Source organism: Sphingobium cyanobacteriorum (genome assembly GCF_030580935.1).
Taxonomy (GTDB): domain Bacteria; phylum Pseudomonadota; class Alphaproteobacteria; order Sphingomonadales; family Sphingomonadaceae; genus Sphingobium; species Sphingobium cyanobacteriorum.
Genome location: NZ_JAUQOM010000008.1, coordinates 57,672 through 115,342, shown reverse-complemented (window position 1 = coordinate 115,342; position 57,671 = coordinate 57,672). Strand labels below are relative to the sequence as shown.

Genomic DNA, 57,671 nt, shown 5'->3' with positions numbered 1-57,671 from the left:
GTCACGCGGGTCGGGGACGACTATTATCTCGTCAATTCCTCCTTCGCCCATTTTCCCGGACTGCCCATTTTCCGGTCGAAGGATCTGGTCAATTGGACCCAGATCGGCAATGCGATCGACCGGCCCGAACAACTGGATTTCACCGGCCGTCATATTTCGCAAGCCGTGTTCGCGCCCGACATCAGCTTTCACGACGGCCTGTTCTACATCGTCAATACATGTGTCGAATGCGGCGGCAATTTCGTCATCACGGCCAGCAACCCTGCCGGGCCATGGTCGAACCCGATCTGGTTGCCGTTCGAAGGCATCGACCCGTCCCTCTATTGGGAAGGCGACAGGGCCTATATCGTCAATAATCGCGCGCCCGATGAAACGCCCCGTTATGCCGGCCATCGCGCCATCTGGATCCAGGAATATGACTGGCGCGCGGGCAGGATGGTCGGTCCCGGCACGCAATTGATCAATGGCGGGGTGGACATAAGCAAAAAGCCGGTCTGGATCGAAGGCCCCCATATCTTCCGCAAGGACGGCTATTATTATCTGACCGCGGCCGAAGGCGGCACCAGCGTCAACCATTCGCAGGTGGTGCTGCGCGCCAGGGACTTGCGCGGCCCCTATGTCCCGTTCGCGGGCAACCCCATCCTGACCCAGCGCGATCTCGACCCCGCCCGCCCGCACCCGATCGGGTCGGCGGGCCATGCGACGCTGATCGAAACACAGGCTGGCGACTGGTGGGCGACCTTCCTTGCCGTGCGGCCCTATGCCGGCGACTATTATAATATCGGCCGCGAAACCTTCCTGCTGCCAGTGACATGGCAGGATGGCTGGCCGATCATCCTGCCCCAGGGACAGGCGATTCCCCATGTCGCCACCGCCCCGCGCCTGCCCGCCCCATCCCGTTCAGCCCCGCCCAGTCCGGGCCAGGCCGAACCCCCGCTGCCGACCAGCGGCGACTTTGCCTATCGTGACGAATTCGACGGCAAGGCGCTGTCGATGCAGTGGATCGGCATCCGCACGCCGCGCCATCCCTTTTACCGCCTGGCCGGCGGCGCGCTGGAACTGGATAGCGGCGCGCCGATCGGCGACCTGAACGGCGTGCCCGCCTTCATCGGCCGGCGCCAGCAGCATGCCACCGCCACCATCTCCACCACCTTGCGCTACACGCCGGTCACGGATGGTGACCGTGCGGGCCTCGCCGCCGTGCAGAGCGACCGCAGCAACCTCTTCTTCGGCCTGACGCGCCTGTCCGGCAAGCCGGTGGTGGCGCTCTACACCCGCGATGCGGCGGACGCCGACACGCTGGTCGCTGCCGCGCCCGTCCGCACCAACGGCCCGGTCACGCTCACCATGCGCATCACCGGCGGCACCATGGCGTTCGACTATGGCGTCGGCGGCAAGACCCGCACGCTCAAGGCCGATATGGACGCGACGTTGCTCAGCACGAAGAAAGCGGGCGGCTTCGTCGGTACGGTGGTCGGTCCCTATCATTATGCGCCCGGCGCCTGAGGAGATGGCGATGACGCCCAGGTTGACGCTCCGCCTCGCTCTTGCCCTCGCCACCGGCATGACCGCCGCCGCCCTGCCCGCGCAGGTGTGGCGCGCCGACCAGGGTGACGGCACCTATCGCAACCCGGTCTTGTTCGCCGACTATCCCGATCCTGACATCATCCGCGTGGGTGACGATTATTATTGCGTCACCACGACCTTCGCCAATGCGCCCGGCGTCACCATCCTGCATTCAAAGGATCTGGTGAACTGGCGCATCGCCACCCATGTGGTCGACCGGCTGGACGGCGATCTGCGCTATGACCTCAAACAGGGCGGCAGCTATCGCCACGGTTTCTACGCCGCCAGCCTGCGCTTCCACAACGGCCTCTTCTACCTCGCCGTGACGCCGGTGGGGCACAAGACCCGCATCTATCGCGCCGCCAGGATCGACGGCCCCTGGACCTACAGGGAACTGGATCGCGAAGCGTTCGACCCCGCGCTCTTCATCGATGCGGATGGCACCGCCTATCTGGGCACCTCGATCGGCACCGATGGCACGGTCACGCTGCTGACGCTGGACAAGGATCTTTCCACCGTCACCGCCGCCCGGAAAACCTATTATAACAAGGGCGCGGAAGGCTCCAAGATCATCCGGCACAATGGCTGGTATTATCTCTTCAATGCGATCCCGTCCAAACTGGCGATGACCGTGTCCCGGTCCCGCAGCCTGTGGGGACCATGGGAAACCAAGCCTTCCATCGACGACAGCAGCGGCGGCCATCAGGGCGCGATCGTCGATATGGCCGATGGCAACTGGTACGGCTTCGTCATGGTGGATGCCGGCGCGATCGGGCGCATGACCAATATCAGCCCGATTTTCTGGAAGGACGAATGGCCCTGGTGGGGCACGCCCGACAATCCCGATCATGTCCCCGCCCGCTCGCGCAAGCCCATTGCGGGCCATCCCTTTGCCGAACCACCGTCATCCGATGATTTTTCCGCGGCCAGGCTCGGCTTGCAATGGCAATGGAACCACAATCCCGACGACAGCCGATGGTCGCTGGGGCAGCGCCCCGGCTTTCTGCGCCTGCACGCCACCCAGGCGGACGGCATCTGGACCGCCCGCAACACGCTGACGCAAAAGGCGCAGGGACCACGCGCCCGCGCCGTGATGAAGGCGGACATTGGCGGCATCAGGCCCGGCGACATATGCGGCCTTGGCACCTTGGGCAAATATAACGCCCAATTGTCGGTGGTCGGCGGCGTGCGCGGCGCCCGCGCCCTGCGGATGCAACTCACCGGGTCCACGACCGCTGGCCCCGAAACGCAGGTCCGCGTCCCGTCCATCCCGATCCGGGGGCGGACGCTGTGGCTGCGCGTCGACATGGATTTCAACACCAGCCAGGGGCGCACCGCCTACAGCCTCGACAACCGCCGCTGGACCGATGTGGGCGGTTCCTTCCCACTCGCCTTCGACTGGCGCACCGGCACCTTCCAGGGACAGCAGATCGCCCTTTCCTGCTACAATCCCGCGCCCACGGGCGGCTATCTCGACATTGACAGCTTCACCCTCATGACCCTGCCGGCCGGAGTGCAGCCATGAGCCTTAGTCGGCGCGAAACCATGGCGACGCTGGCGGCGGGCACGGCGACGCTCGCGACCCGGCTGCCAGCGCAGGGCGCCCCCGGCACGCCCCACCCGCTGCGCCTCTGGTATCGGCAGCCGGCCGCACAATGGACCCAGGCCCTGCCGATCGGCAATGGCCGCCTTGGCGCGATGGTCTTTGGCGGGATCGCGCAGGAACGGCTGCAACTCAACGAAAGCACCCTCTGGGCGGGCCAGCCCTATGATCCCGTCAACCCGGACGCGCAGGCGATGCTGCCCAAGGTCCGCGCCCTGATCTTCGACGGGAAGATCGCGGAGGCCGAAGCGCTCGCCAACCAGATGCTGATAGGCAAGCCCCTGACGCAAATGCCCTATCAGACGCTGGGCGATCTGATCCTGGACTTTCCCGGCCTTGGGACGACCAGCGGCTATCACCGCGCGCTCGATCTCGACACCGCAATGGCGACCACCCGTTTCCAGGCCGGCGGCACGGGCCATGTGCGGCAAATCGTCGCCTCGCCTGCGGATCAGGTCATCGCCCTGCGCCTGTCGGCAACCGGCGCAGGGCGGATCAACGTCGATATCGGCCTGCGCTCGCCCCAGCGCGATGTTCAGGTCGTGGCGGACGGACCCGGCGGCCTGCTGATGACCGGGCGCAACGGCGCGTCCGGGGGCATGGAGGGGGCCATGCGCTTCGCCGCCCGCCTGTCGGCGCAGGTGGAAAGCGGCCACGCCACCCACGGCCCCGACGGCCGCCTCCGCATCCGTGGCGCGCAGGCCGTGACCCTCTTCATCGCCATGGCGACCAGCTACAGGAGGTTCGATGACATCAGCGGCGACCCGCTCGCCACGACCGCCGCGACCCTCTCCAAAATGCGCGCCCGCTCTTTTGCCGCGGTGGCCGCCGACACCGCCGCCGCGCACCAGCGCCTGTTCCGCCGCGTCCGCCTGGACCTGGGCACCACGCCCGCAGCGGCGCTGCCCACCGACGAACGCATCGCCGCCTCCCAGACCAGCGATGATCCAGCGCTCGCCGCCCTCTATTTCCACTATGCCCGCTATCTGCTGATCTGTTCGTCCCGCCCCGGTGGCCAGCCCGCCAATCTTCAGGGGCTGTGGAACGACAGCCTCAATCCGCCCTGGGGTTCCAAATATACGATCAACATCAACACCGAAATGAATTATTGGCCCGCTGAACCCACGGCCCTGGGCGAATGTGTGACGCCCCTGGTCGACATGGTGCGCGACCTGGCCGTCACCGGCGCGCGCACCGCCCGGTCCATGTATGGCGCGCGCGGCTGGGTCGCCCATCACAATAGCGACCTGTGGCGCGCCACCGCCCCGATCGACGGCGCGCAGTTCGGCCTGTGGCCGACCGGCGGCGCATGGCTGTGCACGCATCTGTGGGATCATTATGATTATAATCGCGACGCTGCCTATCTCGCGTCCATCTATCCCCTGATGGCGGGCGCGGCGCGTTTCTTCCTCGATACGCTGCAACGCGATCCCATGACCGGCTTCCTCGTCACCAACCCGTCGATGAGCCCCGAAAACCCGCACGGCCATGGCGGCACCCTGTGCGCCGGGCCAACCATGGACATGGCGATATTGCGTGACCTGTTCGCGCAGACGATGGCGGCCGCCGCCATCCTGGGCGTCGACGCCGCCTTCGTTGCGGAGATGGCGGCCGCCCGCGCCAGCCTTGCCCCCTATCGCATCGGCCGCCAGGGCCAGTTGCAGGAATGGCAGCAGGATTGGGACGCCGACGCACCGGAGCAGGATCACCGCCATGTCTCCCATCTCTATGGCCTCCACCCGTCGCGCCAGATCACGCCGGACGGCACGCCCGATCTTGCGACGGCGGCGCGACGGACGCTTGATATCCGGGGCGACCGGGCGACCGGCTGGGCCACCGCCTGGCGCATCAACCTGTGGGCGCGGTTGCGGCAGGGCGACCATGCCCACGCCATATTGCGCTTTCTGCTCGGCCCGGAACGCACCTATCCCAACATGTTCGACGCCCATCCGCCCTTTCAGATCGACGGCAATTTCGGCGGTGCGGCGGGCATTGTCGAAATGCTGATGGACAGCCATGGCGACAGGATCGACCTGTTGCCCGCCTTGCCCCGCGCCTGGCCGACCGGCCATGTCACCGGCCTGCGCGCCCGCAACCGATGCGCCGTGGACATAATGTGGCGTGATGGCCGTCTGGAACGGGCGATGCTGCGGCCCGAACGCGACGGGGACAGACGCATCCGCCTCAATGGACGAACCTGCACCCTGTCCCTCACGGCCGGCACGCCGGTCACACTGACCTTGAAGGACTTTTCATGACCCTGCGCCGCGCCCTGCTGCCCCTCGCCCTCCTGTGCGCCGGGACGGCCCTATCGGCCCAAAGTCCGTCAACGCAAAGTCCGCCATCGGCCCAAGGCCCCGATCCGCTCACGCCTGCCGGCCGCTGGAGCGCCTATCAGGCGGGCCAGGCCGCCCTGCCGCCCATGGGCTGGAACAGTTGGAACGCCTTCGCGACCGAAATAGACGAAGCCAAGCTGATGGGATCGGCCCGGCGCATCGTCGATAGCGGGCTGGCGCAAAAGGGCTATCGCTATATCAACATCGACGATGGCTGGTGGCTCCAGCGCCGCACCCGTGACGGACGGCTGATGATCCGCGCGGACAAATTCCCGTCCGCCCGCACCGGGCGGGGCGACCCCTCCTTCCGCCCCCTGACCGACAAGCTCCACGCCATGGGGTTCAAGGCGGGCATCTATTCCGACCTTGGCCGCAACAGTTGTTCGCAGGCCTATGCCACCGGCCCCGCCCAGTTGCCCGAAGGCAGCGTGGCCGAACGCGAAGTCGGCCTGTATGGCCATATCGACCAGGACATCCGCCTGTTCTTCGCGGACTGGGGGTTCGACGCGATCAAGGTCGACGGCTGCGGCATTCGCGCCTTCGCCGCCGATGCACCGCGCGTGACCAGCGGGCGCTTCCGCGCGCTCGCGCCGCTCATCGACCAGAGCGCGATCACCCGTTCGAACATCCCGGCGGTCCAGGCGCTGTTCGCCGACATCAACCAGTCGCTCCGCCGCCACAATCCCGATGGCGACTATCTCCTCTCGCTCTGCATCTGGGGCAGCGCCAACGTCCGCGCCTGGGGCAAGGATGTTGGCAACATCTCGCGCACCAGCGATGACATATCATCCGACTGGAGCCGGATGCTCACCAATTATGACAGCGCCGTCCGCCGCGCATTCTACGCGCATCCGGGGTCATGGAATGATCCTGACATGCTCTTCATCGGGGCTGGCGATTTCGATGTCGATCATCTGACCGAAGCCCGGTCCCATTTCGCGCTCTGGGCAATGATGAACGCACCGCTGCTGATCGGCGCGGACCTGCGCACGACGCCCCGGCCCCTGCTCGACATTTTCGGCAACACCGGCCTCATCGCCCTCAATCAGGATCCCGCCGGTCATCAGGCCATCCTGGCCTTCGACAGCGACAGCCTTCAGATTCTGGTCAAGACGCTGGCCAATGGCGACAAGGCGGTTGCCCTGTTCAACCGCGGCATCGCCCCGGTGGACGCGGTGCTGACCGCCGATCACCTGAAATTCCTGGCGGATCGCAGCATCGCCATCACCGACCTGTGGACCGGGACCGCAAGCGCCTTCACCGGGGAGATGCACATGCGCGTCGAACCGCGCCAGACGCTGGTGTTCCGTGCGACGGGCACCCGCGCCCTGGCCGATGGCGTCTATCTTTCCGAACAGCCCGCCATCGTCAATCCGGCCGTCGACGGTGTCGTCCATCCCCAGCCCGATCCCACCATCTACCGCTCCATCCCCGGCTGGCGCGGCACGCGCGGCATAGGGGAGCGCCCGATCTACGCGGGCTGGGGCGGGGCGATGCCGGATGCCACGCCCTATGACCAGCCGCTGGTCGTCGGTGGAAAGGGCTTTGCGTCCGGCATCGGCGTCCTCGCCAATTCCCGGCTGGAAGTGCGCAACCAGGGTTTCGCCCGCTTCACCGCCAGCGTCGGCGTGGACGACAGCGCGCTCGACGGCCGGCAGACGGTGCGCTTCTTCCTCTACGGGGATGGCAAGCCGCTGGCCGGCACGACGCCCCTGCGCCGGGGCGACGCGCCGCAGTCGCTGGCCGCAGATGTCAGCGGCGTCGCCATCATCGAACTCGTCGCCCGCGCTGACTCCGTTCAGGGCAATGCCGTCCCTGTGACCTGGGGCGATGCCGCCCTGCGTCGCTGACCGGGCAGATGCCATCAGATCGCAAGAGGATATCCACATGATCACCGTCATCAGCCGCCGGACGATATTGTCGTCGGCCAGTCTGTTCGCGCTCCTGTCGCCGGCGCTGCTGCGTGCCGTCCCCCGGCGCGGGCCGGGGCGGGTCGCGCCGGTGCCTGCCCGCAACGTCACGCTCAAACCCTCGCCCTATGCCGACGCCATGGCCGCCAACCGGCGCTACCTCCTGTCGCTCGATCCCGAACGGCTGCTGCATAATTTCTATGTCTCCGCCGGCCTGCCCGCCCCCGCCCCGATCTATGGCGGCTGGGAAAGCGAAAGTATCGCGGGCCATACGCTGGGCCACTGGATGTCCGCCATGGCGCTGATGATCGCCAACAGCGGCGACCCGGAACTGACCGCCATCCTTGACCGCACGCTGGCGTCGATGCAGCGGATACAGGCGGCCGGGGGCGACGGCTATCTGGGCGGCATGACGGTCCTGCGCGACGGCCGCGCCGTGCCGGGCAAAATCGTGTTCGAGGAATTGCGGCGCGGCGATATCCGCACGACCTGGGAACTCAACGGTGCCTGGGTGCCGATTTACGCCCTGCACAAGATCATGGCCGGCCTGATCGACGCGCATCGCCTGGCCGGGCGCCAGGCCGCATTGCCGATCGTGCGCGGCATCGCCGCCTATTTCGCGACGATCGTGGAGGCCCTGTCGGACGATCAGGTGCAACGGATCTTGTCGGTCGAACATGGCGGCATCCTGGAAAGCTATGCCGAACTCCATGCACTGACAGGCGACCCCCGCTGGCGCGCCGTCGCGGAAAGATTGCGGCATCATGCCATTGTCGATCCGCTGGTCCGGGGGCAGGACAGGCTGGCCGGGCTGCACGCCAACACGCAGATTCCCAAGATCATCGGCCTCGCCCGGCTGCACGAACTGACCGGCAACCCGCAGGATGCCGATGCCGCGCGCTTCTTCCATCGCACGGTCCTCGACCACCACAGCTATGTCATCGGCGGCAATTCGGAACGTGAACATTTCGGCCAGCCCGACCGGCAGGGTGAACAACTGACCACGGCCACCTGCGAAGCGTGCAACAGCTACAATATGCTCAAACTGACCCGTCATCTTTATAGCTGGTCCCCCAGCGGCGACTGGTTCGATTATTATGAACGCACGCAAATCAACCATATGCTCGCGCACCAGCGGCCCGACACCGGCCAGTTCGTCTATTTCATGCCGATGGAGGCGGGCGCCAGGCGCGACTATTCCACGCCCGACGCCAGCTTCTGGTGCTGTGTCGGATCGGGCATGGAAAGCCATGCCAAACATGCCGATTCCATTTACTGGCATGACGGATCGACGCTGTTCGTCAATCTCTTCATCCCCTCGACGCTCGATCTGCCGGACGGGATGATGCTCGACCTCGACACCGCCTATCCGCAGGACGGGGCCGTCACCCTGACCATCACCCGCGCGCCCCGGCGTCCCGTTTCTCTCGCGATCCGTCGCCCGGCCTGGGCCGATGGCGCGACCATCGCCCTCAATGGCGGGCCGGTCGACGCGGACGTGCAGGACGGCTATTGGCGGATCGGGCGGCGCTGGCGCACGGGCGATCGCGTGGCGATCACCATCCCCATGACGCTGCGCGCCGAACCGCTGCCGGGCGCGCCCGACACCTGTGCCTATATGAGCGGCCCCCTGGCGCTGGCGGCCGATCTGGGTGCCGCCGATGCCCGGTTCGACGGTCCTGCCCCCGCCCTGCTGATGCGCAGCGACCCCCGCGACGCGCTGATCCCGCAAAACCAGCCGCACCGCTACCGGACGACCGACGTACTGGGGCAACAGCATCGCCTCATGCCCTTCTACCCGCTTTATGACCGGCGCGCGGCCGTCTATTTCCGCACCTTCACGCCGGAAAGCTGGGCCAGGGAACGCACCGCCTATCAGGCTGCCGAAGCCGCCCGCGCGGACCTGGCCCGCCGCACGATCGACATTTTCCATATCGGCGAAATGCAGCCCGAACGCGACCACGCCCTTGCCGCCACCGCCGGCGCAAGCGGCGAATTTTACGGCAGGAAAAGCCGTACCCTGCCTGAAGGCGCGCAGATGCGGTTCACCATCCAGCGCCGCCCCGGCCCCGCCACGCTCCAGATCATCTATTGGGGCAACGACACGGACAGGATGATGCGGATCAGCGTCGATGGTCGGGAGGTCGCGGTCGAACGACGCGAACGGCGTGCCCGGAACGAATGGCTGGTGGCCGACTATCCGCTGCCCCCGACCCAGGCGGCGCAATCCACCGTCACGCTGACCGCGCTCAAGGGCAAGAGCGTCCTCTATGGCGTCCGCAGCATCGAAACCCGCTGAACATCCCGATCGATCAGCCCCCGGCGGACCGCGCCTGACACGGATTGCCCCGCTCCGTCCTGCGCGCGCAAGGACGGAGCGGGGCAACCTAAACGCATCGTACTTTAGCGCATCTGCAGGATCGGCAGTTCGAACGATCCCACCGGCAACGGCGCCTCATCATAGAGGTTGACGACCGGCGACCCGGCCCAGGCATGGCGTACCCGGACCGCTGGCTGGCCATCCCCGTTCAAGATCACGCGCCCGCCTTCGATCCTGCCGCTCACGAAGCGGCAACTGCCTGCCGCCGCCCCGCACAGTTCAAAGCCGATCGCCTGCGCCGCGCTGCGCGTGTGCAGCCCGCCGGTCAGCCCGGTAAAGTCGATCACCGCACCACCATCGGCCGTGGCGGTCGCCCGCGCGGCCTGCGGCCCGGTGCGGGATATCGGCTCGCCATAGGCGACCGCCCGCATCGCCCGTGCCAGCCGGCGGCCGACTTCCTGCTTCTCGCCCGGATGAATATCGAACGGATCGCCCAGGTCGATCGCGGTGGCCAATCCGCCATGATCGTCCCGCGCCATCGCCTGATATTGCACCTGCCGCATCACCGCCCAGCCACTGTCCACCGGCGTCGTGGCCGGATCGCCATAGCCCGCCAGTTGTACAGCGACGAAGGGCAGGTCGGGCGACCCGAACTGCCGACGCCAATCGGCCATCATCGCCTGCATCCGGTCGGCATAGCCGGGCAGGTCAACGTCGGATTCGCCCTGATACCAGGCAACGCCTTTCAGGCCGATCGCCCCCAGCGGCGCGATCATGCCATTATACAGCGTCCCGGTGCCGGTCGTGTCGCTCCACGGCACGCGCGGCGCGCCCGGCGGCGACCGGGTCGCCACCGCATAGCGCCACCCGTCGCCCAGCGGCACATCCCCCGCCTGCCCCAGCGACAGCGTCATCACCCCCGCCGGGCCGGACAGGCCGCCACTGGCATAACCATCCTGTACATTGACGATCATCACATTGCGGCCCGGCTGCAACACACCGGGCGGCACGTCGAAACGGCTGGGTTGCCAACTGCGCGCGCTCATGCCGACCGGCTTGCCGTTGATCCACACCCGGCCGACATCGTCCAGCAGGCCCAGCGACACTTGGCCGGTCGCCCTGGCCTGCGCCGGCGTCAGGTCAATCTCGCGCCGATACCAGACCATGCCGTTAAAGGCCGCCAGCGCCGGCACGCCCCATTCCTCCCAGGCGCCGATGCGCGGCACAGGGGTCCAGGCGATGCCGCTATCGGGCTGCCACGGTTCCTTGCCGGGCGCATCGCCGCTTTCCTTGCGCCACCATGCCTCCCATTGCGCGCTGGCCGCCCGTTCAGCGGCGAAGGGGTCGCGCCCGTGCAGCGACACCAGTGCCGATTGCGCGCCCTGCCCGACCGCCGCCTGCGCGCGCGCGCCCATCCATGGGCTGATCCGCGATCCACCCCAACTGCTCGCGATCGCGCCGACCGGCACCTTCGCCGTCTTGCGCAATTCGCGCGCCATATAGAAACAGGTGGCGGAAAACACGGCCACGCTGTCCGGCGCGGCAGGGCGCCAGGATGGTGCCTGCGGGAAATCCCGCAACGGCTCGTCCGCCATGGCGCGCGGCACCAGCATCAACCGAAGCTGCTGGTCGGCCGATGTGCGAATCTGCGTCGTCGCATCCTGTGCGTTGCGCACTTCCAGTTCCATGTTGGACTGGCCCGAACACAGGAACACGTCCCCTACCGCCACATCCTGCGCGGCGACGCTGCCCGATGCGGCGCGCGCTTCCAGCCGCACGGGGCCGGTTGCGCTGATCGGCGCGAATGCGGCCTCGAACCGGCCCTTCCGGTCGGTGCGCACCGTGCGTGTCTCACTCCCAAATGTTATCGCAATCATTTCATCGGGACCGGCCTGGCCGGTGACGACTACCGGATGATCGCGCTGGATCACCGCATGATCGCCGAACATCGGGTCGAACCGTGGCGTCGCCCATGCGGAAAGGGGCGTGATCGCCACACCGCTCAAAAGAACTCCTGCCAAATATTTCAAATGTTTGTGCGCAAACATGGCCGCCTGCTCCTCTCTTGTCATGGGCCGATGCGGTGCCGGGCCATTGCCGCAGGCATAGCCGATTTTTCCGGGGTCACAATCCATTTGTTACCGCTATCTTATATTGTCCATCGGCCTTGGGGGCAGGGCGTCATTTTGGCGTATAGCTGTACACTTCGCTGTAACGGAAACGCGATGCCGGTCGCACAATGCCGTCCCCCGGCCCTGAAAGCGCGGGCCTATCCGTGCCGCAACATCTTCATGACCAGGGCGCGAATCCGGCCATAACTGCCCTGCGCCAGCGGTCCCAATATCCCATGCTGCGCTTCGGGCAGATGGGCCAGCGGGTGGCCATCGGGGCGAAACACATAATGGTCGAAATAGGATCGCCATGCCGCGCGTTCGGCCGCCGGCCTTTCGGCGATCGCGATCATGGCCAGCAACAGCGACGCATAGGGCGAATCCGGTCCCGACGAAAATCCGTCCCACCAGTAATTGACCAGGATATTGACGGGATCGAGTGCGTCGACCTGATGCCACCAGAGTTTGGGCAGATAAAGCGCATCGCCCGGTTCGAGGATGGCGACAACGGCTTTCGCCTGTGCGGCGGCGAACCGCGGAAAGGCGCCCGCCCCGTCCGGCGCACCTGCCGCCAGGGATATGGGTTGCCCGGACAGCGTATGATCGATCGGCCCGACATACAGGTCGCCGATCGCTTCGGGCGGGTACAGCGTGAAACGGCGGCGCCCCGCCACGACACAGGCCAGATTGTCATAGCTGTCATAATGGCAGGCCACCGTCGACGGATTGCCCAGCCACAGACGCGGGCGCCCATCGCGGTCGAACAGGTCGATCGGATTATCCTCGGCAAATCCGGGGAAATAGGCATCTGCCGGCAATGATCCCAGATATCCTGTTTCATCGGGCTTCAGGACATTGGCGCTGATCCGTTCCAGCGCCGCACCGACACGGATGGTTTCCCGCGTGAAATTGAACCCGGCCAGCGCCTCGCCATAATGATAGCGCCCCCCAAGCGCCGATGGCGCGGAAAAATATTCCGCCGCCCGCCCGGCAGCGAACTGCCCAATATACGCCATCGCCGCCTCCGGCCCGCGCAGGCCCGCCAGGGTCGATGGCCAGTTGCTGCACAGCCCCCGGATCACTGCCGGCTTGCAGGCTAACGCCAGGGCGCGCAGGCCATGGGCGCCGCAAACATCGGATGCGCTCAACTCTGACAAGTCGGTCATCTGCGCGCCCCTGTTCAGACCCCGGACGCCAGCCGCTCGTTACGGCGCCGGGCCATCAATGCAATATGCTGAAGCGACAGGATCATGGCATAGGCACATTGCAGGTCGCCCGACCGGAAAAGGTCCAGGGCGACAGCATCGTCCAGTTCGTTCAGGGCATCAAGGCTGACGGTATAAAGCCCCTCCAGACGCAGCCGCTCGCCGTCATCGAAATGGAGCGAGATGTCGATCGGCTCGATCAGGCGATGGGCAAGGAGCTTTGCGATGAAGGCGTCGGTCGCTTCCGATCCAGCCATCAAGCGCGCCAATGCCGTCTGCGCCGCTTTCAACTGCGTGGTCGGATCACCATTGCCGTCGAACAGCCAATCTCCGTCATGCACGGCGAATCGGGGATGCGCGCGATCCAGGACGAAATCTTCGCCCGAAGCGAAAAATCCTTCCCGCACCATCTCCAGGGGGCGAAAAGCGGGACGGCCATCGGGCGAATCCATCAGATATTCGCCCGGTTTGAACCCCAGCATCGCCCCCGCATAAAAGGCGCCGGTGTCGGGATGCTTGGAAAACAGCAGCGGGCAGGCGGCCGATGCGGCCGGAAATTCACTCAGCACGACACGCACAAACAACCCGTCCCCTGCATCGGCGGGCCGCATCCGCACCGTTGCGTGCCTGTCCCGATTGACCAGTTCCAGCGATTCCATAACCCCTCCCATTGCTTACCCCGGCGCACCTGCGGGTTCTTTTCCCTGTACCCTGCCCCCTTTGGAGGCGGGTGACAATTACGCCTACAATTTCTCTTGATCAGGCGTTACGATAGCGCTACCATTTGGAGCATAAAAAGAGAAGAGCCGGTGAGAGGAGTGACGCCTGCCAAATCGGCAGGGGCAAACAATCACCCGGATCAAAAAAATGATCGCCGCGGCAATAGGGCTTCGGCGTTCGGGCGAGACTGTGTCTGAATAAGGGGAGGATCATGAATTATCGTGCCAACAACGCCCGCGCGCCACGCGGCCATATTATGCTTGCCACGACCGCCAGCCTGATGGCCATGGTGATCGCGGCACCAGCCTTTGGACAGGATGCGGGCCAGGCCGCCGCCGCGTCACCGGCTGGCGAAACCGACATCGTCGTTACGGGCATCCGCGGGTCGCTGCAACGCAACCTCGACATAAAGCGCACATCGTCGGGCGTGGTCGATGTGATTTCGGCCGAGGATATCGGCAAATTCCCCGACTCGAACGTCGCGGCGTCCCTGCAACGCCTGCCGGGCGTATCGATCCAGCGGTCGGGTTCGCGCGGCGAGCCGCAGGGTATTTCGGTTCGCGGCTTTGGCGGCGATTTCAACGAAACGCTGATCGACGGCCGCCGCCTGTCCACCGCATCGGGTGGCCGTTCGGTCGACTTCACCACGGTCGGCGCGGATTTTGTCGGCCAGCTCGCCGTCTACAAGACGCCGGAAGTCTCCCTCTCCAGCAGCTCGATCGGCGCGACCCTCAACATCTCCTACCCCAAGCCGTTCGACAAGACCGGCACCCGCATGGCCTTTACCGCCGCCGGTTCCGTTCAGGATGAAGCGGGCAAGGTGGTGCCGACGGTCGGCGGCCTGTTCAGCACGACCTTCGCCGACGACACCATGGGCATCTTGGTCGATGCCGTCTATACCCGCCGCGACACGCAGGCGAACCGTGTCTATGTGTCAGGCTGGCAGGGCGGCAAGTTTGCCGATTGCCAACTGAAAGGCAGCGCGGCGACCATTTGCCGACCATCACCGGCAGGCACCGAAAATCGTAATGCCGACGAAATCCAGACCAGAAATGGCTGGTATCAGCAGCAATATGGTGCCGATCAGCGCTATACCAAGGATGAGCGCATCGACGGGCGCATCGCGTTCCAGTGGCAGCCGTCCGACGATGTCGTGCTGACGATCGACGACAATTATTCGCGTCAGAAGGTTGAAACCAAGATTGATGGCTTTGGCATCTGGTTCAATCAGGGCGACATGCGCAATGTCGAGCTGGACGGGAACGGCACCACGGTCAATTTCCTGCAGGCCGGATCGCCGACCGACTTCACCGCCGGCACCGACAAGAATATTCTGGAAACCAATCAGGTCGGCGCGAACATCAAATGGGATGCCACTGAAAATCTGCAGATCGATGCCGATATCAGCTATTCCAAGAGCCGCCTGAATCCCGACGGCAATGTCAGCAGCGAAGGCGCGGATATCGGCTATGGCGGCCTGCTCGGCACGACGCTGGGCGTGCGTGTCACCGGCGACAGCAAGAAGCACTTCCCCGAACTGACCACCTATGGTCCGCAGGGCAATCAGGCGCTGTGGACCGATCAGGCGATACTGGGTTCGCACGTCACCGTGCGGATGGCGCAGAAGAACAGCGACGAGATCAAGCAGTTCCGCCTGGGCGCGACCTGGAAGCAGGACGACCTGACCATCAAGGTCGGCGCGCGCTATATGGAGGATGAATTTGCGCTGGAGAATCGCAACACCTTCGCCAATAATTATTGGCAGGCCTATGCCGGTTATGGCGCGCCATCGGGTCGCACCAGTGGCGTGCCGATCCCGGCCAGCCTGATCCAGGGCACGATCAGCACGAAGGGCTGGATTCCTGGCTTCAAGGGCAATTTGCCCCCGGTGCTGCTGGATTATGATGCGCGTGCCTATCAGCAATATCTGGAGAGCCTGTGGCAAGGGCCGACGAATACGCCGGGATATAATGCGGGCTGCTGCGCCGGCTTCAACGGCACGATTGATCTCGCGCTCGATCCCGGCAGCGTCCAGAATATCGTTGAAAAAAGCTGGTCCGCCTGGGTCAGCGTGAACTTTAATACCGATGTGGCTGGCATGCCGTTCCACTTCAACGCCGGCGCGCGCGAGGAAATAACGAAGGTCATTTCGACGGGCATTGGTCGCGTGCCGACATCCATCACCGGCAGCGCCGCCGACCCGACGCTGCTGACCGTAGCGTTCTCCGATTCGCAGGCGGTGACGGAAAGCAGCAGCTATTCCTACTTCCTGCCGGCACTCGACATGAAGCTGGAACTGACCGACAGCCTGCACCTGCGCTTCGACGCATCGCGGACGTTGACCCGGCCGCGGCTGGATTATCTCGGCCCGGTGCTCAATGTGGGGGCAGGCCAGCGTGTCGGCGCCTTGACGGCGACGGGCAACAATCCGTTCCTCAAACCCTATCTGGCGGACAATTTCGACCTGGGGCTGGAATGGTATTATCAGCGTAACTCCTACGCCTCGGTAAACCTGTTCCTGAAGGACGTGGCCAACTTCATCGTCGCCGGCACGCAGCGCCAGACGATCAACAATGTCATCGATCCGACCACCGGCCAGGCGGCGATCTTCACCGTATCGGCGCGCGTCAACGGTCCCGAAGCGACGGTCAAGGGCGTGGAACTGGCCTGGCAGCATGTGTTCGGCGACAGTGGTTTCGGCTTCAACGCCAACGCCACCTTCGTGGAGACCAACAAGCCCTATGACAGCAGCAACCTGTCGCAGAGCGGGTTCGCCGTTACCGGCCTGGCCAATTCGGCCAACCTTGTCGCCTTCTACGACAAGAATGGCTTTGAATTCCGCACCGCCGTCAACTGGCGCGACAAATATCTGCTCCAGTTCGGTCAGGCGCAGAATAATTCGGCCTTTGGTGCGGAGCCGACATTCGTGAACTCCGCGCTTCAGATCGATCTGAGCACCAATATCCGGTTGACCGACCAGATCAGCGTGTTCGGCGAAGCGCTCAACATCACCAACGAGACGTACAGCACCCACGGTCGCTTCAGCAACCAGCTGCTCGACGTCTATGGCTATGGCCGGCGCTTCACGGCGGGCGTGCGATACCGCTTCTAACCCTGTCTCGCCCTGGAGGGGGTGTCGGTTGACATCCCCTCCCCTTTCATGGGTAAATTCACCATGGTCACACCCGTCCGCAACATTGTGATCGTCGGCGGCGGGACCGCCGGCTGGCTGACCGCAGGCATTATCGCCGCCCGGCACAAGGGCCGCGCCGACTTTACGGTCACGCTGGTCGAATCCCCCAACGTCCCGATCATCGGTGTGGGCGAAGGCACCTGGCCCACGCTGCGCACGACATTGTCGCGCATGGGCGTGTCGGAAACAGACTTCATCCGCGAATGCGACGCATCGTTCAAGCAGGGCGCGCGCTTTGCCCGCTGGACGACCGGCGCGCACGACGATGGCTATTACCACCCGCTGATGCTGCCCCAGAATTTCGGGCAGGTGAACCTTGCCCCGCACTGGCTGGCGGATGAGGGCGACGAAAGTTTCTGCGACAGCGTCTGCGCGCAAGGTCGCATCTGCGACGACGGCCTTGCGCCCAAGACCATCGCCACGGCCGAATATGACGCGCTCGCCAACTATGCCTATCATCTCGACGCGGGCAAGTTCGCGCCGTTCCTGCAACGCCATTGCTGCGAAAAACTGGGCGTGCGCCATGTGCCCGCCGATGTCGAGGCCGTGTCGATGCGCGAGAATGGCGACATTCGCGCCATCCGCACGACCCAGGCGGGCGAGATCGAGGGCGACCTGTTTGTCGATTGCACCGGCTTCAAGGCGCTCCTGATCGAAGGCGCGATGCAGGTGCCGTTCAAGGATTGCAACGACGTCCTCTTCTGCGACACGGCGCTGGCGATGCAGGTGCCCTATGAACGGCCCGACAGCGCGATCGCATCGCACACCATCTCCACGGCCCAGAGCGCTGGCTGGATCTGGGACATCGGCATCCAGACGCGCCGGGGCATCGGCCATGTCTATTCCAGCAACCATATTTCGGACGAAGCGGCCGAACGGGAGCTGCGCGCCTATATCGGCCCGGCAGCCGATGGCCTGAACGCCCGCAGGATCAAGATCCGGTCGGGCCATCGCGAAACATTCTGGAAGGGCAATTGCGTCGCGGTGGGGCTGGCCGCCGGCTTCCTCGAACCGCTCGAAGCATCGGCCATCGTGCTGGTCGAATTGTCGGCCAAGATCATCGCCGAACAAATGCCCCCCTGCCGCGAGGTGATGGACATCGTCGCCGCGCGCTTCAACGCGACGACCCAGTATCGCTGGGGCCGGATCATCGACTTCCTCAAGCTCCATTATGTGCTCACGCAACGCACCGACAGCGATTTCTGGCGCGACAATGTGCGCGATGACAGCATCCCCGATCGGCTCAGGGATCTGCTGACGCTCTGGCGCTACCAGTCGCCCGGTTTCCTGGACGAGTTCGACCGTGTCGAGGAAGTCTTTCCGGCGGCCAGCTACCAATATGTGCTCTATGGCATGGGTTTCAAAACCCAGGTCGATGCGTCGGGCCTGTCGCGGGACAAGCATCTCGCCAGTCGCGCGCGGCGCGAAAATGCAGCCATGACGGCAAAATTGTGCGCCGGTCTGCCCCGCCATCGCGACCTGATCGAGAAAATTATGGCGCATGGATTGCAGCCGGTCTGACCGGCGGCAACGGGCAGCCGGCCATGATGAAGGGGAATTTGAAAGATTGCGCTACCATTCCCCATCGCATCAAATATTATCATTATCTTAGGGAAGAGATATTTCGTTGGGAACGGTGCAAGACGGCGGTTGCTTCACAATAATGATAGCGCTATCTATATCATCATAAGAGGATTGTCGCATAACAGAGAGAGGATGGACATGCCCATGTCATTGCAAAGACTGACGGCCCTGCCGCTGACCATGGCGTTGCTCGCGACGGCCTGCCAGCAGGTGCAGCCAGGCAATGATGCTCAGCCAGCGAAGGAAAGCAGGCGCGATGCATCCGAATATCTGTCGCAGCCGCTGGTGAAGGATATCTACACGGCCGACCCGTCGGCCCATGTGTGGAACGGCAAGATCTACGTTTATCCCAGCCATGACATCGATGGGCCCACGCCTGAAGACGATCTCGGCTCACATTATGAAATGCGCGACTATCGCATTTTGTCGATGGACAGGATCGGTGGCCCGGTCACGGTTGGTCCCGTCGCGCTCGACATCAAGGATGTGCCCTGGGCGGAAAAGCAGATGTGGGCGCCTGATGCCGCATATAAGGACGGCACCTATTACCTCTATTTTCCGGCCAAGGACAAGGATGGGGCTTTCCGCATCGGCGTTGCCACGTCGAAAGATCCCATGGGTCCATTCAAGGCACGGCCGCAACCGATCAAGGGCAGTTTTTCGATCGATCCTGCCATATTCACCGATGACGATGGCGCGAGCTACATGTATTTCGGCGGCATCTGGGGCGGCCAGCTCCAGCGGAACATCAATGGTCAATATGATGCCAACGGGTCCAAGACCGACCTTGGCCAGGACGACCAGCCTGCATTGGCCCCGCGTGTGGCGAAGCTGACCGGGGACATGCTGGAATTTGCTGAATCCCCACGCTCGATCCAGATCGTCGATGACAAGGGCAAGCCGATTCTGGGCGGCGACCATGATCGTCGCTTCTTCGAAGCGTCGTGGATGCACAAGTATAAGGGCAAATATTATTTCAGCTATTCCACCGGCGACACCCACTATCTCGCTTATGGCATAGGCGACAGCCCCTATGGTCCCTTCACCTACAAGGGGCGGATCCTGGAGCCGGTGGAAGGCTGGACCACGCACCATTCCATTGTCGAATGGAACGGGAAATGGTGGCTTTTCTATGCCGACACGCAATTATCGGGACAGACGCGCCTGCGCAACGTCAAGGTGACGGAACTGCACTATAATCCCGATGGCACGATCCGCACCATCAACCCCTTCGTCACCAAGGGTGCAAAGGGTGGCGCGGCTGACTAAGCGCGCCCGGCGCGGGGGACGTGCCCTCCCCCGCGCCATTTTCCAGCGATCCGCTGCCCAACAAGATGCATCCCCTGGGAGACAGACATGAAGAAAGCTTTCGCCCTGCGCTCGGTCAGCGCGATGCTCTGTCTCACGACATCCGCGCTCGTCCATGCCCAGGCAACCAGCGTCTGGACCGAAGCCGATACCAAAGCCCGCGCCATCGTCGGCCAGTTGACGCTGGACGAAAAGGTCGACCAGTTGCTGAACACGGCGCCGGCGATCCCGCGCCTCAACATTCCCGCCTATAACTGGTGGACTGAATCGCTGCATGGCGCGATCGGCGCGGTGCCGACCACCAATTTCCCCGAACCGATCGGCCTTGCCGCCACATTTGACGCACCGCTGGTCAAAGAGGTGGCATCCGCCATCAGCACCGAAGTACAGGCGCTGCATACGCTCGGCCGTCAGACCGGCCATCTGGGCCGCATAGGCACCGGCCTTGATACATGGTCGCCCAACATCAACCTCTTTCGCGATCCACGCTGGGGCCGGGGGCAAGAAACATATGGCGAGGACCCGTTCCTGACCGCACGCATCGGCGTCGCCTTCATTCAGGGTATGCAGGGCGCCAATCCTGACCTGCCGCAGGTCATTGCCACGCCCAAGCATTTCGCCGTCCATAGCGGCCCCGAACCAAGCCGCCATACCGACAATATCTTCGCCAGCCTGCGCGATCTGGAGGATAGCTATCTCCCCGCTTTCCGCGCCGCCATTGTGGAAGGGAAGGCCGGATCGATCATGTGCGCCTATAACCGCGTGGATGGCGAACCGGCGTGCGGCAGCCGCATGTTGCTCAACGACTATCTGCGCGACGCCTGGGGCTTCAAGGGCTATGTCGTGTCGGACTGCGACGCTGTGGTCGACATTTATGACCATCACAAATATGCGCCCGATCCGGCGTCCGGCGTCGCCGTGGCATTGCGCCGGGGCGTCGACAGCGAATGCAATAACGCCACGCTGGGCGGCAAGACCGGCCTTGGCGATCGCTACAAGGAGTCGCTGGCCAGGGGCCATATCAGCGTGCGGGATATCGACACCGCGCTCGTCCGTCTCTTTTCCGCGCGCCTGCGCAACGGCGACCTGCCCGGCCTGTCGGCGCGCACGCCCAATATGACGCCTGTGAACAGCATCGGCACGGCATCGCATCAGGCGCTGGCCCTCGACACGGCGGCAAAGAGCATGGTGCTGCTCAAGAATGACGGGGTTCTGCCGCTCAGGCCGGGCACGAAGATCGCCCTTGCCGGCCCACTGGCCGATGCCACCCGCGTCTTGCGCGGCAATTATTCCTCGGCAAGGAGCGCGCCGCCTGTATCCGTCGCCGATGGCCTGAAACAGGCGATGCCTGGTGCCGCCGTCACGCTCATCCCCTTCTCGCCATCCATAACCGACGGCGATCTCGTGCCCGGCACCGCATTGCGGACGCCGGATGGCAAGCCAGGCGTCAGGGCAGAATATTATAATGCCACCGCAAAGGGCGTATATGCGGCCAAGCCGGTGCTGACCCGCATCGAGGACAGCATCCTTTCCCGCGCGGGCGAATTCAAACAGGTCGCGAACGACCACAGGGTCGTCTGGACCGGCTATCTCGTCGCGCCCGAAACCGGCCTCTATCGTCTTGCCCTGACCGGCGTGAAGGGCGAGATATCGCTGAACGGCAAGCCCGTCGTCGCAGCGGCCGAATATTCCCGCTGGGCAGAGCCGCTCAAGCTGACGCAAGTGCATATGACCAAGGGCGAACGTTACGCCGTCCGCTTGCAGGGGCAAAGCGGCACTGCCGCCGCGCCCGCAATCTTCTGGAAGCGTGTCACCGACAATCTCGACCGTGACCTGGCGGCAGGCGTGCAGGACGCCGATGTGATCGTCGCCGTCGTCGGCCTGACCTCCGACCTGGAAGGTGAGGAAATGCCGGTGAAGATCGAGGGGTTCGAGGGCGGCGACAAGACCACACTCGACCTGCCCGCCGACCAGCGCGCCTTCCTGCAAAAGGCAAAAGCGACCGGCAAGCCGCTGATCATCATTGCCATGAATGGCAGCGCAATCGATCTGAGCTGGGCGAAGGACAATGCATCGGCGATATTGGAGGCATGGTATCCCGGCCAGTCCGGGGGCCTTGCCGTTGGCAATATCCTGGCTGGGAAGAGCGATCCGGGCGGTCGCCTGCCGCTGACTTTCTACAAGAGTGTCAGCGATCTGCCTCCCTTCACCGACTATGGCATGAACGGCCGTACCTACCGCTATTTCAAGGGCACGCCGGTCTATCCCTTCGGCTATGGGCTGAGCTATACCCGGTTCACCTATACGCAGCCGACCATTGAACCCGTCGGGGGGGCGGTGGAGAACGGGATCAGCATTCACACGCAGATCACCAACAGCGGCACGCGCCCAGGCGATGACGTAGCGCAGCTTTACATTAAGCCCCCAGGGTTCGACGGCGCGCCGCGCCTGGCGCTGCGGGGCTTCCAGCGTGTCTCGCTCAAACCCGGCGAAACCAGAAAGGTGACATTCACCCTGTCGCCGCGCGACCTGAGTTTTGTCACCATGGCAGGCGAGCGGGCACTGATCCCCGGCGATTATCGCCTGACTGTCGGCAGCGGCCAGCCCGATGGCGAACAGCCAGATCAGGCCATCACCTACACTGTTTCCCGGTCGGTCGACCTGCCGAAATGAGGCGTCGCCCGTCCCCTGTTGTTTTGAGAGGATCACCGATGATCAAGACCCTGCGCCGCGCCACGACCGCATTGCTTGTCTGCGCCAGCGCACTGACCATGACGACCGCCCATGCCGACACCGCCGGCAAGCCGACGACCGCCATCATCCATGCCGACAAACCCGGCCCGATCTATGACAAGCGTATATTCACCCAGTTCGCCGAGCATCTGGGCACCGGCATCTATGGAGGGCTGTGGGTCGGCAATGACAGGTCGATCCCCAACACCAACGGGTTCCGCAACGATGTGATCGGGGCGCTCCGCAATCTGGCCGTACCCGTCATCCGTTGGCCCGGCGGCTGCTTCGCCGACGAATATCACTGGCGCGAAGGCGTCGGGCCCAAAGCCAAACGTCCCGTCAAGGTGAACACCAACTGGGGCGGCGTGACCGAACCCAATATAGTCGGCACCCATGAATATTTCGAACTGCTGCGGCAGGTAGGCGCCGAAGCCTATATATCCGGCAATGTCGGCAATGGCAGCCCGCAGGAAATGGCCGAATGGGTCGAATATATCACGGCCCCGGCAGGCAGCCTGGCAGATGAGCGCGCCCGCAACGGCCATAAGGCGCCATGGGCGCTGCCCGCATTCGGCATCGGCAACGAACTTTGGGGATGCGGCGGCAACATGCGCGCCGACTATGCGGCAGACGTCACCAGGCGCTATGCGACATTCCTGAAGGTGCCGGCCGGTCAAACGCTGGTCCGCATTGCGTCGGGCGCCAATGGCGACGACTATAACTGGACAGAAGTGATGATGCGGGACGCAGCCAAGCAATTGGATGCGCTGTCGCTCCATTATTATACCCTGCCGCAGGGTGGCTGGCCGCCCAAGGCCGATCCGGTCAATTTCGACGAAACCGGCTGGGCCGACACGCTGGCCGCGACCTGGCGAATGGATGAGCTGATCACTGGCCATGCCAAGGTGATGGACAAATATGACCCGCAAAAGCGCGTCTTTCTGGCCATTGACGAATGGGGCACCTGGTATGCGCCAGATCCCGGCACCAATCCCGGTTTCCTGCGTCAGCAAAATACGCTGCGCGACGCTCTGGTCGCGTCGGTCAACCTCGACATCTTCGCGCGTCATGCCGACCGCGTTCGCATGTCCGCCATCGCCCAGATGGTCAATGTGCTACAGGCCATGATCCTGACCGACGGCCGGAAGATGGTGCTCACGCCCACCTATCATGTCTTTGAAATGTACAAGCCCTGGCAGGACGCGACGGTTCTGCCGATAGACCTGACGACACCCTGGTATAACAAGGACAGGTTCGTGATGCCGGCCGTCAGCGGATCGGCAGTGCGGGGCAAGGATGGCAAGGTTCATGTCGGCCTGTCCAATCTTGATCCCAACCAGTCCAACAGCGTTACGATAAAGCTGGACGGGCTCAACCCCGCCACCGTGTCCGGGCGCATTCTGACCGCTGGCGCGATCAATGCCCATAACAGTTTCGCCGCGCCCGACACCGTCAGGCCCGTGCCCTTTGCCGATGCGCGGATCAGCGGCGGGACACTCAGCGTCACGCTGCCGCCCAAATCGCTCGTCGTGCTCGAACTGCAATAATCAGTCGCAATCGCCCAGCCTGAACCGGAGAGGACCGTTTCGATGATCCAGATAATGAAAACCGCGATGAAACAGCTTGTCTGTGCGCATGTTATGACGATCGCCATCACGGCGTCCGTCCTGCCGGCACAGGCCCAGGATGACAGGATGACGCCGATCGCGACGCCGGCTCAGCCCGATGCGATTGACCTTGACACCGGCGCCTTGCCCGGTGCAACGGCGCAGGAAAGCTGGCATCGCCAATATGGCAGTCAGTTCGCCCGCAACGTCACCGTCGCTACCCTGACCCCCTTCCTCCCCGATCCGGCAAAAGCATCGGGCGCAGCGATCATCGTTGCGCCAGGGGGGGGATTCCGCACATTGTCGATGGATAATGAAGGCTATGACGTTGCCCGCGCGCTGGCGGCCAAGGGCATCGCGGCCTTTGTCATCAAATATCGCCTGCGCCAGACTCCTGCCGACATGGCGGGCTTCGAAAAATCGATGCAGGCGATGTTTTCTGGCGCGGCCCGCGCGCCGCTTCCTGCCGCCAGCAATGCGGCTAATGACCTCGCCCCCCAACTGGCGGATTCGACGGCGGCCTTCCGCCTGATCCGCAACCGCGCGGCACAATGGCATGTCGATCCCGATCGCATCGGCATGATCGGCTTTTCCGCTGGCGCGATGCTGACCATGGCAACCACGCTTTCGACCGACGTGAAGCCCGCTTTCATCGGCAACATCTACGGTCCTCTGGGCACCATGACGGTGCCGCAGGACGCGCCCCCCATGTTCGCGGCGATCGCGGCCGACGATCCTCTCTTCGGCAATCGGGATTTCAGGCTGATCGATGACTGGCGCTCGGCCCGCAGGCCGGTGGAATTCCACCTGTACGAACGGGGCGGTCATGGCTTTGGCATGTATCAGAAAGCCGCCACCAGCACCGGGTGGTTCGACGCCTTCGTGCGATGGCTTGACATGCATGGGATGCTCAAGCCGAAAGCATGACAGTTGCGCTTTGTCCGTAAATCTGTGCGGATCATGTCTGTAGGGATAACGGCGAAGCGGCCTTAAACGGCAGCCTGATAGTGGGTCAGATTTCGAACCGACCCACTATTTTTGCGCATAGTGCGGAAAAGTGGGAACCGCTTTTCCGTTAAAAACGCTGTGAAAGCAGAAAACTGGAGCGCGCGACCTGCTTCCGATGGAACGCAGCGCGCCTCAGGGGTCATTTACGGATCTGCGCCAACGTCCATCGCCTCCACGATACCTTGGGCCGCGCCTCCACCGCGCTTCTGATATTCACCAGAAAGGCATTGCCCCGTCGTCCATTCATGGCATTGCGGAACCAGTGGCATGTACATGACGGGCGCCCTCCGCGTCACGCCGTGAATGCCTGGTATCTTAAGCAAAGGCGCGGTACGATGGATTTCCAGTTCGACGACAATCTGGTGGAATTCCGCCAGATGGTCCGTGAAGCGGTCAAGCAGGACCTCCCGGCTGACATTCGCGAAGGGCAACGGCGATTTGGCGGCAACCAGTCGGACCCGCATGACAGCCTGACATGGACCAAAATCCTGGCGAAGCGTGGCTGGTCCGTGCCGCACTGGCCGGTGGAATATGGCGGTCAGAACTGGTCGCCGATGCAATTGTTCGTGTTTCAGGATGAACTGACCCGCGCCTTTGCTCCCGATACCTGCTGGGGCGGCACGCACATGTGCGGCCCGGTAATCTATACTTTCGGCAGCGAGGCACAGAAGGAGAGGTTCCTGCCCGCCATCATCAATGGCGACTTTTACTGGGCGCAGGGTTTTTCGGAACCCGGCAACGGGTCCGACCTTGCCAATCTGCGTACTTCAGCCACGCGCAAGGGTGACGTCTATGTCGTCAATGGGCAGAAGATCTGGACCAGTTGCGCCTGGATGGCGGAATGGGGCTTCTTCCTTGTCCGCACCGACCCGACCGTAAAGCCGCAACGCGGCATCTCCTTTCTGCTGATCAACATGAAATCGCCTGGCATTACCGTGCGCCGCATCCCGCAAATCAACGGCGAGGCGGAATTGTGCGAGGTGTTCCTCGACAATGTCGAAGTGCCGGTGGAAAATATGGTGGGCGAGGAAGGCGCTGGCTGGACCTATGCCAAGTTCCTGCTCGACCATGAACGCACCACCAGTTCGTTCATCTATTTCAACAAGCGCGACCTGCGGATCGCACAGGACATCGCTGCGAACCAAATGCTGGACGGGGTGCCTCTGAGCAAACACCCCCGGTTCCAGGGTCGCCTGGCCCAATTGGAAGCGGAAGTGACGGCGCTTGAATGGTCGGTGCTTCGGGTTCTGGCCAACGAACAGTTCCAGTATAACGAAACGGCGGCGGCCTCCGTCCTGAAGGTGGCCGGTTCGCGCCTGCAACAAACGATCAGCGAGTTGCACCTCGATCTGCTGGGCGCGCAGTCAATCCGGCAATTCCCGTTCGAAGTTCACGATCGGCCAAACAGCCCGCTCTGGCCCGACGTGACGGAGAATGCGAACCAGCGCGCACTCATCCAGCGGGCATCCACCATTTATGGCGGAACGATGCAGGTCCAGAAGAACATCATCGCGAAACTCGCGTTCGACCTCTGAGAGACGAAACATGGATTTCAATTATTCCGACTTGCAGCGGATGCTGCTGGACAGTGCTGAACGGTTCATCACCGAACATTTCACGCTGGAACATCGTCGATCGCTGCGTGATAGCGCCAATGGTCTGGACGAAGTGGCATGGGCTACTTTTGCCGAACTCGGCTGGCTGGCGCTGGCTATCCCGGAAGACCTGGGTGGCCTGGGTGGAACGCAGGCCGACATTGCGGTTCTGGCCGCGGCGACAGGTGGCAAATGCGTCAGCCAACCCGTCATCAGCACCGCCGTGCTAGGCACGCACATCCTGTCGGGCGCCACCGCGCCACGTACCGAATTGCTGGAGCAGATCGTCGGTGGCGCCGCGCGGATCGCACTGGTCCATGGTGAACCGGGCGAACGCTATGCCGGGGCAGCGCCACGCGCCGTCACGCTGACCGCCGACGGTGACGGCTTTGCGATATCCGGCCAGAAGCTGTTGGCGCTTGATGCGCCGTCTGCGACCCACCTGATCGTTTCGGCCATGCTGGAAGGCGAAGGCTTCGCCCTCGTGCTGGTAGAGGCAGACAGCGCAGGCATGTCAGTCGAAAATTACCCGCTGCTCGACGGAAGCCGGGCAGCCGATATCCGCTTCGAAACACTGCGCGTCCATGGCGACGCGGTGCTGGCGACTGGCAAGAAGGCGGAGGCACTGCTGATGGAGGCGCTCGACCGGGCCACCCTGGCCCGCCTGGCGCAATCAGTGGGATCCATGGAGGAAATCCTGCGCATCTGTTCGGCCTACCTCAAGGAACGGCAGCAATTTGGCCAGCCGATCGGCAAGTTCCAGGCGTTGCAACATATCATGGCCGACATGTTCGTTGTGACACACCAGGCTCGATCTGCCCTGTATCAGGCTCTGGCCCATGCGGAACTGTCGGCCGCCGAGCGTAGCCGGGCACTCTCTCTTGCGGCGATCACCATCGGGGAAGCGGGCCAACTGGTATCCCGTCAGGGGATTCAGCTTCATGGAGGTTACGGCGTAACCGACGAATATGAGATCAGCCATCATTACCGCTATCTGCTGACGCTGGAAAAGATCAGTGGCGACCTGGATTACCATATGAGCCGGGTGGGCCAGGCTTGAACGTCAAGCTGGGGGACAGGAACCTGGGCTGGGGCCAGTTGCCCCGGCTTCTGGAGGGCTATGGCGGCGCACGCCCTCCGGCGCCACCATGGTTCATCCGGGCGCAGGACATGCCTTTCGAACGCCTGACCTTCGCGGTTGACGGGTGTGAGATCGAACTGATCTGCTGGGGGGACCGCGGCAAGCCAGGCATCCTGCTCCTGCATGGTTCAATGGCCCATGCCCAGTGGTGGAGCGCGGTCGCCCCATTGCTGGCAAAGGATTATCGCGTCTGTGCCATGTCCTTCGCCGGCATGGGCGGGTCGGGACATCGGGCCGCCTATTCCGTCGCACAGATGGCGCGCGAAGGCCGTGCCGCCCTTGAAGCTGGCGGATTGTTCGACGCGGTGCTGCCGCCAATCCTTGCCTGCCACAGCTTTGGCGGCAAGGCCGGATGCCTCATCGCCGGCAATGAAGGCGGGGAACGGCTGCTCGGCGTGATGTTCGTCGACTCCTTCGTGGTGCCCGATGTCGGCATCGGCAATGCGCCCCCCTATCGCAGTCGTTTCTACCAAAGCGAGGCGGATGCCATCGCCCGCTTCCGCCTGTCGCCGGATCAGCCGGGGGCTGAACCCTATGTGCTGGATGCCGTGGCCCGCGCGGCGATCAGGCAAATGCCGGACGGACGATGGACCTGGTGCTTCGATCCCGATTTTTTCGCCAAGCTCGACTATGCCAATGGCTGGGATGAACTGCTTCAGGCCCGGTGCCGGCTCGCCTTTCTACGCGGCGAATTGTCGGATATCATCAGCGCCCAGGACGAAGCCCTGCAACGCCGCGCATTGCGGCCGGACACGATGTTTGTCGAGATTCCCAATGCCTATCATCATGTCATGATAGACCAGCCACTGGCACTTGTTGCGGCCATGCGGACGGTGGCGGAAGCGTGGGCCAAGGAGAGAGAGCCATGAACACATCCGCCGTCTCCGTCTATCCGTTGCCGCTCAGCCCGGAGGATATTACCGCCGACTGGCTCAGTGTCGCGACGGGCCACAGGATCGAAAGCGCGGAAGTGGTGGATGTGATCCTGGGCACATCAACCAAGATCAGAGTTCGGGTAAGAAGCGACACCCTGCCCGAAACGCTGATCGTGAAGGGTGGCTTCGAAGCGCATAGCCCGATGATGAAGGAAATGTACGCGAACGAAATCGCGTTCTACCGCCTCATCGCACCCGCCCTGCCCATTCACACACCGACCTGCTGGTTCGCCGGATCAGACCCCGACAGCCACCAGTCGATCGTGATCATGGATGATCTCGTCGCGCGGGGCGTCACCTTCCTGCACGCACAGCGGCCAGAACGCTATGAAGCAGTCGAGCGGCGGCTGGGCGACCTTGCCCGATTCCACGCCGCGAGCTGGAACGACCCGGAACTGGCGCCGGGCGGGCGCTGGGGCTGGCTCGTCGGGCGCTTTTCGGACTGGTCCATGGTTTATGCCGAACGCTATCTGAAACCCGACATGTGGCGACATTATTGCGAAAGCCCGCGCGGTGCCGCCGTTTCAGTGCGGCTGCATGACATGGCATGGATGCGGCGTGCGCTGAAACAGTTCGCGGAGATCGAACAACAAGGGCCGTTGTGCATCATTCATGGCGATACCCATCTTGGCAATCTGTACGTCGAAGCGGATGGGACACCGGGCTTTCTCGATTCCCAGCCATCAAAAGCGTCACCGTTCATGGAGGTGGTCTATCATGTCGTCTGCGCGCTTGATGTGGCCGATCGCAAGGCGTGGGAGCAGGACCTGCTGCGCCACTATCTTTCCAAACTCGCCGAGAATGGCGTCGCACCGCCAGGTTGGGATGAGGCCTGGCTGCAATATCGCCAGTTCATTGGCTATGGCTATTTCATCTTCCTGATCAATGAAATCCGGTTCCAGACCGAGGCGATCAACACCGCCTATGCCGCCCGCTACGGCGCGGCCATGCTGGATCATGACGTGCTCAATCTGGTCGGGCATTGAGAAGGGACGGATCAGCCCCGAAGGCGCGCATGATCCGGCCATTTTCAAACGGGCCTAGCTGACGAGGAAACCGCCATCCACGGCCAGTGCCTCGCCCGTAATATAGGATGATGCGGGCGCCGCCAGGAACAGGCAGGCCGCCGCGATTTCCTGCGGCTGGGCCGCGCGAGGGATCAGCATGCGACCCGGCCCCATGATCGGCCCGGCGATGGCAAGGCTATCCTCCGCCATCTTCGCCGTGGCTGTCGCCGCGCCCTCGGTCGCGACACCGCCGGGCAGCACCGCATTGACCCGGATGCCATCGGCTGCAACCTCAATCGCTACGGAACGGGTAAGGTTGGTAAGGGCCGCCTTGGACGCGCCATAGGCGGAATTATGGTGCACGACCGCGCGTTCGCCACTGACGGAGGAGATGTTGACGATGGTGCCCCCTTCTCCGCCCGCACGCATCGCTTTGACCGTTTCACGCAGGACCAGAAAGCTGCCGCGCGTGTTGACGGCGTGCACGCTATCCCATTGCGCAGCGGTCATGGCCGTGAATGATCGTTTGGGGAATATGGCAGCGGCATGGACCAGGCCGTGAAGTCCCCCCATATCGGCGACGATCTGGGCAAAGCAGCGTTCGACCGCGCCTTCGTCGGCAATATCACAGCCATAGGCGAAGGCATCGGGCATGTCGGCGAGCAAGCTGTCAAGCCCTTCGCGTGCCACGTCGATCGCGGCGATCCGTGCGCCAGCCTGCGCGAACAAAAGCGCTACCGCACGGCCAATGCCCTGCCCAGCGCCGGTTACTGCCACAACTTTCCCATCGAGACGCAACAGCCTGTCTATGCCGGTCATGCCTGTTCCCCAGATCGTGCCCTGACAATGCCCTTGTCATGACAAAACCCGGCCCGGCAAGGCCGGACCGGGTTCCATCATGATCACGATAGCAAGGCTCAGAGGTTCCAGAGCTTGGCGGCGTTGCGACCGACCACGTCCTTGCCCTTTTCCTCACCCAGCACGTCGAAAATCTTCTTCACTTCATTGCGCGAATTGCCGAACACACTTTCACCGTGCGGATAATCGCACGACCACAGCATATTGTCCGTCAGACCATATTCCTTCGCCAGCTTCAGGCCGACATCATCGGACATGATGGCGGCATAGCATTGACGGCGGAAATAATAGCTCGGCAGTTCCTGAAGCTTGGGCTTCATTTCGGTTTCATAGACCTGGTAGATGCGATCCGCATCCTGGAGGGTCCATGGCACCCAGCCAAAACCGCCTTCGCAGAACACGACCTTGAGGTTCGGATGACGCTCAAGAATGCCGGAGAAAGCGAGCAGCGACCATAGTGGGCGATAGGGGCCAAGGTTCTTCGTCAGATTGGCGCCGGTCGCCCCCTTCCCACGGAATTCCAGATAGGCGCCGACATGGAACATCACCGGAATGCCGCTGTCGGCAATCGCTTCCCACATCGGTTCCATGGCGGACGCATTATAGGGCACGTTCTTGGGCGCGGACGGGATTTCGAGCGCCTTGAGGCCCCAGCCCTTGAACTTCTCGATATAGGCGGCGGTGTCTTCCGGCTTGTAGATGGTCGGCAGAATGCCGACGCCCACGAGCCGCTTGGGATTGGCGGCGCACAGTTCGCCCAACCATTCATTATAGGCGTCCATGCAACGTGTGAAGAATGCCTTGTCCTCCAGACGGACCAGCGACATGGCGCGCGAATGGAAGAACAACGAAACATCGATGCCTTCGGCATCCATGTCCTTCAGACGTTCCTTGACATCCCAGAAACCGGGGCGTCCTTCGCCGATCTGACCATCTACTCCGGGAACGTCGTAGCTCTGGCCATCAACGGTCATGTGCCAGAGATTTTCGTCTTTATTATACCACAGCTTCGGCGCGCGTTCCCGGTCCGCACCCGACAGGCGCTTTTCCCAGAGGCCTTCTTCTTCCATGCCATGGTCGTCCACAGAGATGACCCGCGTGCCTGCTGGCGGACGCCAGCCGCTGTCCTGGGCCTCCCGGTTCATGGGCCAATCGATCGCATTGATCGGCGTATCCTGGGTGAAGGTCGTGTCAAAGCTGTCCATGGCAGTTTCTCCTCGGCATATTCGTCTTGACTTATTCACTTAGTGAATAATATATTCGCTGTGTGATTTTCGTAGCATGATGTGTGAGGCAGAGTCAATGGAGCCGAAGGGAAAGCGGGAAACCAGTGTCACCGCGCTGGCGCGAGGACTGTCGATCCTGCAATGTTTCGACCATCCCGGTGCGCAATTGACCGTTTCGGAAATTGCCCGGCGTGTCGGACTCAGTCAGCCCACCGCCTGGCGGCTGTGCAGTACGCTGATCGAAAAAGGCTTTCTGGTGAAGGCGCCGGGCGGGGCCGCCCTGCGCGTCGGCGCCCCGGCGATGACATTGGGCTATGCGGCCATCCAGGGACAGGATCTGCCTGCCCTGGCTCGCCCCTATATGGATCAATTGACTGCGGAAGCCCGTGTCACCGTGTCGCTCAGCCTGTGCAACGGGACGGAGATGCTCGCGGTGGATCAGACCATCGGCAGCTTTGTCGTCCCCGGCCAGCCCATCGGCTGGAGAGCGTCGCTTGCGTCCTCTTCCGGCGGGCTGGCGGTGCTGGGCATCCTTCCCCCCGATCAGCGTCGTCTTGCCATCGAAAAGATCGCGGCACAGAATCCGGCCGCATGGCCGCGCAGAAAGGCGCGTATCGATCGTGCCGCCGCCTATTATGCGGACCACGACTATATCATCGTGACTGACATGTTTGACGGCCAATATGCGGCCACTGCCATAGCGCTGATCGAAGGGAGCGGCCAGAACAGGCGATATTGGGGCCTGGCCTGCAGCGGCCTTAGCACCACATGGAATGAGGAAGCCCTCAAGCCGGTCGGCGAGCGACTGAAGCGCATCCGCGACCTGCTCCAGCCCGCCGCCGCGGCCATGTCCGTTCCTGCTGGCTAGAGCATCGTGCGGGAAAGCGGGAACCGGCTTTCCACCGAAAGGGATGCGAAACAAAAACTGGCGCGTGCGCCCCGCGTTCGATCAAACGCGGCGCGCTCCAGGATCGCGCCGTCAGGCCCCGCCCGCAATGCAGGTCATGGCCCGTCAGCAGATCCAGCATGACGAGCGACGACAGCGTAGTGGCGAGAAGGAGGTCCCACCCAGGACATTTTCGACCATATCGGCAAAGGACATGATCCAGCGCCGCAACAACTGGCACATCTGCGTCATCAATATATGCAGGAGACGTAAGAGGGAATGATTGTCCCGATCGCCCCTCTACAGACATGATATACTGCCTGATCACAAATATGATGAGACTGGATGATACTGGTTCTCAGGCAAGAGCGGCCATAGCATCCGTACCATATCAAATATTCAGAGGATGGGATCATGACTGGTCAGGCAGAAAGCCACATGCTGAACAACGGGCAGAAAATTCCCGGAATGGGCGAATATGCGTTCCAGCCAGTGGTCGGCGCTTTCCAGCCCACACTCGAATCGATGGCCAATCTTGACCCGATGATGGGCATGGACCCGGAAGGCCTCTATCTGTGGGGCACGCTGCGCGATGAGGATGGCAATATGTATTGCCCGATGCGCCGCATCCCTTTCGACCTGCCCGGCGCAAAGAAAGACACACGTCGCTATTTCTATCTTCAGCACAATGTCGGCGCTGACCATTTCAAGCTGGACAAGGCAGGCCGTCGCTCTGCCCCCAATGACGGACATCTGTTCGGGCGCGAAGGCGACAAGATCGTCTGGCGCAGCCACCCGGATGCGCCTGGCAACCCGTTCCTCGCCGAATGGACGCCGGAAAGCTGCCGCTGGGTGGAAGAAGATACGATGGATATCAGCGGCACTCTGATCAAACCGGGTCTGCAATGGTATATTCCCAGCCGGACGGCCGCCATGTCCTATGTCGCCTGTATCATGCAGGTCGAAGGCACGATTTTGGGCAGGAAGGTGCGCGGGCTGATCGGATTCGACGTCATGTACATGTATGCGGGCGGCGAATGCTATGTGACCAAGGATGCACTGGTTCAGGAAAAGCTGGAACTATGCTGGTACACCTGGGCCACGATCTACAAGGACGGAACGCTGGATGCCGGCCATTTCCTGATCGGCAACGACTTGATGGGCTTTGCTATCCTGACCAACGAAAAGGGCGAGGTGCGATTCACTTATGATGTTGATTGCGAAGTGACGTTCGGCCCGGACAATTATTGGCACACAGGCATCAAGGCCAAGATGTTTGGCGAGGATTATGAATTCCTGCCGGACCCGCGCGGCCGCATGCCGGAGCTTGGCCCCATCCCCAACCCGCAGCTAGACGGTCGCTGGCAGAAGCTGGGCGAAACGCGCGAACCGGACGTGTGGTTTGCCTGGGGCGAATCCGCCTCCGCCCATGGCAGCAAGCCGGTCCAGCGCCTGCCTGGCGTGGGTCAGCGGATCATCACGCCGCTCGATCGTTTCAGCCGCGATTACTGACCTCGAAAGGTGCAATGATATGCTGGTCCATGGCGATTTCTTCCAGATCGGGGTTGTCGTGCACGACATAGACGAGGGCATGGCACGGTATCGCGCGTTGATGGGCGTCGGGCCGTTCTGGCGGCTGGATACCGACTATCAGGGGCGCTATCGCGACTGGACCGGCCGTTTTGCCAACCGCAACGCCTTTGCCCGATGGGGCAATGTCTATCTGGAGATGGTCGAACCCGTGGTCGGCGAAGGGAATGCCAAGGAATGGTTACACATGCGGGGCGAGGGCATATTTCACCTGGGCTATGCGGTCGATGACATGGCGCAGCGGCCGGGCGGGGCGGAATGCGTGTTCGAAAGCTTCGGTGCTACCCTGCCCGATGGCGGGGCGGCGGTCATCCATCTCGATACCGTAGCCCCATTGGGCTATTATCTGGAAATCACCCATCGTCCCATGGCGGAAGCGATCAACGCCCGCATCGACGAGGAACTGGCCCGGCTCCAGCCATGACCCAGGGTTGATAAAAATCATCCGCATGGTGCAAAATCAAGTCCTGTCAGGCAGGCGTTCATGATGACATGATGGCTCCAAAGGGTGAAACCCGCCTGAGAGGATCATGATCATGAATGCCATACCGCTCAATCTCCCCGATGCCAGCGATCTGGATGCCAGTACCATCCGTCCCACCCGCACGTTCGAGATTTGCAATCATCTGCTGGACGATCACGCCGCATTGGATCGATTCTACCACGAAAATGGATATCTGTTCTTCCGCAATGTGCTGGATCCGCAAACGGTTGTGGATGCCCGCGACGCCATGCTAGCAGTCGCCGCCGACAGCTTCGGCCTGGTTGAGAAGGGCGATCCGGTGGGTCGCTGGACGGGCAAGCCTGCCGAACCGTGGAGCGAAGAATTGCCTGCGTTCATTGGCATTTCGGGCAAGCTGGTCGAACATCCCGCCAATCAGGACGTCCTGGCGAAAATCCTGGGTGAGCAGGCATGTATGGTGCCGATTGTCCAATACCGGCTTTATCCGCCCCATAATCCCTTGGGGATCGTGCATCAGGATGGTTTCTACAGCCCTGGCATCAGGGATTATCGCCCCCTCTGGATTCCCCTGGTGCCATGTCCGCGCGAAGTCGGCGGGCTGACGATCGCGGTTGGGGAACATAAAAAGGGATGCGTCCACAATGTCGCCAAACCCAACCCCTTCCCTGTCCCCGATGGCGTGATCGACCCCGATAGCTGGGCCACGATCGATTTCGAACCGGGCGATCTGTTGGTGGTGCATCCTGATTCCCCGCATGTCGGAACGGCCAATATCTCGGATCGTCTGCGCATCTCGTTCGACACACGTGTGCAATCGGCGGCCAACCCCAGCGCCTTTAGCGCCACGGTCACATCCTTCACGCCAACCACGGTCACGCTGGCGGCGGATGATCCGGTCGTCGGAACGGTGACGCTGACCGTGGACAAGGACAGCTATCTGCGCCCGGTCAATCGCGCGAAGCGGGAGGCGTTCGAAACATTCACCGCATATATGAAGCCGGGGATGCGCCTGGTTGCGGTGCGCGAAGGCAACCGATGCGCCATGCTGCGTGAAGGATCGCAGCCATGATCCTTTCATCACGCTGATATGCTGTGCCGGATCAAATATAGATCATCGGGAAAGTGGTCCATGCAGATGCCGGACCTGCCTGGATCGTCTCGGTCGCACGTCGATCCCCCGACAGCCTGTTTCGAAAGATTGTAGCCCCGGTCATGACCAAAGACGCCCATCCCCGCCCCTCCGCCACCATCCTGCTGGTGCGGGAAGCGCCTTTCGAAGTGCTGATGGTTTCACGCCATTCCGACCAGGATTTTTCGTCTGCCCTGGTATTCCCCGGCGGCATCGTCGATGCTTCCGACAGTTCGGATGACTGGATGCCGCACATCATCGGCGCGGAACGCTACTCGACTACGGAGCGTGCTCTGCGCATAGCGGCCTTTCGCGAAACGTTCGAGGAATGCGGCCTCCTGCTCGCGCGACGGCGGGACGGCGCCCCGATCACGATCACAGCGGAAAGACAGACGGATTTCCTGACATTGATAGCGCAAAATGATGCAGTCCTCACATTGGACGATCTTGTGCCGTTCGCGCACTGGATCACCCCGGTACAATCGCCGCGTCGCTATGATACGCACTTCTTTCTCGCCGTGGCGCCGACAGGGCAGACCGCCTGCTGTGACGGCACGGAAGCTGTGGCGGTAGAGTGGATAAGCCCGGCCGAGCTGGTAGCCGAAGCGGAGGCGGGCACAGGCGTGCGCAAGGTCGTGTTTCCCACGCGCATGAACCTTGGCCTGCTGGCCCGCAGCAACAATGTTACCGACGCGCTGGCGGCCGCACGGGCACGGCCGCCATTCACGGTCCTGCCCCACATTGAAAAGACCGATGATGGTATCGTGGTGCGGATTCCGGCGGAGGCGGGATATGGTGTGACGGAGGAACGCCGCACTACCCGCTGACCCGCTCGTCAGGCAGCCAGACGCCATATTGGCTGCATTATGCCCATCTGGCCGGACAGTACCACGTCGGCGGGGGCTGCCATCAACCGTCAGCAACAGGGCGCATTGGCCTGCGCATTGCCAGCCTTGATCGCTGATACGATAACTGTGCGGCCATGGCGGAGAATGTTGTCATACAACTGGGCCACCGATACTTGCGTCATGACAGAATATTAGGAGAGCGACGATGGCCGACCCCCATTTCAAAGGAAAAACCGCTCTGATCAGCGGATCGGGAGCAGGCATCGGCCGTGCGTCGGCAATCGCTTTCGCAGCCAAAGGGGCGCGGGTTATGGTGTGCGACCTCAACCTCGCAGCCGCTGAAGAAACCGCAGCCCTGATCCATGCGGCAGGAGGCGAAGCTGAAGCGATCAATTGTGACGCGACCAACGCCGAAGCCGTTGAACGGTTGATCAAGGCGACGCTGGACCGCTTCGGTTCGCTTGATTTCGCGCACAACAATGTGGGCTGCGGCACGGGCAAGCCGTTGGAACAACTGACCGAGGATGACTATAATTTCTCCGTCGACCTGTCGTTCAAGTCCGCCTTTCTTGGCATGCGCTATCAATTGCCGGTCATGCGTGAGCGTGGCGGCGGATCGATAGTCAATACAGCATCAATGGCTGGCATCAGCACGACCCAGGCGTCGGACATAGTCTATTCCGGCGCCAAGGCGGGCGTAATCCAGATGACTGCCCATGCCGCGCGCACCTATGGCCAGCATAATGTGCGCGTCAATTGCATAGCACCCGGCCTGGTCGCGACAGAAGGTATCCGGTCGCGCTACAATCTTGAAGAACAGTCGGTGCTCGCCAGCGACCATATCATCAAGCGTGCCGTGCTGCCCGAAGAAATCGCCGCCGCCGTGATCTTCCTCTGCTCTGCCGAGGCGGCCATGATAACCGGCATTGTCATGCCAGTGGATGGCGGCCAGAACGCGAACCGCTAAGCCATGGGCAAACTGGCGTGATGCAGCAGACCAGGGCGACCGAACAATGGCTGGATGATCCCGGCATGCCATTGGCGCGCGCGCCCATGGGCGTTTTGCTCAGCGCACAGGCGGCACGTCAGCCCGATGCCCCGGCCTTCACATTTGAAGGACATAGTTTGTCCTTCGCGCAGATGGATGCGGGGGCGAACCGGCTGGCGCGTGCCTGTGCGGCGCATGGCGTTTCGCCGGGCGATTGCGTGGTCATTTCCATGCCCAACCGCCCCGAATATGCGCAGGCCGTCTATGCAGTCTGGAAGCTGGGGGCGGTGCCCTGCCCCATTTCCCAGCGGCTGACCGACCATGAATTCGGCGAGGTCATGACACTGGCCCGACCGCGACTGATCATCGGAACCGCCACCACATCGACAAGCGAGTGGCCACTGCTGGATATTGATCTGCCTCTGCCTTCCGGGCTGGACGACAGCCCCCTGCCCGCGATCCTGTCCTCTCCCGGCAAGATGCTGGCCAGTGGCGGCAGCACCGGCCGCCCCAAGCTGATCGTCGACCCGCACGATTCCGGTTGGGGGCCTGACAAGGTCAACAGCTATCGCCCACCCTTCAGTACAGTGCTGAGCGCAGGTCCGCTCTATCACACGGCGCCCTTTGCCTTTGCCATTATCGCCCTGGCGGAGGGCAGCCATGTGGTGTGCATGGAACGCTTCGATGCGGAAGCATGGTTACACCTTGCCGCGCTGCATCGTGCCACGGTCGCGTCCATGGTGCCCACGATGATGAGCCGGATCGCCCGGCTCGACCCGGCGATCACGCAAATGGCGGATCTATCTTCCTTCCGATTCATCATGCACTCCTCCGCCCCCTGCCCCCCCGACGTGAAGCGGTGGTGGCTGGACCGGGTCGGGCCGGAGGTCATCTGGGAAGTCTATGGTTCGACCGAACGGCTTGGCTCCACGCTCATCAACGGGGTGGAATGGCTGGAGCGGCCCGGCTCGGTCGGACGCGCACTGCCAGGTGACAGGATTGTCATCGTGGATTCCGATGACAATCCACTACCGCCCGGAGAGATTGGCGAGATCCTGTTTCGACGATCGGTGGGGGTTGGCGCCAATTATCGCTATATCGGTTCGGAACCCCGCATACGCGGCGATCTCGACGGACTGGGCGACATGGGCTGGGTGGATGCAGACGGCTATCTCTACATCGCCGACCGGCGCACCGACATGATCCTGATCGGCGGCACCAACGTCTGGCCGGCAGAGATCGAGGCCGCGCTGGAGCATGTACCCGGTGTGCTATGCGCGGCCGTGATCGGACTGCCCGATGCGGACATCGGCAACCGGGTCCATGCTATCGTCGAACTTGCCCAAGATGTTCCCATGCCGGACCCGGCCGAAGCGCTCTCCTTCCTTGCAGCGGGGCTTGATCGTCTCGCCCCGTTCAAGCGACCGCGCTCGGCAGAGTTTACCTATGCACGAGTACGCGACGATGCGGGCAAGGCGCGCCGGGCCGCGCTGCGCGCGGAGCGGGTCAGCGTCGCCTGACCATTTTGCACTGCGGGGATGGCGGGCATCCCGCACAGCGGCGAACCATCGCATCAAACGATGGCTCGCGCATAGACTTCAAGCAGCGTTCAGCGTGTCCATGTCGATCACGAAGCGATATTTCACATCGGACCGCTCCATGCGTTCGAACGCCGTGTTGATATCCTTGATCGCAATCGTTTCGCAATCAGGCAAAACACCCTTCTCAGCACAGAAATCCAGCAATTCCTGCGTCTCTGGCATACCGCCGATGATAGAGCCAGCCAGCGTCTTGCGACCCATCAGCAATGAACCTGAATGGATGGCGGGCAGCATGTCGATCGCGCCAACGACGATCGTTGCTCCATCCAGCGCCGTGATGCCGAGATAGGGCGCGACATCATGTGACACAGGGATGGTGTCGATCACAATATCGAACCTGTTGCGCGCATTGGCCATGGCGTCGGCGTCCGTGGAAATAAGAACGTCATGCGCGCCAAGCGCCCGCGCGTCAGCCGCCTTGGATGGCGATGTCGTGACGACTGTGACATCCGCGCCCAGAGCGACCGCCAGTTTGACTGCCATATGACCCAGTCCGCCCAGCCCCGCGACGGCGACCCGCTTGCCCGGCCCTGCATTCCAGTGACGCAACGGCGACCATGTCGTTATCCCGGCGCAAAGCAGGGGTGCGGCGCGCTCCGGGTCCAGGCCATCGGGCATGATCATCACAAATTCCTCGCGCGTGACGATATTGTCCGAATAGCCGCCATATGTCATCTCGCCGGTCTGGCGATCACGTCCATTATAGGTCGGGGTAGGATATGCCTCACAATATTGCTCCAACCCCTTTTCACAGGAGGCGCATGTACGACAACTGTCCACAAGGCACCCGATGGCGACCATGGCTCCCGGCTTGACCTTCGTCACGCTCGCACCGACAGCGGTGACTTCTCCGACGATCTCGTGACCGGGAACGCAGGGATAGACGGTGTTGTGCCAGTCATTCCGGGCCTGGTGCAGGTCGGAATGGCACACGCCACAATATAGGATACGAATGGCCACGTCATTTGCGCGCAGGTCACGTCGCTCGAAATGGAACGGGGCAAGCGGCGCGCCCGCATGCGTGCTGGCATAGCCAAAGGCCTGTGACATCATTCTCTCCTGTCCTAAGTAAGATATAGCGGCACCGAAATGACGAAACGGATGCATTTGCGCAAATCCTATGACGGCATTCGCGCCCTTCAAGCGTTATTGGGCAGAATTTAAGGGTGTTGTGACACAAACCTCAGCCATCGCCTACACGCTTTTATAAAGGAAAAGGGGCAGCGCCGCACATGACGGCACCGCCCCATCTGGATGCAGGAACCAGATCAGATGCCGATGAACGGCGTCAGCAGCCAGTCCACGTCCGCTTCTTTTTCAAGCTGCATCACCCGATCACAATAAGTCGTTATTTCTGTCGACTCCATGCGATGGCTTACAAGTCGGGCGAACTTTTCGCGCACGCCAGCCTCGCCCAAGGGATTGTCCGGCGCACCGCGCGGGGCTTTGCCTTCAACCGTGACAGGGCTGTCGCCGGCTTCATCCACCTCAATTCGACATTCGGCATAGTGGATGAAGTCAGGCTCCAGCACGAGCGAGATGCGCCCCAGCAGGTCTGCCACAGCCGGTGTGAAATAGGCATCAAACCTGTTACTATGTTCAGGCAGGATGACATCCACGCCTGTCCCGGCCAGCGCAGCGCAATAGTTGATGTGAAAGCGCGCGTTGTTGGGGCTGGTCGGCGGCGTGGTCTTGACCACGGCGGGCATGATATAGGCAGGCACGGCGATGCGGATCGCTTGAGCGGCCGCCAGCCGTTCCGGTCCGATGTCGCGATAGAGCTTGCCCATCAGGTCGATGGCCATGTGGGTATAGCCGCACGCCGCGTGCAGCTTGCGACGCGGTTCGTCCAGGTGGAATCCTTCAGGATCGACCAGTGCCCAGCGCTTGTAGCCGCGCCCGATCGTGGCATAGAGGCCGATATCGCTTTCCATCAAACTGTGCGGGCCGGTCATGCCCCCCATCGCATAACGCGCGGAGGTGACGCCCACGCTGGCGGGCATGGAGCCGTGCAGCATCGGCTTGACCGTGCCGCCATCGCCAAAGGTCAGTTCAGCCGGCCCCCAGGTGGCGAGTGAAAGGCCGATGCCCATGGCATTGCGAACTTCCCTCTCACCCCCGCCGGAAATGATCGCCGCCGCCGCCGCCGATCCCATGGCGTTGGGAATGGCCGGCGGGGTAATCGCCATTTCTGTATAGGGCTTCATATGCTCATAATAGGCAAAATGGATGCGCGTGGTGGTCTCGATCCCGGCAATGCACGCCTTGAGAAAGGTCTTGCCATCAGGCTTTTCCTCATCCGCCACGGCCAGCGCGGCGGCGACCGTCGCGATGCTGGCATGGCCACCGATCAGGTCGTTCAGTTCGAACAGGTCGCCAAGATAGCCATTGACGCGCGCCGCGCCTTCCGGGCTCATCGTTTCGGACTGGCCGACGACGCGGGCGCTGCCTCCCGGATCCCCTGCCATCTCGGCCGCGAACAGGCGCAGGCCATCTGCTTCCGTGGCACCGGAAACCATGCAGCCGATCGTGTCGAGTATGCACAGCTTCGCCTGCCACGACACCCTTTCCGGCACCGCATCCGGCGCAGCAGAGGCTGCGAAAGCCGCGATGTGATCAATAAGGGTCGGCTCGCCAGCGGGAAGCGTGGAGGGTGCGACGGGACGGGTGAGTTCTGCCTGACTGCTCATGGCTTATCCTTCAGCGGGCTGCGACATGGTCGAACGGGCGATACAGGGCATCGCAGTCCGGCAGGGTTTCGATGGAAGTGATCATGGCGACATAGGCATCCGCCTCCGCATCGGACAACAGGCCCGAAACATTGGAGCGGAACTTGGCAATCACCATGTCGGCGGTCATCGGATTTGCTGGCGCGCCGCGCGGCGGCTTGCCTTCATGATGGACGCTTTGCCCGTCCGCCATCACGACATCGACGGCGCACTGCTCATAATGGGTGAAGCGTTCATCCACGACGACACGGATTTTGGCCAGCATGGCGCGCAGGTCATCGCGGGCCAGCCATTGCGCCACATCACGCCCATGCTCAGGGCGCACGCCATCCTCTCCCAGAGCGGCAAGCGCCGCGGCGTAAGGCAGATGGAAACGCGCCTCTGTCGATGTTGCGGGCGGCTGGTCCTTGGCGACGGCCCGATGGGTGTAGAAGGGAACATGGATCAGGATTTCACGCGCGTCGGCCAGCGCCTGCCCGCCCAGCGACCAATGAAGCGCGACCAACGCATCCGTACCGGCATGGGTATAGCCGCAGGCCGCATGATATTTGCGGCGCGGATTGGCGAGGTGCCAGACCCCCGGATCGATGATAGAAGCCGGCTCAAAGTGGGTGGCCAATGTAGCGAAAAGCCCCATCGGGCTTTCCAGTACGGCCACCGGGCCGGTCATGCCGCCCGCCGCATAGCGCGCTGAAAGAACCGCGATCCCGGCCGGCCAGCCACCGTGCAACAATGGCTTAACCGAAGCACCATCATCATAGACCGCGCCAACCGGGCACCAGCCCGCAAGGCCGCCGCCGATCGCCATGGCTTCCAATGTCCCGGCATGATCCAGCCCCATCAACATGGCATTGCCTGCCGCCGCGCCGATGGTGTTGATGATGCCGGGGGGGGCGATGCCCACGTCCATATACGGTTTCTTCCAGGCATAATAAGCGGTGTAGAGCCGCGTCACAATCTCCGTGCCCGCGATATAGGCGCGCAACAGGTCGGCGCCGCTCGATCGGCACTGATCGGCAACCGCCATGGCGGCTGGCAGGGTGGCGATGCTGGCATGGCTGCCGACGAGATCATTATGCTCGCTGACATCACCGAAATAGGCATTGACGCGCGCCGCGACCTCGACCGGAAAGCGTTCATCCTGGCCGAATATGCGTGCGCTCGGACCGCGCAGGGCGCGGCGCTCGCTGTCCAGGATATTGCGCGAATCCGCCTCGGCCATGCCTGCGGCGATGCAGCCGATGGTGTCGAGGATGCTGAGCCGCGCCTGCTCCAGTATGATCGGTGGCACCCTCGACAGGTCAAGGCCATGCGCAAAATCAGCAAGTGGCAGCAGCAGTCCGGGGTTGCGCGCACTACGCCCCTCAACCGCCCGCACCTCAGCAAGGACCGACATTCCATTCTCCTGTATCTTCTGCTCTGACGGATATGACCCGTCCTCAGACACAGCAAATATTTATCCGGCCGGTTCTGATATGTGTGAAGTATCAATGCCGTCGGGCATTGTATCACGGCGCCAGAGGCCAGGGTCCTGCACCATGGCCAGCAGCGCGCTCAGCGCGGGCGGCCGGACATCACGATGCCAGGCCAGTGAAACCTCGATCTGCGGCATGTCATCCAATATCGGCAGATAGGTCACGTCGCTCACGCGGATATGGCTCACTGTCGCTGGCGCAAGGGCGACGCCCAGCCCCGCGCCAACCAGGCTGATGATGCTGTGAATCTCACCGATTTCCCGCGCGATGTTGGGCATGATCCCCAGCCGGTCGAACAGGCTCAGCACATGTTGGCGAAAACTGGAATGCAGGCCGATGCCCGACAGGAGGAAGGGATAGGGTGCAAGATCCGCCACATGGATCGCCCCGCGCGCGGCCAGTGCATGCCCCGTCGGGACCAGCGCCACAATGCCTTCGCGAAACAGCAGATGCGTTTCGATACTGGGATCGTGAATCGGTGAGCGCAGAATGCCCACGTCGATCGCGCCGCTTGCCAGTGCATCCAGTTGCTGCTGTACCGTCATCTCGGAAAGCTCGACCGATATATCAGGATGTTGCGCTGCAAAGGCACGCAGCATCTGCGGCACCACGGCATAGATCGCCGAATAGACCGAGCCGAGCCGCAAGGTGCCGCGCTGCCCGGTGCCGATTTCGCGGGCCAGGGCCACGCCCCGGTCCAATATGCCCAGCACGCGCCGCGCCTCGATCAGGAAGGCGCTGCCCGCTTCGGTCAATTCAACCCGCCTCTTGGTGCGCAAGAACAGCGCGACGCCCATCTCTTCTTCGAGCTGCTTGATCTGCGTGCTGAGCGGCGGCTGCGCCACATGCAACCGTGCGGCCGCGCGGCTGAAATGCAACTCCTCGGCAACGGCGATGAAGTAACGGAGATGGCGTAATTCCATCAGCCTATCTTGGTCTGCCTTATGATCCCACGCAAGGACAAGCTAGCGCCAGCGCCCCCCGGCCACTGTCAGAACCTCTCCGGTTACATAGCCGCTCTGGCGCGCGCAGAAATAGAGCGCCGCATCGGCAATGTCCGCTTCTTCACCCAGCCGGTCCATCGGAGTCAGGGCGAGCGCGCGTTCCTTGAGCGTGGCATAATGGGGCAGGCTACGGGGACGTTCGCCATCACAGAAGCCGGGCGCGATGGCGTTGCAGGTGATGCCCGACTTGCCCAGTTCCAATGCCAGCGCCTGGGTCAGGCCGACAAGCCCGGCCTTGGCTGCCGCATAGTTGGCCTTGTTATTGTCCCCTTCCCGCGCGCGGGAAGAAATGTTGACGATCCGGCCATAACGGGCTGCCTTCATTGCAGGCACCAGGGCGCGGGTGACGTAGAAAGCCCCGTTCAGGCACACGTCCAGCACAGACAGCCAGGCATCGTCAGTCATGTCCGCGATCGGCGCGTCGCGTGAGAAGCCCGCGCAGTTCACCAACATCTCGACAGGCGCGATACCGCCAAGCGCTGCGTTGACCACCGCGCTATCGGTGATGTCCAGTGCCATCGGTTCGGCCGAGCCGCCCGCCGCAACGATGTCCGCCACGGCGCTGGCGGCCAAGTCCCCGTCCCGGTCAAGGGCGATGACATGTGCGCCTTCACGTGCCAAAGCCTTGGCTATGCCGCGACCGAGTCCACGCCCGGCCCCGGTTACAAGGGCGCGTTGCCCCGCGATCCTGAGGTCCATTTTTATCCTGTTCTTTGCGGGAGGCGCGCGGTCGGCCGGCCGGTCAGTAATCGACCATGGCCATGCCCTTGTTCACTTCGCGCGCCTTGTCCGGGTCCAGCCCGATCGTGTTGAGCGTCCGGCGCGGATGGAGCGGGATCGGCACCTCGCCCTCGGCGGAAATATGCCACATGATGCGGACCTTCTCGGCTGGCCAGCCGTCGCGGCTGTGTACGGTGGCGCTGTTGTCCCAGATGACATAGTCGTCGGGCATCATCGCATGGCCGACCTTGAAAGGGCAGGTGTCCACGAAATCCCACAATTCGGTGAGCAATGCACGGCTTTCCGCCTCATCCATGTCCGGGATCAGGCTGTCGCGGCGCGTGGGCAGATACAGTATCGGCTTGCCCGTGCCCAGGTGACGACGCACGAGCGGGTGCAGCGTGCCAAGCTTGCGATCCTCCAGCGGCATGGAAGGCGCGTTGCGATGAATTTCCGGCTCTATCTGTCGCGGAAAGAAATGGTGGATGACACGCAGCCTGTCGATCCGGTCCTTCATCGCCTGCGGCAACGCTTCATAGACTTTGATCATGTCCATGAAATAGGTGCTGGGTGCCGGATCGACGGTCTGCCGGCAATAAAAAGCGATGTGCCCGACTGGCGCTTCCCATGGCGTGGAGTCGGTGTGCCATAGCTGGGCCGAACTGTTGCCATCGCCAATCAATTGGCCATCGGCGGTCTTGCCGTTGGAGATGACCTTGATCCACTCGGCATCGGGCACATGCAGGGCCCCGCTGCCCTGACGCTTGATGTCCAGCAACGGACCGAAATTACTGGTGAAGTCCTGCGCGGTCCCTGGCTCGATCTTCTGGCCCCGGATCAGCACCACGCGATGTTCATCCAGCAATCGCTTCATCATGTCGATGAAAGGCCGGGTGGGCGCCATTGCTTCGAACACGACATTATGCAGTTCGACCCCAATATGCTCGGTCAGCGGTTCGACGACAATATTTTCAATACCCATCACGCGCTCCATCAGCGCCCGCCCATGCGGGTCCTATCAACGATAAAAGGCATGATAGGGGGGTTTATCGATCAAGTCTCATATCGGTTTAGCGATATTGATATGTCGTCCGTATAAATCATGCTGGCAGCATAAGGTTGCGCAACCTTCCGCCGGCCTGCATCGCATCATCGATCAGGCGGTCGAAGATCGCCTCCACAGGCTCTATCCGGTCCGCGAATACCGCCGAATGGCCCCAGTCATAGGTGCCGGTCGCCAGATTGCCGGTCTTATACCCCTCGCGCGTCAGGACGCCGGTAACATGGGGGCGATAGGCCTCGAAGTCCGTGACCCCCTGTTCCTCCAGCGCGAGCACGGCAGCGGTGGATTCATTCGCCATCACCCGATGATTGTCGCGCAATATCTTCTTGATCACCACGCTTTCGGTGCCGTTTGCCGCGACCATCTGCTCCTTATATGCGCGCGATGGCCACATCTCTTCCGCCACCATCATGCGCGTGCCCATGATGACGCCTTCCGCGCCCATCGCCAATGCAGCGGCGATCTGGCTGCCGGTGCCGATGCCGCCACCGATGATGACCGGAATGTCGATTTCCTGCGGAGCTTGCGCCGCCTGTACCATCGTACCGATCTGATAGATGCCGGGATGACCACCGCATTCGTTGCCGACCACGATCACCGCGTCCACATCCGCCTTCGCCACCGACCGTGCGTAGCGAACGCCCGGAACCTTGTGAATGACCTTGATCCCCGCCTCGCGCAGGGCCGGCAGGACCGGGGCCGGGTTCTGGCCCGCCGTTTCCACCACGGTACAACCATGATCGACCAGTTCCGGGATGCGCGCGATGATCTTTTCGACCGATCCCGGCACGCGCGAAATGTACAGATTGACGCCAAAACCCTTCCCGCCTGTCAGGTCGCGACACAGGCGCATCTCGTCCAGGAACTGGTCCGGGTCTTCATAGCCGGTATGAACGATGAAACCCATTCCGCCCGCATTGACCACGGCGGCGACATAGCGCCCATCCGAAACGCCCGGCCCAAGCCCGCCACATAATATCGGATGCCGGATGCCCAGCATGTCGGTCAGTCGGGTTTTGAATATCTGGTCGCGCATGGTTACTCGCAAAGCTGGTTTACCCGTCACCTAATGACAATGACTGGCGCGCTCTGTCACGCGACCGCTGCAATCTATCGTATATTCGCTGTGTCGTGGTTCCATACGCGTCAAATGCAGACCTGATTGACACTGTGCCGTGGCACCGCGAAACCGGCGCTGTGACCCATTTCGACGCTCGCACTTTCCTGAAGACCGTTTTCGACGCCGCCGTTGCGAGCGCCATGCCCGGTCCGGCCATTCTGACGCATTTGCCGGACAAGCCCCGTGGACGCTGCATCGTGGTCGGCGCGGGTAAAGCCGCAGCGGCCATGGCTGCCGCCGTCGATGCGGCATGGCCGGACGTCCCCTTATCCGGCATTGTCGTCACTCGCGATGGCCATGCCGAACCGGCAGGCCGTATCCAGGTGCTGGAGGCCAGTCATCCCGTGCCAGATCATCGTAGCCAGGAAGCGGCCCGACGCATCCTGGCCGCCGTTCAGGGGCTTGGACCGGACGATCTGGTGCTGGCGCTCATATCCGGTGGCGCTTCGGCCCTGCTGGCCCTGCCACGCCCACCCCTTGCGCTGGCCGATAAACAGGCGGTGAACCATGCCCTGCTCACCGCAGGAGTCGGCATCGGCGCCATGAATCTGATCCGCAAGCGCCTGTCCGCCATCAAGGGCGGCTGGCTGGCGCAGGCGGCGACACCCGCCCGGCTGGTCACACTCACCATGAGTGACGTTCCGGGCGACGATCCGGGCGATATCGGTTCCGGCCCGACGCTGCCGGACGAGGGCACCAATGCACAGGCGCTGACGATCCTGGCCGAACATGCCATCAAGGTGCCGGACGCGGTGCGCCGCCTGCTGGAGCAGCCCGATCCGCCGCGCCCGGTTGCGCCGGTCAGGTCCTCGTGTCATGTCATTGTCAAGCCTGCCGATGCGCTCCATGCCGCCGCAGCAGCAGCGCGCGCCGCCAATATCCCGACACTGATCCTGGGCGATCGGATCGAGGCGGAAAGCCGCGAAGTGGGGCGAATGCTGGCCGGCATCGCGCTTTCCGCCCGCCAGCACGACCTCCCCGCTCCCGCCCCGCTTCTCCTGCTGTCCGGGGGTGAAACCGCCGTGACCATCGGACAAGGACCGGCCGGGCGCGGCGGGCGCAATATGGAATGCGCCCTTGCGTTCGCCGTCGCCGCACAAGGTGCGCCCGGCATATGGGCGCTGATGGCGGATAGCGATGGAATCGACGGTACGGAGGATGCCGCCGGTGCCATAGTCGGCCCCGACACGCTAAGCCGCGCCCGCAATATGGGCCTGGATGCCGCAAGCTACCTGGCCCGGCACGACAGCTACAGCCTGTTCGCCGCGACTGGCGAGTTGTTGATAACGGGACCAACCCGCACCAATGTCAACGACATCCGGGCCGTATTCATCGGCTGAACCGATGGCGGCCCGAATGCATGTCCATCGGATGGAGCGACGCTGCGATCCCAACGAAGCGGCAAAGTCTTGTGATCCCAGTACGCCCACCTGTCACGATTGCGAAATGGCGCGGAAAGAGATCATGTCGGCAATGCGCCTGCGGCTATCGAACCGCAGGATCATAGCGGCCCGAAAAAATCCCCTAACCGCTGCATCAGTTCGGCCGGCGCCCTTGCATGGTCCCACCGCCGTCCAACGCCAAGTCCCGTCCGCTGGCGCAACATCACCATCATTTCAGTATAGGCCAGCACGACTGCCACGCAGTCCATTACCGCCGCACCATCGATACGGTCGATCTTTTGCGCGGCCAGCAGCTCTGTGAAAACGCCCTCGGCCGGAATGACCAGATCGGCGCCATCGGCAATCGCCCGGCGTGCGGTGTGACTGAACGCATCGATCACAGCCTGCGGCTCGTCAAAGGCAGCGGCGAGGACGAACTCTGTCACTGGCGGATCAAGCGGATAGATGCCGGCGATCCGGTCGCCCAGACCATGGCGTTCGACTTGCTCGGTCAGCCGCACGCGATTTTCCGGCGCCAGCGTGACAAGGGCTATGCGCCGCGCCAGCGAACACCCCACCAGCAGCGACGCCTCGACCATCGAGGTCACGGGAATATCGACGATAGAGCGGGCCTGTTGCAGCAACGGTTCGGCGAAGGTTGCGAACGCGACCGCATCATATCCCTCCCGCTCCGCCTGCGCGACAAGGCTCAGCACCTGGTCGTGGATGCGGTATTTGGCATAGGGGTAACGCAGCACGTCAGCGGGCGGCAAGCCGGCATAGCTTTCCTTTGGAACGCCATGGATAGTTACCTCCGTGCCGGACGAGACGAGGTCTGGCACACGTTTCTCCAACGCCGCGCCATAGGCGCCCAGAGATTCCAGCGAGGCCATCGACTGATGCCAGATACGCATGATGATGTCCCGTTCAGTATGTGGAGCGACCGCCGGTGAGGTCAAAGACGAAGCCGGTGGTGTAGGAGCATTCGTCCGACGCGAGCCAGGCCGCCATGGCCGCGAACTCGTCGGGACGGCCTGCGCGGCCCAGCGGTATCTTGGCCTTGATCGCATCCATCAGGCCGACGCCAAGGCGCGCTTTCGAAACTTCATGCATGGGGGTTTCGAAGATGGTCGGCGCGATGCAGTTGACCATGATGCCAAACGGCCCAAGTTCCTTGCCCAGCGACTTGGTCAGGCCGATGACGCCTGCCTTGGCCGCCGAATAGGGCGCTTGCTGCGGATTGCCATCCTTCCCCGCCGCAGAGGCAACGAGGATGATGCGACCATGGCCATTGGCCTTCATGTGGGGGATTGCCGCGCGGCAGACATAGAATGCCCCTGACAGGTTGACCCGCATCTGCTGGTCCCACAGATCAAGCGATACCTCGTCCGAGGGACAGGACAGGCCGGAAATGCCGGCGCTGTTCACCACAATGTCGATCCGCCCTTCGCGGGCCTGGACAACGGCCATGCCGCGTTCCACCGCCGCCGCATCGCCGATGTCCACCGTCGTACCCGCCACGTCGCCCAGCGGCGCAAGATCGGCGACCACCTGCGCGACGCGATCTTCGTCCCGATCCCAGATTGTTACCCGCGCGCCGGAGGCAAGAAAGCGTTGCGCGGTCGCCAGCCCCAGGCCGCTTGCGCCTCCCGTCACCACGGCCACCCGGCCGTTCAGGTCAATCTGATTCACTCTTGATGCTCCCGCCCTTGGCCAGGTCTGCAGCCTAACAGCGCAGGCGCTCCGGCAAAATGGCCGAACATGCGATCCCATGCTCAATCGGGAATGCGATCAACTATCTGGCACAGGCCCAAGGCCGGGCAATCAGTCCCCCTTGAACGACGGCTTGCGCTTGCCCCGAAAGGCGGCAACCGCCTCGGCATGGTCGGCTGTTTTCTGCATCAGCGGCTGAGCCACCAATTCGAACTGGATCGCGGATTCGAGCGACGCGAAGCCCTGCGCGAACACGCCGCGCAGGATCGCGGTCGTCACCGGCGGCATGGCCGCATATTCCGCGGCCACGGCGCGCGCACGGGCCAGCGCCGTGCCCGGTTCGACCACTTCATTGACCAGATTGATCCGATGCGCTTCCGCCGCGTCGAAGGTGCGCGCCAGCGAGAACAGTTCCTGCGCCTTGGCCAGGCCGACGCGGCGTGGAACGATCCAGAACGCACTGGTATCAGGCAACAGACCAACCCGCGCAAAGGCGAAACACAGGCGCGCATTGCTGGCCGTGACGCAATAGTCGCAGGCCGACGCGATCGTGAGGCCCGCGCCCATCGCCGCCCCCTCCACCGCCGCGATGATGGGTTTCGGGCCGGTCAGCATCAGCCGGGCAAGGTCGGTCGTCACCACCAGCCGAGATCGGGCCACCATCTGGGTGCGCGTTTCCATCTCGCTGATGTCACCACCCGAACAGAAGGTTCCGTCCGCCCCGGTCAGGACGATCGCCCGGCATTCCGGGGTTTCGTTCAGTTCTGAAAACACCTCGATCAATTCTTCGCGCATCCGCTTGGAAAAGGCGTTGCGCTTGGGCGGATCATTCAGCGTGACGGTGGCGATGCCATTGTCAATCGCGACCAGAACCAGGTCTTTGCCCATGGCGGTTCAATCTATCCCTCGCAATTCGATCTTGGCGACCTTGCCCGTCGCGTTCAGCGGCAGCGCATCGATGAAGCGCACCGAACGCGGCACCTTGTAATTCGCCATCTCCTTGCGGCACCAGGCAATCACTGCTTCCTCGGTCAGTTGTGCATCGGGCGCCTTGACGATGAACGCCCGGCCGACCTGACCAAGGCGTTGGTCATCCACGCCGATCACCGCGACCCGCGCGACACCCGGAATACCCTGCATCATGCCTTCGATCTCGGCCGGATAGCAGTTGAAACCACCCACAAGATACATGTCCTTGATGCGGTCGGTAATGGAATAATTGCCTTTTTCGTCCACCCAGCCAGCATCCCCGGTCAGGAAGAAACCATCAGAGGTAAAGGCTGATGCTGTCGCTTCAGGATTGTTATAATAGCCCTTGAGCACCTGGGGTCCACGCACGGCGATTTCGCCCACCTCTCCCACGGGCAGTTCCTGATGGTCAGGGCCAACGATCTTCACATCCAGGCAGGCGAGCGCCCGGCCCACTGTCTTTGCCACGACTTCGGGCGCATCGCCGGGGAGCGTGGTGGTGACGGAGCCGGCCGTTTCCGTCAGGCCGTAGCCGGTCTGCACCACGGTGCCCGGACCGAACGCATCGCGCAACTCCTCAACCTGCCGCACAGGAATTGTGGTGCCTCCGGTCGCGACCAGACGAACGCTGGTCATGTCGGTGCCTATCCGGTCCGGGTGGTCGATGATGCCCTGCGCGATGGGCGGGGCCAGCGGCATGAACGTCAGCTTCTCTCTCTCGATCATCCGCAACAATTCGCCAGGCTCAAACGTGCTGACCGGGATGATCTTCACGCCGTTGAGGACGGAAACCTGCCAGCCAGCCCGGTATCCGGCGTTGTGCGCGAACGGATAGGTCACGGCGAACACGTCATCCTGCGTGAAGAAAGCGATATCGTCGCGCTGGACATCGCAAGCGAACAGGCTTTGCGCGCTGGTCATCGGCACGCCCTTGGGCTTGCCGGTCGTGCCGGACGTGAAGATGATGTCGATGATGTCATCGCCAGTGGCCTGCGCGATCCGCTGGTCGAGCGCGTCTTCGCTCACCTGGCCGGCCCTGGCACGCAAGGCGGACAGGCTGATCACCTTGCCCTGCCCATCGCCGCCGCCATCAAGGACGACAATCACCTCCAGCGTCGGAATATCGCGCTCCAGCAGCGCCTCGACATAATTGAAGCTGCCGAATTTTTCGTCGCAGAACACGATGCGCGCGCCGGCATCGTTCAAAATGCCCTCCGCCTCACGTCCGCGCAGCCGCGTGCCGATGGGCACCAAAGTCCCGCCAGCCGCCTGGATGCCCAGCGCCGCCATCGCCCATGGCGCGCTGTTGACACCCCAGATCGCGATCCTGTCCCCCCGCTCAATGCCACACGCCATCAGCGCCCGCCCCAAGTCCCGGCTGGCCTGCTCCAGTGCGGTATAACTCAGGTCGCCGGCGTCGCCGCGGATGGCGATCCGATCCGCATGAATGCGGGCAGATTGCTGGAAACGACGGTAAATCGACTGTTCTGTCATGTTGTTCCCGTAAAGATTGGCTTGCAACATCGCGTGCCATGCGGATTACGGCCAAAGCTGTCGCCGCGATGCCAAGCCGCTGTCAACTCATGCTACAGCTTGATCAAAAGGGCGATGATGATGGCATATGTCTATTGCACCATCGGATTCACGATGACCGCATGATCATGGGCTTTCATGGTGCCTTACCTGCACCATCACTCCTATAGGAGGTGATCAGCCGCATTCAGACCTGACCGGAGACATTTGCATGACCGACCGCGACCTCAGCCGCAAATTCCTTGCCTTGCTTGAGGAGCGCCGCGGACTGCTGCTGCCCGGCGCCGGATGCGCTCTTGCGGCGCGGGTTATCGCTGAAACAGGGTTCGATGCGTTGTACATTACTGGCGCCGGGATCGCCAATACACTGCATGGCGTCCCCGACATCGGCCTTGTCTCGCTGTCGGAAGTGACGGCCAACATCACCTCCATGCGGGAAGCCTGTCCTGATCTGCCGATCTTTGCCGATGGCGACACCGGCTTTGGCAATGCGGTCAACATGTATCGCACGGTCCAGCTTTACGAACGCGCCGGCGCCAACGCGATCCAGATCGAAGATCAGTTGTTTCCCAAGAAATGCGGACATTTCGCGGGCAAGGCCGTCATCGACGCAGGGGAGATGGTGGACAAGGTGAAGGCCGCCGTCGACGCCCGCCGGGACGAGAATTTCGTGATCGTCGCGCGCACCGACAGCCGTGCGATGCTCGGCCTTGATGCCGCGATCGAGCGCGTCCACATGTATCACGAAGCCGGCGCGCAGGCGACCTTCGTTGAAGCGCCCCAGACGCTGGAGGAAATCGAACGGGTCGCGAAGGAAACGCCAGGCCTCAAGATTCTCAATATCGTCCATGGCGGCAAGACACCCATGCCGACGATGGAGCAGATCAAGGCCTGGCAGTTCAGCGGCGTCCTGTACGCCAATGCCGCGCTTCAGGCATCGATTCGGTCGATGAGCCATGTGCTTGGGCATCTGAAAGCGGTCGGATCACTTGCAGGCGTCGAGGATCAGCTCGCCAATTTCGCCGAGCGTCAGCGTGTCGTTGACAAGGCCCGTTTCGATGCACTGGAGGAACGCTACGCCTCCAAGGCCAACGCCGGCTGACATGGCGCCCACCTTGCACCCGCTGCGTCGGGCCTATGCGGACTGGATGGGCGGGCAGATACATTATCGCCATGCGGGCCAGGGGCGCGCTGTCATTCTGCTGGGCGGCGCACCGCGCAGCGGGGGGCAGTTCGAACCTGTCATGGAGATGCTGGCGGCCCAGGGAATGCTTGCGATCGCGCCGGATATTCCGGGTTTCGGGGGATCGACGGCACAGCCCGCCGGTACAACCATGGAAGATAGGGCAGAGTGTCTGGTGCCGGTGCTCGACGCGCTGGGCGTGGACAGGGCGATCGTGTTCGGATTGCATTCCGGGCACAAGCTGGGTGCCGCTTTCGCCGCCCGGCACATTGACCGCACTGCGGGCCTCATCGTCGCTGGCAAGAGTCACAGCATCGGCGTGGACCAGGCGCAGCGCAACAGCACGGTGCGCGGTGCCGTGCTGGAACGCTATTTCATCAATGGCGCCGATGAGGTCGACGGGCCGGATCCAATGCGCGGCTGGACGGCACAATGGCGCAGCCTGACCAAATTATGGTGGGACGACGCCATTCACACGGCACCCGACAAGATTCTGATGCTCCGCGCGCTGGAAAACCGGATCATCGACGATCTTGCCGCGCGCCGCACTGTCCGCGACTTTTACAGCGCGAACTTCGCATTCGATCTGTCTGCCGCACTGGCCGCCGTGCGTGCGCCGGCGCTGATCGTGGAAATCACGAGCGATGGAGAAGATGCATCGATCGGGCGCCAGGGCGCTGGAATGGCAGCGCTCATGGCAGATGCAAAAATCTGCGAAATCAAGGAAACAGACCCGATCGGTCTGTTTTTTCACATCGGTTTCGATGCGGTCGCACACCTGATCATGACATTTGCAGCGTCATTGGAACACTGAGCTTTCACCGTAACCGTGATGAGTTTCGACGCCCCATCTTTCTGGTAGGACCAAAAGTGGAAAATCTTTATACGAGCCCGGACTGTGGGAGTGAACGATGCGTGTGATTGAATGTGACGTGGCGATCATTGGTGGCGGGCTGGGTGGGCTGACCGCAGCGCTGCGCGTGGCGGAGGGCGGAAAGAAGGTCATCCTGTTCGAAAAGTCGCCGGAGGACCGCTACGTCAATAATACGCGCGTCTGCGCAGGTGTGTTCCACCTCGCGCTCACCGACATCACATCGGACGAGGACGCCCTGGTCGACAAGATCACCGCGATTACCGGCGGCATGGCCGAACCGGAACAGACAAGGGCTGTTTCCCGCGATTCGCGCCGCGCGGTAAAATATTTGCAGTCCAAGGGCGTTCGTTTCATGCGCGGCAGCCCTGAACCGCACCATAATTATGTGCTCACCCCGCCTGCACTCATCCGCGTCGGCCTGCAATGGGAAGGCCGCGCAGGCGATGTGCTGATGCGAACGCTTGACGGCGAACTGGCCAAGCTCGGCGGCATAGTGCTGCGTGGCCATGGCATCACCGCGATCACCAAGGACGAAAGCGGCGCAATAAGCGGGCTTGAGGGCGAGAGTGCCGAGGGCGCCTTCACCGTGAAAGCCCCGCATGTCATCATCGCCGATGGCGGTTTCCCGGCGAACGAGGACATGCTCCGCAAATATATCAGCCCCGCGCCGGAAAAAGTTTTGCAACGCAATACCCGCAAGGGCGCGGGCGACGGCATCCGCATGGCGCAGGCGATCGGCGCGGCGCTGTCAGAACGGATGGACGGCTTTTATGGTCATGTCATGCATCGCAACGCGATGACCAATGACAATCTGTGGCCCTATCCCTGGTATGACGATATCTGCACGAACGCGATCATCGTCGGCGCGGACGGCAAGCGTTTCTGCGACGAGGGCTATGGCGGGCCGCATATCGCGAACCGGATCGCCGCGCTGGACGATCCGCTGTCCTCCTGGGTCATCTTCGACCAGCCGATCTGGGAAGAAGGCGGCAAGGCGCGCTCTTTCCCCGCCAACCCGCATATGGAGGCCAATGGCGGCCCGATCGAACGGGCGGCTACGCTTGAAGAACTGGCGCAGAAAATCGGGATGCCCGCCGACGCGCTGGTCGCCACGGTCAACGCCTATAACAGTGCCGTCGAAGCTGGCACGACCGAACAGCTCGACCCGCCCCGCGCCACCTTCCGCTATAAACCCTGGACGATCAGCAAAGGCCCGTTCTACGCCGGCCCGGCCTGTGCCGGCATAACCTATACCATGGGCGGCCTGCGCATTGATGGCCTGTCGCGTGTGCTGGACACGAGTGGCGCGGTCATTCCCGGACTCTATGCGGTGGGCACGTCCACCGGCGGCATGGAGGGGGGCGATCGCACGGGCTATGTCGGCGGGCTGGCCAAGACCGCCGCCACGGCGCTGCGCGCGGCGGAACATATCACCGGCGATCTGGCCGCCTGAGGGGGGATAATTTCATGAAGCTGTTTCGCCTGGACGGCAACCGCATCGGCGTTATCGCCGGAGACATATGGCACGACGTAACTGACGCGCTGGACACCAGCCCGGCGGCCTGGCCGCCGACGCAGATGGTGAGCTTCATCGCCAGTCTGAACGAGCGCGGACTGGACGCCGTTCTGGCCGATCCCGCCGTTCGGCAGATCGCTCCAGCCCCGGAAAAGCTGCTCACGCCGATTGAATGGCCCAACAAGCTGATCTGCTACCCCGCAAATTACCAGAAGCATCGCGAGGAGATGAACAGCGCGAACCGGGCCGACAAGAACCGCTTCTTCCTCAAGGCCAACAGCAGCCTGAGCGGCCCGAACGACCCGATCGTTATGCCGACGGTCGAGGGGCGCGAAGTCCACCATGAATGCGAACTGGGCATCATCATCGGCAAGCGCGGCCGCCATATCGCGCGGGAAGATTATGCCGATTATATCTTCGGCTACACCTGCCTGATCGACATGGTGATCCGTGGCCCGGAAGAGCGCGTCTGGCGCAAGAGCTGGGACAGCTTCTGCCCGAACGGCCCGTGGATCGCGACGGCCGATGAAGTGCCCGATGTCCATGCGCTTGATCTGCGTCTGTGGGTCAATGGCGAACTGCGCCAGTCGGCCAACACCCGCGACCTGATCCTCGACATTCCCGGCATGATCGCCATGGCATCCGAAGCAGCAACGCTGATGCCGGGCGATATCATCGCCACCGGAACGCCCGAAGGGGTTGGCCCGGTCCAGGCTGGCGACGCTGTCCGCATCCTTGTCGATCATGTCGGCGAGATGAACCTGAAGGTCGTGGCTCCATGACCGACACTGCTATCGCTCCCGATGCCCTGCCCGCGGCTTTTGCGGCGGCGGGTGATCTGGACGCGGTGAATGCCCTGCTGCCACAGGCGGGTGTCGGGCCGGGCTGGGCCAAACCCAAACCGTCCGTCTATCCCCAG

The 57,671-nt window shown here is 62.8% G+C and carries 44 protein-coding genes (2 of these 44 cut by a window edge); 28 read left to right on the top strand and 16 right to left on the bottom strand.

The annotated features are described in order from the left end of the window. The 5 genes in view from Q4610_RS15230 to Q4610_RS15210 are tightly spaced (at most 37 nt apart) and all read left to right on the top strand, a layout consistent with a single transcriptional unit that may run on beyond the window. Nucleotides 1-1,506, top strand: the 3' portion of a protein-coding gene (locus tag Q4610_RS15230; protein ID WP_304536821.1) for a glycoside hydrolase family 43 protein. It extends 204 nt beyond the left edge of the window; 1,506 of the gene's 1,710 nt are visible here — the last part of the coding sequence; its start codon lies off the left edge, out of view; it ends in the stop codon at nt 1,504-1,506. A 10-nt stretch (nt 1,507-1,516) separates the two neighbouring features. After that, a complete protein-coding gene (locus Q4610_RS15225) occupies nt 1,517-3,091 on the top strand; it encodes a glycoside hydrolase family 43 protein (protein WP_304536820.1) in 1,575 nt (524 codons plus the stop codon). Further along, on the top strand, nt 3,088-5,427 hold the full coding sequence (locus tag Q4610_RS15220) for a glycoside hydrolase family 95 protein (RefSeq protein WP_304536819.1): 2,340 nt from the start codon (nt 3,088-3,090) through the stop codon (nt 5,425-5,427). The genes Q4610_RS15225 and Q4610_RS15220 overlap by 4 nt, the downstream gene beginning before the upstream one ends. Continuing rightward, nucleotides 5,424-7,355, top strand: coding sequence for an NPCBM/NEW2 domain-containing protein (locus Q4610_RS15215; RefSeq protein ID WP_304536818.1), 1,932 nt, complete (start codon nt 5,424-5,426; stop codon nt 7,353-7,355). The genes Q4610_RS15220 and Q4610_RS15215 overlap by 4 nt, the downstream gene beginning before the upstream one ends. 37 nt (nt 7,356-7,392) lie before the next feature. Beyond that, nucleotides 7,393-9,714, top strand: a complete 2,322-nt coding sequence (locus tag Q4610_RS15210) for a glycoside hydrolase family 127 protein (RefSeq protein ID WP_304536817.1) — start codon at nt 7,393-7,395, stop codon at nt 9,712-9,714. 104 nt (nt 9,715-9,818) lie between these two features. Here the strand turns inward: Q4610_RS15210 and Q4610_RS15205 are convergent, their stop codons facing one another. From Q4610_RS15205 to Q4610_RS15195, 3 genes are all read right to left on the bottom strand, one after another. Continuing rightward, nucleotides 9,819-11,732 carry a sialate O-acetylesterase gene (locus Q4610_RS15205; protein ID WP_304536906.1) on the bottom strand — a complete coding sequence of 638 codons (1,914 nt, stop codon included), beginning with the start codon at nt 11,730-11,732 and terminating at the stop codon, nt 9,819-9,821. A 272-nt stretch (nt 11,733-12,004) separates the two neighbouring features. After that, nucleotides 12,005-13,012: a cupin-like domain-containing protein gene (locus Q4610_RS15200; protein WP_304536816.1), complete on the bottom strand. Its 1,008-nt coding sequence runs from the start codon at nt 13,010-13,012 to the stop codon at nt 12,005-12,007. Between the two features lie 14 nt (nt 13,013-13,026). Next, on the bottom strand, nt 13,027-13,710 hold the full coding sequence (locus tag Q4610_RS15195; protein WP_304536815.1) for a SapC family protein: 684 nt from the start codon (nt 13,708-13,710) through the stop codon (nt 13,027-13,029). Between the two features lie 272 nt (nt 13,711-13,982). Here Q4610_RS15195 and Q4610_RS15190 point away from each other — a divergent pair, with 272 nt between their 5' ends. The 10 genes from Q4610_RS15190 to Q4610_RS15145 all read left to right on the top strand — a co-directional run bounded on the left by Q4610_RS15190 (nt 13,983) and on the right by Q4610_RS15145 (nt 29,861). Beyond that, nucleotides 13,983-16,883, top strand: coding sequence for a TonB-dependent receptor (locus tag Q4610_RS15190; protein ID WP_304536814.1), 2,901 nt, complete (start codon nt 13,983-13,985; stop codon nt 16,881-16,883). A gap of 63 nt (nt 16,884-16,946) precedes the next feature. Continuing rightward, a complete protein-coding gene (locus Q4610_RS15185; RefSeq protein WP_304536813.1) occupies nt 16,947-18,485 on the top strand; it encodes a tryptophan halogenase family protein in 1,539 nt (512 codons plus the stop codon). A gap of 201 nt (nt 18,486-18,686) precedes the next feature. Further along, nucleotides 18,687-19,817: a glycoside hydrolase family 43 protein gene (locus Q4610_RS15180; RefSeq protein WP_425262572.1), complete on the top strand. Its 1,131-nt coding sequence runs from the start codon at nt 18,687-18,689 to the stop codon at nt 19,815-19,817. Between the two features lie 87 nt (nt 19,818-19,904). Further along, nucleotides 19,905-22,529, top strand: a complete 2,625-nt coding sequence (locus Q4610_RS15175; protein WP_304536811.1) for a glycoside hydrolase family 3 C-terminal domain-containing protein — start codon at nt 19,905-19,907, stop codon at nt 22,527-22,529. Between the two features lie 38 nt (nt 22,530-22,567). Beyond that, complete coding sequence (locus Q4610_RS15170) at nt 22,568-24,136, top strand: alpha-N-arabinofuranosidase (RefSeq protein ID WP_304536810.1); 1,569 nt, start codon at nt 22,568-22,570, stop codon at nt 24,134-24,136. 66 nt (nt 24,137-24,202) lie between these two features. Then, the gene (locus tag Q4610_RS15165) at nt 24,203-25,123 is read left to right on the top strand and encodes an alpha/beta hydrolase (RefSeq protein ID WP_425262571.1); all 921 of its coding nucleotides are present in this window, start codon (nt 24,203-24,205) and stop codon (nt 25,121-25,123) included. 416 nt (nt 25,124-25,539) lie between these two features. Continuing rightward, nucleotides 25,540-26,739: an acyl-CoA dehydrogenase family protein gene (locus Q4610_RS15160; RefSeq protein ID WP_304536809.1), complete on the top strand. Its 1,200-nt coding sequence runs from the start codon at nt 25,540-25,542 to the stop codon at nt 26,737-26,739. A gap of 10 nt (nt 26,740-26,749) precedes the next feature. After that, nucleotides 26,750-27,859, top strand: a complete 1,110-nt coding sequence (locus Q4610_RS15155) for an acyl-CoA dehydrogenase family protein (RefSeq protein WP_304536808.1) — start codon at nt 26,750-26,752, stop codon at nt 27,857-27,859. Then, entirely contained in the window at nt 27,856-28,809 is a 954-nt protein-coding gene (locus tag Q4610_RS15150; RefSeq protein ID WP_304536807.1) for an alpha/beta fold hydrolase, read from the top strand. Before Q4610_RS15155 ends, Q4610_RS15150 begins: the two co-directional genes overlap by 4 nt. Beyond that, entirely contained in the window at nt 28,806-29,861 is a 1,056-nt protein-coding gene (locus Q4610_RS15145) for a phosphotransferase (protein WP_304536806.1), read from the top strand. Before Q4610_RS15150 ends, Q4610_RS15145 begins: the two co-directional genes overlap by 4 nt. A 54-nt stretch (nt 29,862-29,915) precedes the next feature. On the opposite strand, the gene Q4610_RS15140 is transcribed toward Q4610_RS15145, so the two are convergent. Beyond that, entirely contained in the window at nt 29,916-30,701 is a 786-nt protein-coding gene (locus Q4610_RS15140) for an SDR family NAD(P)-dependent oxidoreductase (RefSeq protein WP_304536805.1), read from the bottom strand. A gap of 98 nt (nt 30,702-30,799) precedes the next feature. Continuing rightward, nucleotides 30,800-31,945 (bottom strand): amidohydrolase family protein, encoded by a 1,146-nt coding sequence (locus Q4610_RS15135; protein ID WP_304536804.1) that lies wholly within the window; start codon nt 31,943-31,945, stop codon nt 30,800-30,802. A 97-nt stretch (nt 31,946-32,042) separates the two neighbouring features. Between Q4610_RS15135 and Q4610_RS15130 the strand changes: the two genes are divergently transcribed. The 7 genes from Q4610_RS15130 (at nt 32,043) to Q4610_RS15100 (ending at nt 39,390) form a co-directional block, all read left to right on the top strand. Then, nucleotides 32,043-32,834, top strand: coding sequence for an IclR family transcriptional regulator (locus Q4610_RS15130; RefSeq protein ID WP_304536803.1), 792 nt, complete (start codon nt 32,043-32,045; stop codon nt 32,832-32,834). Nucleotides 32,835-33,266: 432 nt separating this feature from the next. After that, nucleotides 33,267-34,364, top strand: coding sequence for a hypothetical protein (locus tag Q4610_RS15125; protein ID WP_304536802.1), 1,098 nt, complete (start codon nt 33,267-33,269; stop codon nt 34,362-34,364). 19 nt (nt 34,365-34,383) lie between these two features. After that, nucleotides 34,384-34,866, top strand: a complete 483-nt coding sequence (locus tag Q4610_RS15120) for a VOC family protein (protein ID WP_304536801.1) — start codon at nt 34,384-34,386, stop codon at nt 34,864-34,866. Between the two features lie 112 nt (nt 34,867-34,978). Next, nucleotides 34,979-35,974 carry a phytanoyl-CoA dioxygenase family protein gene (locus Q4610_RS15115; RefSeq protein ID WP_304536800.1) on the top strand — a complete coding sequence of 332 codons (996 nt, stop codon included), beginning with the start codon at nt 34,979-34,981 and terminating at the stop codon, nt 35,972-35,974. A gap of 143 nt (nt 35,975-36,117) precedes the next feature. Continuing rightward, nucleotides 36,118-36,861: an NUDIX hydrolase gene (locus Q4610_RS15110; RefSeq protein ID WP_304536799.1), complete on the top strand. Its 744-nt coding sequence runs from the start codon at nt 36,118-36,120 to the stop codon at nt 36,859-36,861. A 226-nt stretch (nt 36,862-37,087) separates the two neighbouring features. Then, nucleotides 37,088-37,849, top strand: coding sequence for an SDR family NAD(P)-dependent oxidoreductase (locus Q4610_RS15105; protein ID WP_304536798.1), 762 nt, complete (start codon nt 37,088-37,090; stop codon nt 37,847-37,849). A gap of 20 nt (nt 37,850-37,869) precedes the next feature. Then, on the top strand, nt 37,870-39,390 hold the full coding sequence (locus Q4610_RS15100) for an AMP-binding protein (protein ID WP_304536904.1): 1,521 nt from the start codon (nt 37,870-37,872) through the stop codon (nt 39,388-39,390). Between the two features lie 78 nt (nt 39,391-39,468). Here Q4610_RS15100 and Q4610_RS15095 read toward each other — a convergent pair whose 3' ends face one another. The 7 genes from Q4610_RS15095 to Q4610_RS15065 form a co-directional block, all read right to left on the bottom strand. Next, nucleotides 39,469-40,524: an NAD(P)-dependent alcohol dehydrogenase gene (locus Q4610_RS15095; protein WP_304536797.1), complete on the bottom strand. Its 1,056-nt coding sequence runs from the start codon at nt 40,522-40,524 to the stop codon at nt 39,469-39,471. A 215-nt stretch (nt 40,525-40,739) separates the two neighbouring features. Beyond that, nucleotides 40,740-42,161, bottom strand: a complete 1,422-nt coding sequence (locus Q4610_RS15090) for an MmgE/PrpD family protein (RefSeq protein ID WP_304536796.1) — start codon at nt 42,159-42,161, stop codon at nt 40,740-40,742. Nucleotides 42,162-42,171: 10 nt separating this feature from the next. After that, nucleotides 42,172-43,596 (bottom strand): MmgE/PrpD family protein, encoded by a 1,425-nt coding sequence (locus tag Q4610_RS15085; RefSeq protein WP_304536795.1) that lies wholly within the window; start codon nt 43,594-43,596, stop codon nt 42,172-42,174. A 60-nt stretch (nt 43,597-43,656) separates the two neighbouring features. Next, a complete protein-coding gene (locus Q4610_RS15080; protein ID WP_304536794.1) occupies nt 43,657-44,598 on the bottom strand; it encodes a LysR substrate-binding domain-containing protein in 942 nt (313 codons plus the stop codon). A 42-nt stretch (nt 44,599-44,640) separates the two neighbouring features. After that, on the bottom strand, nt 44,641-45,378 hold the full coding sequence (locus Q4610_RS15075) for an SDR family oxidoreductase (protein ID WP_304536793.1): 738 nt from the start codon (nt 45,376-45,378) through the stop codon (nt 44,641-44,643). A 43-nt stretch (nt 45,379-45,421) separates the two neighbouring features. Next, complete coding sequence (locus tag Q4610_RS15070) at nt 45,422-46,381, bottom strand: TauD/TfdA dioxygenase family protein (protein WP_304536792.1); 960 nt, start codon at nt 46,379-46,381, stop codon at nt 45,422-45,424. 118 nt (nt 46,382-46,499) lie between these two features. Next, nucleotides 46,500-47,498 carry an NAD(P)H-dependent flavin oxidoreductase gene (locus Q4610_RS15065; protein ID WP_304536791.1) on the bottom strand — a complete coding sequence of 333 codons (999 nt, stop codon included), beginning with the start codon at nt 47,496-47,498 and terminating at the stop codon, nt 46,500-46,502. Between the two features lie 161 nt (nt 47,499-47,659). On the opposite strand from Q4610_RS15065, the gene Q4610_RS15060 reads away from it, so the two are divergent. Beyond that, nucleotides 47,660-48,922 carry a glycerate kinase type-2 family protein gene (locus Q4610_RS15060; RefSeq protein WP_304536790.1) on the top strand — a complete coding sequence of 421 codons (1,263 nt, stop codon included), beginning with the start codon at nt 47,660-47,662 and terminating at the stop codon, nt 48,920-48,922. Between the two features lie 161 nt (nt 48,923-49,083). On the opposite strand, the gene Q4610_RS15055 is transcribed toward Q4610_RS15060, so the two are convergent. From Q4610_RS15055 to Q4610_RS15040, 4 genes are all read right to left on the bottom strand, one after another. Continuing rightward, nucleotides 49,084-49,878, bottom strand: a complete 795-nt coding sequence (locus tag Q4610_RS15055; RefSeq protein ID WP_304536789.1) for an aspartate/glutamate racemase family protein — start codon at nt 49,876-49,878, stop codon at nt 49,084-49,086. Nucleotides 49,879-49,891: 13 nt separating this feature from the next. Continuing rightward, nucleotides 49,892-50,656 (bottom strand): SDR family NAD(P)-dependent oxidoreductase, encoded by a 765-nt coding sequence (locus Q4610_RS15050; RefSeq protein WP_304536788.1) that lies wholly within the window; start codon nt 50,654-50,656, stop codon nt 49,892-49,894. Between the two features lie 132 nt (nt 50,657-50,788). Next, nucleotides 50,789-51,565 (bottom strand): enoyl-CoA hydratase/isomerase family protein, encoded by a 777-nt coding sequence (locus tag Q4610_RS15045; RefSeq protein WP_304536787.1) that lies wholly within the window; start codon nt 51,563-51,565, stop codon nt 50,789-50,791. A 6-nt stretch (nt 51,566-51,571) separates the two neighbouring features. After that, nucleotides 51,572-53,140 (bottom strand): AMP-binding protein, encoded by a 1,569-nt coding sequence (locus tag Q4610_RS15040; RefSeq protein ID WP_304536786.1) that lies wholly within the window; start codon nt 53,138-53,140, stop codon nt 51,572-51,574. 250 nt (nt 53,141-53,390) lie between these two features. On the opposite strand from Q4610_RS15040, the gene Q4610_RS15035 reads away from it, so the two are divergent. From Q4610_RS15035 to Q4610_RS15015, 5 genes are all read left to right on the top strand, one after another. Further along, nucleotides 53,391-54,281, top strand: a complete 891-nt coding sequence (locus tag Q4610_RS15035) for an isocitrate lyase/PEP mutase family protein (RefSeq protein WP_304536785.1) — start codon at nt 53,391-53,393, stop codon at nt 54,279-54,281. Beyond that, the gene (locus tag Q4610_RS15030; protein WP_336622873.1) at nt 54,238-55,176 is read left to right on the top strand and encodes an alpha/beta fold hydrolase; all 939 of its coding nucleotides are present in this window, start codon (nt 54,238-54,240) and stop codon (nt 55,174-55,176) included. Before Q4610_RS15035 ends, Q4610_RS15030 begins: the two co-directional genes overlap by 44 nt. A gap of 97 nt (nt 55,177-55,273) precedes the next feature. Continuing rightward, entirely contained in the window at nt 55,274-56,689 is a 1,416-nt protein-coding gene (locus Q4610_RS15025) for an FAD-dependent oxidoreductase (protein ID WP_304536784.1), read from the top strand. Between the two features lie 14 nt (nt 56,690-56,703). Continuing rightward, nucleotides 56,704-57,534, top strand: a complete 831-nt coding sequence (locus Q4610_RS15020; RefSeq protein ID WP_304536783.1) for a fumarylacetoacetate hydrolase family protein — start codon at nt 56,704-56,706, stop codon at nt 57,532-57,534. After that, nucleotides 57,531-57,671: the start of a cupin domain-containing protein gene (locus Q4610_RS15015; protein WP_304536782.1), read on the top strand. Its footprint extends 843 nt past the window's final position; only the first 141 of its 984 coding nucleotides appear in the window; the start codon lies at nt 57,531-57,533; its stop codon lies beyond the right edge, outside the window. Before Q4610_RS15020 ends, Q4610_RS15015 begins: the two co-directional genes overlap by 4 nt.

Bases quoted from the DNA above. Each gene is read 5' to 3' on its own strand.
- Q4610_RS15225 (WP_304536820.1), top strand. From the start codon at position 1,517: ATGACGCCCAGGTTGACGCTCCGCCTCGCTCTTGCCCTCGCCACCGGC.
- Q4610_RS15220 (WP_304536819.1), top strand. From the start codon at position 3,088: ATGAGCCTTAGTCGGCGCGAAACCATGGCGACGCTGGCGGCGGGCACG.
- Q4610_RS15215 (WP_304536818.1), top strand. From the start codon at position 5,424: ATGACCCTGCGCCGCGCCCTGCTGCCCCTCGCCCTCCTGTGCGCCGGG.
- Q4610_RS15210 (WP_304536817.1), top strand. From the start codon at position 7,393: ATGATCACCGTCATCAGCCGCCGGACGATATTGTCGTCGGCCAGTCTG.
- Q4610_RS15200 (WP_304536816.1), bottom strand. From the start codon at position 13,012: ATGACCGACTTGTCAGAGTTGAGCGCATCCGATGTTTGCGGCGCCCAT.
- Q4610_RS15195 (WP_304536815.1), bottom strand. From the start codon at position 13,710: ATGGAATCGCTGGAACTGGTCAATCGGGACAGGCACGCAACGGTGCGG.
- Q4610_RS15190 (WP_304536814.1), top strand. From the start codon at position 13,983: ATGAATTATCGTGCCAACAACGCCCGCGCGCCACGCGGCCATATTATG.
- Q4610_RS15185 (WP_304536813.1), top strand. From the start codon at position 16,947: ATGGTCACACCCGTCCGCAACATTGTGATCGTCGGCGGCGGGACCGCC.
- Q4610_RS15180 (WP_425262572.1), top strand. From the start codon at position 18,687: ATGCCCATGTCATTGCAAAGACTGACGGCCCTGCCGCTGACCATGGCG.
- Q4610_RS15175 (WP_304536811.1), top strand. From the start codon at position 19,905: ATGAAGAAAGCTTTCGCCCTGCGCTCGGTCAGCGCGATGCTCTGTCTC.
- Q4610_RS15170 (WP_304536810.1), top strand. From the start codon at position 22,568: ATGATCAAGACCCTGCGCCGCGCCACGACCGCATTGCTTGTCTGCGCC.
- Q4610_RS15165 (WP_425262571.1), top strand. From the start codon at position 24,203: ATGAAACAGCTTGTCTGTGCGCATGTTATGACGATCGCCATCACGGCG.
- Q4610_RS15160 (WP_304536809.1), top strand. From the start codon at position 25,540: ATGGATTTCCAGTTCGACGACAATCTGGTGGAATTCCGCCAGATGGTC.
- Q4610_RS15155 (WP_304536808.1), top strand. From the start codon at position 26,750: ATGGATTTCAATTATTCCGACTTGCAGCGGATGCTGCTGGACAGTGCT.
- Q4610_RS15145 (WP_304536806.1), top strand. From the start codon at position 28,806: ATGAACACATCCGCCGTCTCCGTCTATCCGTTGCCGCTCAGCCCGGAG.
- Q4610_RS15140 (WP_304536805.1), bottom strand. From the start codon at position 30,701: ATGACCGGCATAGACAGGCTGTTGCGTCTCGATGGGAAAGTTGTGGCA.
- Q4610_RS15135 (WP_304536804.1), bottom strand. From the start codon at position 31,945: ATGGACAGCTTTGACACGACCTTCACCCAGGATACGCCGATCAATGCG.
- Q4610_RS15130 (WP_304536803.1), top strand. From the start codon at position 32,043: ATGGAGCCGAAGGGAAAGCGGGAAACCAGTGTCACCGCGCTGGCGCGA.
- Q4610_RS15125 (WP_304536802.1), top strand. From the start codon at position 33,267: ATGACTGGTCAGGCAGAAAGCCACATGCTGAACAACGGGCAGAAAATT.
- Q4610_RS15120 (WP_304536801.1), top strand. From the start codon at position 34,384: ATGCTGGTCCATGGCGATTTCTTCCAGATCGGGGTTGTCGTGCACGAC.
- Q4610_RS15115 (WP_304536800.1), top strand. From the start codon at position 34,979: ATGAATGCCATACCGCTCAATCTCCCCGATGCCAGCGATCTGGATGCC.
- Q4610_RS15110 (WP_304536799.1), top strand. From the start codon at position 36,118: ATGACCAAAGACGCCCATCCCCGCCCCTCCGCCACCATCCTGCTGGTG.
- Q4610_RS15105 (WP_304536798.1), top strand. From the start codon at position 37,088: ATGGCCGACCCCCATTTCAAAGGAAAAACCGCTCTGATCAGCGGATCG.
- Q4610_RS15100 (WP_304536904.1), top strand. From the start codon at position 37,870: ATGCAGCAGACCAGGGCGACCGAACAATGGCTGGATGATCCCGGCATG.
- Q4610_RS15095 (WP_304536797.1), bottom strand. From the start codon at position 40,524: ATGATGTCACAGGCCTTTGGCTATGCCAGCACGCATGCGGGCGCGCCG.
- Q4610_RS15090 (WP_304536796.1), bottom strand. From the start codon at position 42,161: ATGAGCAGTCAGGCAGAACTCACCCGTCCCGTCGCACCCTCCACGCTT.
- Q4610_RS15085 (WP_304536795.1), bottom strand. From the start codon at position 43,596: ATGTCGGTCCTTGCTGAGGTGCGGGCGGTTGAGGGGCGTAGTGCGCGC.
- Q4610_RS15080 (WP_304536794.1), bottom strand. From the start codon at position 44,598: ATGGAATTACGCCATCTCCGTTACTTCATCGCCGTTGCCGAGGAGTTG.
- Q4610_RS15075 (WP_304536793.1), bottom strand. From the start codon at position 45,378: ATGGACCTCAGGATCGCGGGGCAACGCGCCCTTGTAACCGGGGCCGGG.
- Q4610_RS15070 (WP_304536792.1), bottom strand. From the start codon at position 46,381: ATGGGTATTGAAAATATTGTCGTCGAACCGCTGACCGAGCATATTGGG.
- Q4610_RS15065 (WP_304536791.1), bottom strand. From the start codon at position 47,498: ATGCGCGACCAGATATTCAAAACCCGACTGACCGACATGCTGGGCATC.
- Q4610_RS15055 (WP_304536789.1), bottom strand. From the start codon at position 49,878: ATGCGTATCTGGCATCAGTCGATGGCCTCGCTGGAATCTCTGGGCGCC.
- Q4610_RS15045 (WP_304536787.1), bottom strand. From the start codon at position 51,565: ATGGGCAAAGACCTGGTTCTGGTCGCGATTGACAATGGCATCGCCACC.
- Q4610_RS15040 (WP_304536786.1), bottom strand. From the start codon at position 53,140: ATGACAGAACAGTCGATTTACCGTCGTTTCCAGCAATCTGCCCGCATT.
- Q4610_RS15035 (WP_304536785.1), top strand. From the start codon at position 53,391: ATGACCGACCGCGACCTCAGCCGCAAATTCCTTGCCTTGCTTGAGGAG.
- Q4610_RS15030 (WP_336622873.1), top strand. From the start codon at position 54,238: ATGCACTGGAGGAACGCTACGCCTCCAAGGCCAACGCCGGCTGACATG.
- Q4610_RS15025 (WP_304536784.1), top strand. From the start codon at position 55,274: ATGCGTGTGATTGAATGTGACGTGGCGATCATTGGTGGCGGGCTGGGT.
- Q4610_RS15020 (WP_304536783.1), top strand. From the start codon at position 56,704: ATGAAGCTGTTTCGCCTGGACGGCAACCGCATCGGCGTTATCGCCGGA.